41 protein-coding genes and 1 pseudogene are annotated in these 40,575 nt (G+C 69.6%); 28 read left to right on the top strand and 14 right to left on the bottom strand.

All coding sequences use genetic code 11. The annotated features are described in order from the left end of the window. The 3 genes from A9X04_RS10860 to A9X04_RS10850 form a co-directional block, all read left to right on the top strand. A partial coding sequence (locus A9X04_RS10860; protein WP_156764310.1) for a S1 RNA-binding domain-containing protein occupies positions 1 to 234 on the top strand: 234 nt, incomplete at its 5' end. Next, positions 212 to 1,567: a pitrilysin family protein gene (locus tag A9X04_RS10855; protein ID WP_067920143.1), complete on the top strand. Its 1,356-nt coding sequence runs from the start codon at positions 212 to 214 to the stop codon at positions 1,565 to 1,567. The genes A9X04_RS10860 and A9X04_RS10855, both read left to right, overlap by 23 nt. A gap of 4 nt (positions 1,568 to 1,571) precedes the next feature. Next, positions 1,572 to 2,597, top strand: a complete 1,026-nt coding sequence (locus tag A9X04_RS10850) for a nitronate monooxygenase (RefSeq protein ID WP_067920141.1) — start codon at positions 1,572 to 1,574, stop codon at positions 2,595 to 2,597. Here A9X04_RS10850 and ald read toward each other — a convergent pair. Further along, positions 2,594 to 3,709: an alanine dehydrogenase gene (ald, locus tag A9X04_RS10845; RefSeq protein WP_067920139.1), complete on the bottom strand. Its 1,116-nt coding sequence runs from the start codon at positions 3,707 to 3,709 to the stop codon at positions 2,594 to 2,596. The two genes, A9X04_RS10850 and ald, sit on opposite strands and share 4 nt — an antisense overlap. A 100-nt stretch (positions 3,710 to 3,809) precedes the next feature. On the opposite strand from ald, the gene A9X04_RS10840 reads away from it, so the two are divergent. Then, complete coding sequence (locus A9X04_RS10840; RefSeq protein WP_067920137.1) at positions 3,810 to 4,271, top strand: SRPBCC family protein; 462 nt, start codon at positions 3,810 to 3,812, stop codon at positions 4,269 to 4,271. Between the two features lie 16 nt (positions 4,272 to 4,287). Here A9X04_RS10840 and A9X04_RS10835 read toward each other — a convergent pair whose 3' ends face one another. Together A9X04_RS10835 and A9X04_RS10830 are read right to left on the bottom strand one after the other, a co-directional pair. Continuing rightward, the gene (locus tag A9X04_RS10835) at positions 4,288 to 4,812 is read right to left on the bottom strand and encodes a GNAT family N-acetyltransferase (protein WP_067920135.1); all 525 of its coding nucleotides are present in this window, start codon (positions 4,810 to 4,812) and stop codon (positions 4,288 to 4,290) included. Continuing rightward, positions 4,809 to 5,459 (bottom strand): TetR/AcrR family transcriptional regulator, encoded by a 651-nt coding sequence (locus A9X04_RS10830; protein WP_067920133.1) that lies wholly within the window; start codon positions 5,457 to 5,459, stop codon positions 4,809 to 4,811. The genes A9X04_RS10835 and A9X04_RS10830 overlap by 4 nt, the downstream gene beginning before the upstream one ends. Before the next feature lie 106 nt (positions 5,460 to 5,565). Here A9X04_RS10830 and A9X04_RS10825 point away from each other — a divergent pair, with 106 nt between their 5' ends. Both A9X04_RS10825 and A9X04_RS10820 read left to right on the top strand, forming a co-directional pair. Beyond that, complete coding sequence (locus tag A9X04_RS10825) at positions 5,566 to 6,573, top strand: Rieske 2Fe-2S domain-containing protein (RefSeq protein WP_067920131.1); 1,008 nt, start codon at positions 5,566 to 5,568, stop codon at positions 6,571 to 6,573. Then, positions 6,570 to 7,652 carry a dihydrodipicolinate reductase gene (locus A9X04_RS10820; protein ID WP_067920129.1) on the top strand — a complete coding sequence of 361 codons (1,083 nt, stop codon included), beginning with the start codon at positions 6,570 to 6,572 and terminating at the stop codon, positions 7,650 to 7,652. Before A9X04_RS10825 ends, A9X04_RS10820 begins: the two co-directional genes overlap by 4 nt. A gap of 70 nt (positions 7,653 to 7,722) precedes the next feature. Here A9X04_RS10820 and A9X04_RS10815 read toward each other — a convergent pair whose 3' ends face one another. From A9X04_RS10815 to A9X04_RS10800, 4 genes are read right to left on the bottom strand one after another with little or no spacing between them, the layout of a single operon-like run. Next, positions 7,723 to 8,565: an alpha/beta fold hydrolase gene (locus A9X04_RS10815; protein ID WP_067920127.1), complete on the bottom strand. Its 843-nt coding sequence runs from the start codon at positions 8,563 to 8,565 to the stop codon at positions 7,723 to 7,725. Between the two features lie 44 nt (positions 8,566 to 8,609). Then, entirely contained in the window at positions 8,610 to 9,965 is a 1,356-nt protein-coding gene (locus A9X04_RS10810) for a wax ester/triacylglycerol synthase family O-acyltransferase (protein WP_067920162.1), read from the bottom strand. A gap of 30 nt (positions 9,966 to 9,995) precedes the next feature. Next, on the bottom strand, positions 9,996 to 11,492 hold the full coding sequence (locus A9X04_RS10805) for an NAD(P)/FAD-dependent oxidoreductase (RefSeq protein WP_067920160.1): 1,497 nt from the start codon (positions 11,490 to 11,492) through the stop codon (positions 9,996 to 9,998). Positions 11,493 to 11,534: 42 nt separating this feature from the next. Continuing rightward, the gene (locus tag A9X04_RS10800; protein WP_067920125.1) at positions 11,535 to 12,383 is read right to left on the bottom strand and encodes an SDR family NAD(P)-dependent oxidoreductase; all 849 of its coding nucleotides are present in this window, start codon (positions 12,381 to 12,383) and stop codon (positions 11,535 to 11,537) included. A gap of 101 nt (positions 12,384 to 12,484) precedes the next feature. On the opposite strand from A9X04_RS10800, the gene A9X04_RS10795 reads away from it, so the two are divergent. The 3 genes from A9X04_RS10795 (at position 12,485) to A9X04_RS10785 (ending at position 14,767) form a co-directional block, all read left to right on the top strand. Continuing rightward, on the top strand, positions 12,485 to 13,771 hold the full coding sequence (locus A9X04_RS10795; protein ID WP_067920158.1) for a CdaR family transcriptional regulator: 1,287 nt from the start codon (positions 12,485 to 12,487) through the stop codon (positions 13,769 to 13,771). A gap of 121 nt (positions 13,772 to 13,892) precedes the next feature. Then, positions 13,893 to 14,360 (top strand): 2,4'-dihydroxyacetophenone dioxygenase family protein, encoded by a 468-nt coding sequence (locus A9X04_RS10790; RefSeq protein ID WP_067920123.1) that lies wholly within the window; start codon positions 13,893 to 13,895, stop codon positions 14,358 to 14,360. Beyond that, positions 14,357 to 14,767: a DUF1330 domain-containing protein gene (locus tag A9X04_RS10785; RefSeq protein ID WP_231985702.1), complete on the top strand. Its 411-nt coding sequence runs from the start codon at positions 14,357 to 14,359 to the stop codon at positions 14,765 to 14,767. Before A9X04_RS10790 ends, A9X04_RS10785 begins: the two co-directional genes overlap by 4 nt. On the opposite strand, the gene A9X04_RS10780 is transcribed toward A9X04_RS10785, so the two are convergent. Beyond that, on the bottom strand, positions 14,764 to 16,131 hold the full coding sequence (locus tag A9X04_RS10780) for an HNH endonuclease signature motif containing protein (protein ID WP_067920119.1): 1,368 nt from the start codon (positions 16,129 to 16,131) through the stop codon (positions 14,764 to 14,766). The genes A9X04_RS10785 and A9X04_RS10780 overlap by 4 nt on opposite strands. A 103-nt stretch (positions 16,132 to 16,234) precedes the next feature. On the opposite strand from A9X04_RS10780, the gene dapB reads away from it, so the two are divergent. The 3 genes from dapB to A9X04_RS10765 are packed head-to-tail and all read left to right on the top strand — an operon-like array spanning position 16,235 to position 17,882. Next, positions 16,235 to 16,972, top strand: coding sequence for a 4-hydroxy-tetrahydrodipicolinate reductase (dapB, locus tag A9X04_RS10775; RefSeq protein ID WP_067920118.1), 738 nt, complete (start codon positions 16,235 to 16,237; stop codon positions 16,970 to 16,972). A gap of 2 nt (positions 16,973 to 16,974) precedes the next feature. Beyond that, positions 16,975 to 17,430, top strand: a complete 456-nt coding sequence (locus A9X04_RS10770) for a hypothetical protein (protein WP_067920116.1) — start codon at positions 16,975 to 16,977, stop codon at positions 17,428 to 17,430. Then, on the top strand, positions 17,427 to 17,882 hold the full coding sequence (locus A9X04_RS10765; protein WP_067920115.1) for a flavodoxin family protein: 456 nt from the start codon (positions 17,427 to 17,429) through the stop codon (positions 17,880 to 17,882). Before A9X04_RS10770 ends, A9X04_RS10765 begins: the two co-directional genes overlap by 4 nt. A 20-nt stretch (positions 17,883 to 17,902) precedes the next feature. On the opposite strand, the gene A9X04_RS10760 is transcribed toward A9X04_RS10765, so the two are convergent. The 3 genes from A9X04_RS10760 to A9X04_RS10750 are packed head-to-tail and all read right to left on the bottom strand — an operon-like array spanning position 17,903 to position 21,001. Further along, complete coding sequence (locus A9X04_RS10760; RefSeq protein ID WP_067920113.1) at positions 17,903 to 18,733, bottom strand: thioesterase family protein; 831 nt, start codon at positions 18,731 to 18,733, stop codon at positions 17,903 to 17,905. A 42-nt stretch (positions 18,734 to 18,775) separates the two neighbouring features. Further along, positions 18,776 to 20,332: a GAF domain-containing sensor histidine kinase gene (locus tag A9X04_RS10755; RefSeq protein WP_082974926.1), complete on the bottom strand. Its 1,557-nt coding sequence runs from the start codon at positions 20,330 to 20,332 to the stop codon at positions 18,776 to 18,778. Positions 20,333 to 20,335: 3 nt separating this feature from the next. After that, positions 20,336 to 21,001, bottom strand: coding sequence for a response regulator transcription factor (locus A9X04_RS10750; RefSeq protein ID WP_067920111.1), 666 nt, complete (start codon positions 20,999 to 21,001; stop codon positions 20,336 to 20,338). A gap of 144 nt (positions 21,002 to 21,145) precedes the next feature. On the opposite strand from A9X04_RS10750, the gene A9X04_RS10745 reads away from it, so the two are divergent. From A9X04_RS10745 to A9X04_RS10735, 4 genes are all read left to right on the top strand, one after another. After that, positions 21,146 to 21,448 carry a hypothetical protein gene (locus A9X04_RS10745; protein WP_156764309.1) on the top strand — a complete coding sequence of 101 codons (303 nt, stop codon included), beginning with the start codon at positions 21,146 to 21,148 and terminating at the stop codon, positions 21,446 to 21,448. 61 nt (positions 21,449 to 21,509) lie between these two features. Continuing rightward, on the top strand, positions 21,510 to 21,710 hold the full coding sequence (locus tag A9X04_RS30350; protein ID WP_142393452.1) for a hypothetical protein: 201 nt from the start codon (positions 21,510 to 21,512) through the stop codon (positions 21,708 to 21,710). Between the two features lie 87 nt (positions 21,711 to 21,797). Beyond that, on the top strand, positions 21,798 to 23,342 hold the full coding sequence (locus tag A9X04_RS10740) for a class I adenylate-forming enzyme family protein (protein ID WP_067920107.1): 1,545 nt from the start codon (positions 21,798 to 21,800) through the stop codon (positions 23,340 to 23,342). After that, positions 23,339 to 26,575 carry a carboxyl transferase domain-containing protein gene (locus A9X04_RS10735; protein WP_067920105.1) on the top strand — a complete coding sequence of 1,079 codons (3,237 nt, stop codon included), beginning with the start codon at positions 23,339 to 23,341 and terminating at the stop codon, positions 26,573 to 26,575. Before A9X04_RS10740 ends, A9X04_RS10735 begins: the two co-directional genes overlap by 4 nt. Positions 26,576 to 26,588: 13 nt before the next feature. Here the strand turns inward: A9X04_RS10735 and A9X04_RS10730 are convergent, their stop codons facing one another. After that, entirely contained in the window at positions 26,589 to 26,936 is a 348-nt protein-coding gene (locus A9X04_RS10730) for a PE-PGRS family protein (protein ID WP_067920154.1), read from the bottom strand. A 90-nt stretch (positions 26,937 to 27,026) separates the two neighbouring features. Between A9X04_RS10730 and A9X04_RS10725 the strand changes: the two genes are divergently transcribed. From A9X04_RS10725 to A9X04_RS10715, 3 genes are read left to right on the top strand one after another with little or no spacing between them, the layout of a single operon-like run. After that, positions 27,027 to 27,803: an SDR family oxidoreductase gene (locus tag A9X04_RS10725; RefSeq protein ID WP_067920103.1), complete on the top strand. Its 777-nt coding sequence runs from the start codon at positions 27,027 to 27,029 to the stop codon at positions 27,801 to 27,803. Positions 27,804 to 27,805: 2 nt separating this feature from the next. After that, entirely contained in the window at positions 27,806 to 29,008 is a 1,203-nt protein-coding gene (locus tag A9X04_RS10720; RefSeq protein WP_067920101.1) for an acyl-CoA dehydrogenase family protein, read from the top strand. Further along, positions 29,005 to 30,096: an acyl-CoA dehydrogenase family protein gene (locus A9X04_RS10715; protein WP_067920099.1), complete on the top strand. Its 1,092-nt coding sequence runs from the start codon at positions 29,005 to 29,007 to the stop codon at positions 30,094 to 30,096. Before A9X04_RS10720 ends, A9X04_RS10715 begins: the two co-directional genes overlap by 4 nt. A 24-nt stretch (positions 30,097 to 30,120) precedes the next feature. On the opposite strand, the gene A9X04_RS10710 is transcribed toward A9X04_RS10715, so the two are convergent. After that, complete coding sequence (locus A9X04_RS10710) at positions 30,121 to 30,870, bottom strand: dienelactone hydrolase family protein (RefSeq protein WP_067920097.1); 750 nt, start codon at positions 30,868 to 30,870, stop codon at positions 30,121 to 30,123. A gap of 150 nt (positions 30,871 to 31,020) precedes the next feature. Here A9X04_RS10710 and A9X04_RS10705 point away from each other — a divergent pair, with 150 nt between their 5' ends. The 9 genes from A9X04_RS10705 to A9X04_RS10665 all read left to right on the top strand — a co-directional run bounded on the left by A9X04_RS10705 (position 31,021) and on the right by A9X04_RS10665 (position 40,230). After that, a complete protein-coding gene (locus tag A9X04_RS10705) occupies positions 31,021 to 31,821 on the top strand; it encodes a thymidylate synthase (RefSeq protein ID WP_067920095.1) in 801 nt (266 codons plus the stop codon). Continuing rightward, on the top strand, positions 31,818 to 32,315 hold the full coding sequence (locus tag A9X04_RS10700) for a dihydrofolate reductase (RefSeq protein WP_067920093.1): 498 nt from the start codon (positions 31,818 to 31,820) through the stop codon (positions 32,313 to 32,315). The genes A9X04_RS10705 and A9X04_RS10700 overlap by 4 nt, the downstream gene beginning before the upstream one ends. 87 nt (positions 32,316 to 32,402) lie before the next feature. Continuing rightward, positions 32,403 to 33,104, top strand: coding sequence for a DivIVA domain-containing protein (locus A9X04_RS10695; RefSeq protein WP_067920151.1), 702 nt, complete (start codon positions 32,403 to 32,405; stop codon positions 33,102 to 33,104). Positions 33,105 to 33,122: 18 nt separating this feature from the next. After that, a complete protein-coding gene (locus A9X04_RS10690; protein WP_197509125.1) occupies positions 33,123 to 34,370 on the top strand; it encodes a winged helix-turn-helix domain-containing protein in 1,248 nt (415 codons plus the stop codon). Further along, positions 34,370 to 35,743 carry a type I restriction-modification system subunit M gene (locus tag A9X04_RS10685; RefSeq protein ID WP_067920091.1) on the top strand — a complete coding sequence of 458 codons (1,374 nt, stop codon included), beginning with the start codon at positions 34,370 to 34,372 and terminating at the stop codon, positions 35,741 to 35,743. Before A9X04_RS10690 ends, A9X04_RS10685 begins: the two co-directional genes overlap by 1 nt. Next, entirely contained in the window at positions 35,740 to 36,801 is a 1,062-nt protein-coding gene (locus A9X04_RS10680; RefSeq protein WP_067920089.1) for a restriction endonuclease subunit S, read from the top strand. The genes A9X04_RS10685 and A9X04_RS10680 overlap by 4 nt, the downstream gene beginning before the upstream one ends. A 10-nt stretch (positions 36,802 to 36,811) precedes the next feature. Further along, the gene (gene thyX, locus A9X04_RS10675; protein WP_067920147.1) at positions 36,812 to 37,567 is read left to right on the top strand and encodes an FAD-dependent thymidylate synthase; all 756 of its coding nucleotides are present in this window, start codon (positions 36,812 to 36,814) and stop codon (positions 37,565 to 37,567) included. 64 nt (positions 37,568 to 37,631) lie between these two features. Continuing rightward, positions 37,632 to 38,534 carry a 4-hydroxy-tetrahydrodipicolinate synthase gene (gene dapA / locus A9X04_RS10670; RefSeq protein WP_067920087.1) on the top strand — a complete coding sequence of 301 codons (903 nt, stop codon included), beginning with the start codon at positions 37,632 to 37,634 and terminating at the stop codon, positions 38,532 to 38,534. Between the two features lie 19 nt (positions 38,535 to 38,553). Next, entirely contained in the window at positions 38,554 to 40,230 is a 1,677-nt protein-coding gene (locus tag A9X04_RS10665; RefSeq protein ID WP_067920086.1) for a ribonuclease J, read from the top strand. A gap of 21 nt (positions 40,231 to 40,251) precedes the next feature. On the opposite strand, the pseudogene A9X04_RS10660 reads toward A9X04_RS10665, so the two are convergent. After that, positions 40,252 to 40,575, bottom strand: a pseudogene (locus A9X04_RS10660) (SAM-dependent methyltransferase); the annotation flags it as partial.

Here is a 40,575-nt window from a genome sequence, read left to right as displayed (position 1 = left end):
TTGCTGCCGGGACGTGACGGCCTGGTGCACATCTCCAAGCTCGGCAGGGGCAAGCGCATCGCGAAGGTCGAGGACGTCGTCAACGTCGGCGACAAACTGCGGGTCGAGATCGCCGACATCGACAAGCGCGGCAAGATCTCCCTCGTCCTGGTCGAGGAAGACTCCGCGGCCCCGGCCGACGCCGGGGCTCCTCAGGAGGCCGCGCCAGCCGATGCCGCGACAGCCAGCAGCTGATCGCGCCGCGGCCCTGCGCCGCGGCACGCAGACGCTTGAGGTCGAATCGTCGACCACGCTGCGCCGCAGCACGCTTCCGGGTGGTCTTCGGGTCGTCACCGAGTACCTGCCGTCGGTGCGTTCGGCGTCCGTCGGCGTCTGGGTGGGCGTCGGATCGCGCGACGAGGGTGCCACCGTGGCGGGGGCGGCGCACTTCCTCGAGCATCTGCTGTTCAAGTCGACGCCCACCCGAAGCGCCGTGGACATCGCGCAGGCGATGGACGCCGTCGGCGGGGAGCTGAACGCCTTCACGGCCAAGGAGCACACCTGCTACTACGCGCACGTGCTGGACAGCGACCTGGAGCTGGCCGTCGACCTGGTGTCCGACGTGGTGCTCAACGGCCGGTGCGCCGCCGAGGACGTCGAGCTGGAGCGCGACGTGGTGCTCGAAGAGATCGCGATGCGTGACGACGATCCCGAGGACGCGCTGGGGGACATGTTCCTGGGCGCGATGTTCGGCGACCACCCGGTGGGCCGGCCGGTGATCGGCACCGCGCAGTCGGTGTCGTCGATGACCCGGACCCAGCTGCACTCGTTTCACGTGCGCCGCTACACGCCGGAACGCATGGTGGTCGCGGTGGCCGGCAACGTCGACCACGACGAGGTCGTCGCGCTGGTGCGTGCGCACTTCGGGCCGCACCTGGTCCGCGGGCGCCGGCCCATCGCGCCGCGCAAGGGTGCCGGACGGGTGACCGGACGGCCCAGTTTGCTGCTGGGCAACCGGGACGCCGAGCAGACCCACGTGGCGCTGGGCGTGCGGACCCCGGGGCGTAGCTGGCGGCACCGCTGGGCGCTGTCGGTGTTGCACAGCGCACTGGGTGGTGGCCTGAGTTCCCGGCTGTTCCAAGAGGTTCGCGAGTTGCGCGGACTGGCCTATTCGGTCTACTCGACGGTGGACATCTTTGCCGACAGCGGCGCGCTGTCCGTCTACGCCGCCTGCCAGCCCGAGCGGTTCGCCGAGGTGATGCAGGTGACCAACGAGGTCCTCGAGTCGGTGGCCCGCGACGGCATCACCGAGGCGGAGTGCCGCATCGCGAAGGGGTCGTTGCGCGGCGGGCTCGTTCTCGGTTTGGAGGATTCCAGCTCGCGGATGAGCCGTCTGGGCCGCAACGAACTGAACTACGGCGAGCACCGCAGCATCGAGCAGACCCTGCGGAAGATCGACCAGGTGACGGTCGAGGAGGTCAACGCGGTTGCCCGCCGGCTGCTCAACCAGCCCTACGGTGCCGCCGTCCTGGGGCCCTATGCCTCCAAACGGTCACTGCCCCAACAACTTCGGGCGATGGTAAATTAGCTCCGTGGTACTGGGCTTTTGGGACATCATGGTGCCCATCGTGGGTGCACCGATGGCCGGCGGACCGGGCACGCCCGAGCTGGCCGCGGCGGTGTCCAACGCGGGCGGGCTCGGCTTCGTCCCCGGCGGCCACCGCAGCGCGGAACGGTTCGCCGAGGACATCGCCTCCGCGCGCGCGGCCACCACCGGCCCGCTCGGCGTGAACCTGTTCGTCCCCCAGCCCAGCGTCGCCGACTGGATGGCGCTGGACTACTACGCCGAGGAACTCGAGGAGATCGCCGACTACTACCAGGTCGAGGTCGGGCACCCGCAGTACGGCGACGACGACGACTGGGAGAGCAAGCTCGAAGTGGTGGCCGACGTGCGGCCCGAGCTGGTCTCGTTCACCTTCGGGGTGCCGCCGCCCGACGTCATCCGGCGGCTCGGCGCGCTGGGACTGTTGGTGATGGTCACGGTGACGTCGGCCTACGAGGCCGGAGTGGCCGTGGCCGCCGGCGCGGACAGCCTCATCGTCCAGGGCCCGGACGCGGGCGGGCACCGGGGCACGTTCGCGCCCGACATGGAGCCCGGCAACGAATCGCTGCACCAGCTGATCGATCGCATCCGCCATGCGCACGACGTCCCGGTCGTCGCGGCCGGCGGCCTGGGCACCGCCCGCGACGTCACCGCCGTGCTGAACCGGGGCGCGGTCGCCGCGCAGGTCGGCACCGCGCTGTTGCTCAGCGACGAAGCCGGCACCAGTACCGCGCACCGCACCGCCCTGAAGAACCCGGTCTTCGGCACCACCGTTGTCACGCGCGCGTTCTCGGGCCGCTACGCGCGCGGCCTGGAGAACAACTTCACCCGGCTGCTGGACAACGTGGCGCCGCTGGGCTACCCGGAGGTCAACCAGATGACCAGCCCGATCCGGGAGGCGGCGGCCGCCATGGAGGACCCGAACGGGATACCGTTATGGGCCGGAACGTCGTTCAAGGAGGCCCAACCCGGGCCGGCGGCCGACATCATCGCCAGCCTGGTGGAGCGCGACTAGGCGAGCAGGCCCGCCGGATCGGTGAACGGCAGACCCAGGTCGGCGGCCACCCGTTGGGACAGCAGCCCGCCGTCGTGCGTCGAAAGGCCTTTGGCCAGAGTGGGATCCGATCGGCATGCCGCGCGCCAGCCGTGGTCGGCCAGTTCGAGCACGTAGGGCATGGTGGCGTTGGTCAGCGCCACGGTCGACGTCTTGGGCACCGCGCTGGGCATGTTGGCCACGCAGTAGAACTGCTTGTCGTAAACGGCGAACGTCGGGTCATCGTGCGTGGTCGGCCGGGAATCCGCGAAGCAGCCGCCCTGGTCGATGGAGATGTCCACCAGCACTGCGCCCGGCTTCATCTGCGCCACAAGCGAATTCGGGACTAGTTCCGGCGCCTTGCCGCCCGGCAACAGGACCGCCCCGATCAGCAGGTCGGCGCGCGTGACGGTACCCTCCAGCTCGTACGCCGACGAGTAGCGCGTGCGCACCTGTCCGCCGAATTCGGCATCGAGCAGGCGCAGCTTGCCGATGTTGACGTCGAGAACCGTCACGTTCGCGCCCATGCCGCCCGCGACCCGGGCGGCGTTGTAGCCGGCCGTGCCCGCGCCGATCACCACGACATCGGCGGGCTTGACGCCCGGGACCCCGCCCATCAGCACGCCGCGTCCGCCGTGGGTGCGCATCAGGTGGTAGGCGCCGACCTGGGCCGACAGCCGGCCGGCGACCTCGCTCATCGGAGCCAGCAACGGCAAGGTACCGTCGGCGGCCTGCACCGTCTCGTAGGCGATCGACGTTGTGCCGGAAGCCAATAGCGCTTCGGTGCAGGTGGCAGAGGCGGCCAGGTGCAGATAGGTGAAGAGCACCTGATCCTGGCGCAGGAGGCCGTATTCGGACTCGATCGGTTCCTTCACCTTGAGCAGCAGGTCGGCCTCGGCCCACACCTGTTCGGCCGAGTCGGCCAAGCGGGCGCCCGCCGCCTTGAACTCGTCGTCGGGGATGGACGACCCGTCCCCGGCGCCGGCCTGCACGAGCACTTCGTGACCGCGGCGGGTCAGTTCCGCGACGCCGGCGGGTGTGATGGCCACCCGGAACTCGTTGACCTTGGTCTCGGTCGGTACGCCGACTCGCATGCTTGCCCCTTGCTTCGAACGGTTCGCACTCAAGTGTGGAGAAAGTTCCGATCGGCCGCAATCAAGCTGAAATCCCCTGCACGCTGGCTATGATCGGCGGATGACCGACCCGTGTGTGACCGCCACCGTGCAGGTCGATGCCCGCCCCGAGGTGGTGTATCGGCTCCTCACCGACCTGTCCACGCTGGCCTCATTTGCCGAGGAGGCGGTGGCGATGGAGTGGCGCAAAGGCGATGCCGCGCGTCCCGGGGCCGTGTTCACCGGTCACAACGAAAGCAGCAAGCGGAGCTGGAGCACCACGTGCACCATCACCGACGCGGAACCGGGTCGCGTCTTCGCGTTCGACGTGCGGCACACCGTCGTCCCGATCGCGCGCTGGCAATATGACATCGTGGCGGCGGACGGCGGTTGCCGGGTCACCGAAAGCATCTGGGACCGCAGGCCTCGCTGGTTCCGCAAGCTCGCCGGCAGGGCCACCGGCGTTCCGGATCGCCTGGCCGCCAACACCGAACACATCCGGCTCACCTTGCAGCGCCTCAAACAGCGCGCCGAGTCCGAGTAGCCGACGGCCGCCAAAGCTAACGCCGGTGCAGCCGATAGCCGAGATGGGCGACTTTGACGCCGGGCAGCGGCTCCCAGTCCAGGGTGCGCCCATCGGCGTGAAAGTCGTTCTTCTCGTAGAAGGTTCGCGCCTGGGTGTTGTGTTCGGCGCACCACAGGACGACGTCTCCCGGCGGGCTTTCCGTCAAGGCCGTGGCTAGCAGGCGCCTCCCGACACCGTGGCGCTGGCAGTCGGCCGCGACGTAGAGCGAATCGAGTTCCACCTGTGCGGGATTCGCGGGGTCGGGGCCGAAGATCGTCATCCCGATTGTGCGCGAGCCGGATTCGGCGATCCACATGCTCCAGTGGCAGCGCTGCAGGATACCCGGGTACGCCAGAATGGCCCAGCGCCGCGGCGATCCGAGCGGGTCGAGCGTGGCGTCCGGCAGTACGCCGGCCCAGGACTGCCGCCAGACCGGATAGTGCATCTCGGCGACCCGGGCGAGGTCGGTGCGGCCGGCCCGGCGGATCGCGATGTCGAACGGGATGTCACCGGTCGTCACCGGCGCGATCGCTCCAGGTAGGCGGCCAGCGCGTTGGTCAGGCCCCGCCGCGCCATATCCAGGTCGGCGTACGAGCCGAGCTGGCGTTCGGACACCAGCCCGCGCATCGCGCCGGGGATCAGGGCAGCCACCTCGCGCACCCGCTCGGGGTCGACGTCCAGGCCGGCGAAGGCGTTCTGGCAGGTCTCCAGCCAGCTCTTGCCCCAGGAGAACAGCTCGGCGGCGGTGCGCGGGAACAGGCGCTCGAGCTCGGCGGGGTCGCGGGGGAGCGCCGCCCGCAGGTTCTCGATCGCGCGTGAATCCGGCGACGCCAAGCCGTCGTAAAGGGTGTCGATGATGGCGCCGACCCGCTCGCGCAGGGGCGCGTCGGGTGAGACCGGCGTCGACAGCGTCGAGAAGGTCGCGGCGCGCCGCTCGGCCGTGTGGTGCAGCACCGCGGCCCAGAAGCCGTCGGCGTCGCCGAACTGGTATTGCACGGCGCCCCAGGTGGCGCCGATCTCCTTGGCGATGCGGTTGGCCGACACCGAGCCCGGGTCGCCGGATGCCAACGACTTGAGCGCGGCTTCGAGCATGCTCTCCCGGGTGGCGCTGCCACGCCGGTTGGGGCGCCGGCTCGCGGTTCCGGCCGCGTTGACGTGCCGAGTCATCTGCCGAGCCTATCGCGTGCCGAGCCTATCGCGCCCAAAGTTTCATAGAGGGTACTTTGATTTGACTGAGGTCCCGCCTATCATCTCTTCCAAGGAGGGATCCCGCATGGCTAAGCCGCCGTTGTCGATGAAACCAACCGGCTGGTTCCAGGTCGCCTGGTCCGATGAGATCGGTGTGGGCGACGTGCACACCATGAAGTACTTCGACCAGGAGATGGTCGCCTGGCGGGCCGAGTCCGGCCAGCTCACCGTGATGAACGCCTACTGCGAGCACCTCGGTGCGCACCTGGGTTACGGCGGCACGGTCGTCGGCGAGGTGTTGCAGTGCCCGTTCCACGGGTGGCAGTGGAGCCAGGAGGGTCGCAACGTCTGCATTCCCTACCAGGACCGGCCCAATCGGGGCCGTCGCATCCGCACCTACCCCGTCGCGGAACGCAACGCGTCGGTCTACATCTGGCATGACGTCGAGCGCCGCGAGCCGTACTTCGACGCGCCGGACGTCTTCGCCGCATTTCGCGACGGCAGCAGCGCCGACGACTACTACCCGCAGCAGCGGTTGTACCGGCAGGCCCTGGAGCTGCACCCGCAGTACGTGCTCGAAAACGGCGTCGACTTCGCGCATTTCAAGTTCGTGCACAACACGCCGATCGTGCCCGTGTTCACCCGGCACGACTTCGCCGATCCGGTGTCGTTCGTCGACTTCACCATCACCTTCGAAGGTGGCGACGGGCAGAAGATCGAGGACGTCAACAGCGGTGTCGAGGCCATCAACGGCGGCCTGGGCATCGCGGTGACCAAGAGCTGGGGGATGATCGACAACCGCACCATCTCCGCGGTCACCCCGGTCGACGAGTTCACCTCCGACGTCCGGTTCATGGTCTACATCGGCCGGACCGCGGGTAAGGACCCCGACCGCGCCGAGCGCAAGGCGGCCGAGTTCGGGCGCGAGGTGATCCGCCAGTTCGAGCAGGACATCGAGATCTGGCGACACCAGCGCTACTCGGACCCGCCGGCGCTGGCCACCGACGAGTACGAGGGCTTCACCGCAATCCGCAAGTGGGCCAAGCAGTTCTATCCCGAGGCATTCGCATCACAGGAAGGCTCAATGCAATGACCAGCGCACCGATCCGCGTGTTCCAGGTGGCCACCGGAAACGTCGGTTCGGAGATGATCAAGCGGATCGCCACCCAGCCCGACCTCGAACTCGTTGGCGTGCATTGCTATTCGCCGGAGAAGGTCGGCAAGGACGCAGGCGAGCTCGCCGGGATCGCTCCCAACGGCGTCAAGGCCACCGGCACCATCGAGGAGATCATCGCTGCCAAGCCGGACGTGCTCACCTTCCACGGCGTGTTCCCCGACGAGGACCTCTATGTCAAGGTGCTCGAGGCCGGGATCAACATCGTCACCACAGCCGACTGGATCACCGGCTGGCACCGCGACAAGAACCATCCGCACCCGTCGGGCAAGCCGGTGAGCCGGCTACTGGCCGAGGCCTGCGAAAAGGGCGGCGCGACGTTCTACGGGACCGGGATGAACCCGGGCCTGAATCAGATACTGGGCGTGGTGTGTTCGGCCGACGTCGCCGACATCGAGAACGTCACCACGATCGAATCCGTGGACGTGTCGTGTCACCATTCCAAGGACACCTGGATCGAGGTGGGCTACGGCCAGCCGGTCGACGATCCGGAAATCCCGGCCAAGCTGGAGAAGTACACCCGCGTGTTCGCCGACAGCGTGCTGATGATGGCCGACTGCTTCGACCTGACCCTCGACGAGGTGAGGTTCAGCTACGAACTGGGCGCCTGCACCAAGGACGTGGACCTGGGCTGGTACACCCTGCCCAAGGGCTCGCTGGGCGGCAACTACATCAAGTACCAGGGCATGGTAGATGGCGTTCCCCGCGTCGAGACGCACCTGGAGTGGCAGATGACCCCGCACACCGATCCGAGCTGGAACATCAAGGGCTGCTACATCACCCAGATCAAGGGCGACCCGTGCATCTACAACAAGCACATGATCTTCCCCAAGCCCGGCGTTGACCTGTCCAATCCGGACAACTTCGCCTCCATCGGCATGACCGTCACCGGCATGCCCGCGCTGGCCTCGATCAAGTCCGTCGTCGCGGCGCCGCCGGGGCTCGTCACCAGCGCGGACCTGCCGCTGCGCGGGTTCGCCGGCCGGTTCAAGATCTAGCCGGCTGCGGGGGCCGGGAGCCGGCGCCTCGTTAGCGGCGCGAGCACCACCGCGTCGTCACACCGCGTCGTCACACCGCTTGCCCGACCCGTGCGCGCAGAAAGGGAACGACCACGTCGGCGACCCGGTCGGGTTGCTCGAGCCACGCCCAGTGGCCCACACCGGGCAGCCGTTCAACATGTGCGCGGGGAAACACGCGACGCTGGCGTTCGGCCTGTTCGACGGGGATGTAGACGTCCGCGTCGCCGAACACCACCAGTGTGTCGGGATCACGGTCGCGCAGTGGCTCGACGAGCGCGCCCATGTCCTGCGGACGGGTCGAGCGGTAGAGCCGCAGCACGGCCCGCTTGGTCCCGGCGTCGACGAGGTGTCCGGCGATCACGTCGACCCAATGCTCGGGTAGCCCTGGGTTGTCATGGCGGACGACGAATCGCGCGAGGCGAGGGGTGGTGGTCCGCATGAACAGCTCCCCGGCGACGGGCGTGCGCCACACCCGCGCCAGCCGGTGCCACTTGTAGTCCAACAGCACTCCGCTGTTGATCAGCGTGACGCTGGCGACCTGGTGTGGATTGGCGGCGGCCCAGGTCAACGCGAACGGGCCGCCGAAGTCGTGGCCGACCAGGTGCACGCGTTCGATGGCCAGTTGCCCGATCACCCCGCCCAGGTGTGCGCCGTAACTGGCGAGCGTGTAGTCCTGGTCTGACCTCTTGTCCGCTCCACCGAAACCCGGCATGTCGGGCGCGAAAACCGCGGCGAACTCGGCGACCGGTTCCATCAGGGGTTGCCAGTCGCGGGCGGCGTCGGGGTTGCCGTGGACGAAAACCACCGCCTCGCCGGTGATGCCGGTGCCGCCGATCAGCACCGGCGAGCGCACACCGTTCACCGAAAGCGTGCGAGTCTCGAAATCGGTCATCTGGAGAGCATCCTTCGTTGTCGTGTGCGGCGCCGTATTTCGGCTCACAGGCCCGCGGCGCGCTCCAAGTCCTTCAGCGAGGTGTCGAGGTGGCCGAGCACGCGCTGCAGGTGCGGCACGCTGCGGCGGCATCCCACCAGTCCGAAGTCGACCGTGTCGGCGGTGCTCGACAGCGTGATGTTGAGCGCTTGCCCGTTGATCGCGATCGACATCGGGTAGTTGCTTTCGAGGCGGGCGCCGTTGTAGTACAGCGGCTCTCGCGCACCGGGCACGTTGGAGATGCAGATGTTGAACGGCGGCCGGGTGGCGCCGGTCAGGCCCGGCAGGCCGTGCAGCACGGCCGGACCGAGGAGGAGCATGGACAACGCCGTCGCCTGCGAGCGGGGCAGCTGCGACAGCACGTTCTTGTTCTGGCGCATCGACGAGTGGACGGTGCTCAGGCGTTGAGCGGGGTCGTCGAGGTCGGTCGCGAGGTTGCACAACACCCCGCCGACCACGTTGCCGCCCACCGCATCGCCGTCCCTGCGCAAGCTCACCGGAACCATTGCCACCAAAGGCGCGTCGGGAAGCCCGTCGTAGTCGGTGAGGTAGGCGCGCAGCGCCCCGGCGCACATGGTCAAGACGACGTCGTTGACGCTCACGCCGGCCGCGTTCTTGACCGCCTTGATCCGGTCCATCGGCCACGACTGCGCAGCGCATCGCCGCGCGCCGCCGATGGGAACGTTGAGCATGGTCCGTGGGGCCCGATAGGGCAGCGTCAGCTGTTGTTCCATCAGCGCGGCCCGCGCCAGCCGAAGCGAGGAAGGGCCAAGCGTGGCAACCGATCCCAGCACGCCCCTGAGGCTCGGTCCGCGGGCCGCACGTGGGGGCGCCGGCGGTTCCGGCGACCAGGGCGCACGCGTTTGGGCGCCGTTGTGGTCGGGCGCGTTGGTGGTTAGCGGCCGCTGCAGCAGGGTGAGCCCGGATACCCCGTCCACGAGCGCGTGGTGAATCTTGGTGTAGACGGCGAAGCGCCCGTCCTTGAGGCCGTCGATGAGGTGCGTCTCCCACAGCGGACGGTGCCGGTCCAGCGGATTGCCGTGTAGCCGTGAGGTCAGCTCCAGGAGTTCGCGTAACCGTCCCGGTGCCGGCAGGGCTGATCGCCGCACGTGGTAGGGCAGATCGACGTCGTGATCGTACGACCAGCCGACGTTGCTGAGTGCCCCGTGAAACGCCATGGGGCGCTTGCGGAATATCGGCGACACGTCCGTGCTTTGCAGCATCGCCTCGTGTATGTCCTGCACGAAATCGGGCCCGGCGTCCGCGGGAGGGGTGAACAGCTGAAGCGCGCCGACGTGCAGCGGGTGTTCACGCGACTCGGCCGACAAGAACAGCGATTCCAGCGGTGACATCAGTTCCATGGTGAGTTCCATGGTGGTGTTCTCCGTGCGTTACGCGGTCAGCGCCGGCTCGGCGCCGCCGGTCGGTGGGGATGCCGCAAATCGCAGGCTGTCGTCGTCGACCGGGCCTTCGCGCAGCATTTTGTAGTCGGCGCGGTAGTCCATGCAGGTGCGCCACGGCCCTACCACGCCCTGGTGCGGGAACTTCTCGACCGAGCGCTTGACGTAGCCGGCGCCGACCTCCAGCAGGGGACGGGTCGGCATGGTCGCCGGGGCCTGCGGATAGCAGATGCTCTGGCCGCGGGAGTCCATCAACCCCAGCAGCCGGCAGAAGTGCTCACATACCAGCCCGACCTTCAACGTCCATGAGGAGTTGGTGTAGCCGATCAGGTACGCGAAATTCGGGACGTCGCTCAGCAGAAAGCCCTTGAAAGCCACCTTCTTCGACACGTCGACGGACACGCCGTCCACCGAGAGTGCGATCCGGCCGAACGCCAGCAGGTTCAGCCCGGTGGCCGTGACCACGATGTCGGCTTCCAGCTCGCGGCCGGACTGCAGCCGGATTCCCCGCTCGGTGAATGTGTCGATCCGGTCGGTGACCACCGAGGCCCGCCCGTCGCGGATCGCGGCGAACATGTCGGAGTCCGGGACGGCGCAAAGCCGTTGGTCCCACGGGTTGTACGCGGGCCTGAAGTGCTCGTCGACCGGGTAGCCCTTGGGTAGCTGCTTGGCGTTGAGGTGGCGGATCAGTCGGCGGGCGGCGGCCGGATGCTGCCGGCAGAACCGCCAGATCAACCGTTGCTTGGCGATGTTCTTATACCGGGTAAGGGCGTAGGCGCGGTCACGGCCGATCAGCTTGGGCAGCGTGTTGGCGATGCGGTCCTCCGAGGGCACCGGCACGATGTAGGTCGGGGAGCGCTGCAGCATCGTCACGTGTCCCGCGGTCTCGGCCATGGCCGGGACCAGCGTCACCGCCGTCGCACCGCTGCCGATGATCACCACCCGCTTGCCGCGGTAATCCAGGTCCTGCGGCCAATGCTGAGGATGCACCACCTGCCCGCGGAACCGCTCGCGCCCCGGGAATTCCGGGGCGAACCCCTCGTCGTAGCGGTAGTAGCCGCTGGCGCAGAAGAACCATCGACAACTCATGGTGACGCGTTCGCCGGTGGCCCGGTCGATCTCGACCAGCCAGCGCGCGTCGCTGGTGGACCACGCCGCACTGATCACCTTGTGGCCGAACCGAATCGCGCGCCCGATGCCGTTCTCAGCCACCGTCTCGTGCAGGTAGGACATGATCGCGTCGGCGCTGGCGATCGCCTTGTCGTTTTCCCAGGCCTTGAACTCGTAGCTGAACGTGTGCAGGTCGGAATCGGAGCGAATACCCGGATACCGGAACAAGTCCCAAGTTCCGCCGATCTCGTCGCGGGCTTCCAGGATCGCGAAGCTCTTGGTCGGCGCCATGGTCTGCAGGTAGTACGCGGCGCCGATGCCGGAGATGCCGGCGCCGACGATCAACACGTCGACGTGCTCAATATCGTTGATATTCATCGTGATTCCTGTCTTGTCGAGCGGCTTGGGGTTCATTGGGGTTTATTGGGCGGCCTTGGCCATCTGCGCGGAAACCCACCGGGCCAGTGGGGGAGCGACGCGGGACAACCCGTACATGACGTGTGCCTCCGCGGCGATGGGCGCGACGGCGCGATCGTTTCCGATCGCACGCAAGATGTTGCGGGCCGCGCGCTGCGGTGTGTATCCCCTCCTGCGGTAGGTGGCGGCGAGGCGCTGGCGGCGGCCTTCGGTGTCACCCGTCCCGCGGATCGGGCTGGATTTCGTGATGGCGGTGTTGATCACGCCCGGGCAGACGGCGGTGACGCCGATGCGGTAGGGCTTGAGCTCGGTGCGCAGTGCCTCCGAAAGACCCAAGACGGCGAACTTGGTCGCGCTGTAGGCCGACAGTGCGGGATTGGCAAGCAGTCCCGCCGCCGAGGACAGGTTGACGACATGCCCGCCGCGACCGGAGTTGATCATGGCCGGGACGAAGGCGTCGCAACCGTGCACGACACCCATCAGATTGATCGAGACCAGCCATTCCCAGTCCTTGAGGCTGGTGTCCAGGAAGCCGCCGACAAGTCCCACCCCGGCGTTGTTGACCACGATGTCGACCCCGTTGAAGTGAGCGAATGCCGCGTCGGCGAACCCGGTCATCTGCTCGGGGTCGGACACGTCCACCCGGCGAGTGATCACGTCACGCTCAAGCCCGCGCGCGGCTTCGGCGGTTTCGGCGACCGCGGCGTCGTTGATGTCACACAGCGCGAGGTTGGCGCCGCGCTGCGCGCACAGCAGAGCCAACTCGCGGCCGATGCCGCTGCCCGCTCCGGTGATGGCGACGACGCGACCGGACAGGTCTGAGGTGTTGAGGCGGGATCCGAATCTGAACATGGGAGCAAACTAAGGCCGGCCCGCGATGGTGGTCTCGTACGACGACGCCAACGTTGGGCTCGGTCATTGTGACGCCGCGACAGCCGGACTACATTCCGGCCATGGAGCTCGAATGGCCGCCGGTGCATGACCCGGCCGCGCAGCGGGTATGGCAGCAGGTGCTGGTGCCGATCGCGGCCGAGTTGCGTGCCGGCGCCACCGACCTGGCCGAGCGCTCCGTCGCCCGGATGCAAGCCGAGCTCCCGCAGCTGTTTCCCGACGACCAGACGGTCAGGGAGAACGTGGTGAGCAGCGACGCGAGCCTGCGGCAGCTGGCCCAGATCATCGAGCTCGGCGCAGATCCGCGTCGGGTGCAGCTGCCGCCGTCCACGCAAGCGATCGCGCGCGCGGCCGTGCAGCGCCAGGTGGCGTTGGCCGATCTGATGCGGTTTTACCGGCTGGCTCAGGAACTGGTGTGGCAGTGGATGCTCGCCCGGATCGCGGCGACGGCGAAAGACGCCGCCCAGCAGGCGAAGGCGATGGAGCTGGCCACCGGGTGGATGTTCGCCTACGTCGACGGGGCGATGATGCGGGCCGAGCAGACCTACGAGGTCGAGCGGGACGCATGGTTGCGTGGCGCGACCGCCGCCCGCGCGAGCGCGGTCGACGACATTCTCGCCGAGCGTGAGCGGGAACCGCTGCGCGCGTCGAAAAGACTGCGCTACGACATCAATCGCCAGCATGTCGCCGTCATCGCGTGGGTTGACGACCTGCCCGAAGAGGGCGACGCCCAGCCGCTGTTGGGCCGCGTCATCGCCGGCATCGGGCGCGTCACGGGGGCGGAAAGTACCCTGGTCCATCCGTCGGGTTCCCTGGCGGTTGCCGCGTGGGTGAGCCGCCGGGGCCCGCTCACGGTGCGGGAGGCGACGCTGAGCGGTGCCGAGCAACCGGCGAGCGTCCGCCTCGCCTTCGGTGATCCGGCTCGCGGGCTCAAGGGCTTTCGCCGGAGCTACCTCGAGGCCGCCCACGCGCGGCGCGTGGTATCGCTGATGGGGGCCCGCGGTGCTTCGGTCACCCATTACCGCGATGTCGCCGTCGCCGCTCTTGCCAGCGCGGACCGGGAGCATGCCACGACGTTCGTCACCAGGGTGCTGGGGCCGCTGGCCGCCGACAACGAGGACACCTATCGGCTCGCGACGACGCTGGCGGTCTATCTGGGCGAAAACCGCAGCCGCGTGCGCGCCGCCCAGCGGCTCACCGTGCACCCCAACACCGTCACCTATCGCGTGAACCAGGCCGAGGCGATCCTGGGCCGCAGCATCGACACCGACACGCTCGAGCTGTCTGTCGCGCTGGCGCTATTGCCGGCCCTGCCCGGTCTGGAGCATTTTCGGCACGCCGAATTGTGAGCCGAGCACAAACGCGGCCGTCAACGTTGTCTCGCCGCGCCGAGCGGATGCGGCCGACCGCTCCTATGTTTTGCTCCAGCCGCGCTGCGGTAGCAAACAATCCTCTCAAGGAGCAGTTGGAATGCAGACCCTGCCAGAGCTCGACGTCAATTACATCGACGGCGCCGAAAACCCGTGGATTCCCTTCGCCCCGCTGTCCGACCAGGTTCTCCTGAAGTACTGGAAGGTCGACCCGGTGCGGGCCGAGATCATCGTGTCGATGAAATTCCCTGCCGGACTTGAGCTTCCGCCGCACTACCACACCGGCATCGTGGTCGGCCACACCGTCAGCGGCGCATGGCGGTACAAGGAGAACGACTGGATCTCCCGCGCGGGCGACACCGTCTACGAGGTCGCGGGCTCCTCGCACACGCCGCAGAGCCTGGAGGACACCGAGGTGTTCTTCTTCCTGGTCGGTGAGCTGCTCTTCCTCGACGAGAGCAAGACCATCCTGTGGCAGGAGAACCACAAGACTTCGGTGGAGCGCTACAACGCCTACTGCGCCGCGAACGACATCGCCGCTCGCGACCTGACGAGCTGGAACGCATGATGGCCACCGCGATCGAACCGAATGAAGGCCAGCTGGCCACGCTGGTGGCCGCGGCGTCGGACAACGACAGCCCCGTGGTCATGATCAACCTCCTGCAGTTCAAGCAAGACGGAGCGGCGCACTACCAGCGCTACGCCAAGGAGGTTCAGCCGTTCCTCGAATCGGTGGGCGCCACGCTCGTCTACGCGGGAGACGCCAGCCACGTCGTCGCCGGCGACCTCGACCGTCCGTTCTGGGACGCCATCGTCGTCGTCCGCTACCCGTCGCGGGCGGCGTTCGTGTCCATGGCGACGAACCCCGAGTACTACGAGCGCGCTCACGTACATCGGGCGGCCGCGCTGCATAGCACCCATCTGGTCGCCACGGATCCCTGGGCATCGGCTGCCGACGGGGCGCAGCCGCCCTAAGGGACGTCGTCGTCACGCTCTTCCTCGAAGAGGCGTTCCGGGTGGTGGTAGTCGTTGCTGCCCGGGCCGTGGCCCAAGCGCGGCGGCGGAATCCATTCGGTGCGTCCGTTCGGGAGTTTCCTTGTCCGCCAGCCCTTGTCGATCAGCTTGTGGTGCTGCGCGCAGGCGAAGGTGAGCTTGTCGGCGTCGGTCAATCCGCCGCCGGCCCACTCGTCGAGATGGTGGACCTCGCACCAGTAGCCCGGCGCGGCGCAGCCAGGATGCGTGCAGCCGCGGTCCTTCGCGTACAGCACCATGCGCTGATCCGGCGTGGCGATTCGCCGCGTCCGGCCGAGATACAGCGGGCGGCCCGAGTGCTCATCGAACACCGCCAGATAGTGGTAGGCGTGGCGGGCCATCCGGAGCACGTCGCGCATCGGCAGCACCGTCCCTCCGCCGGTGACCGCCCGCCCGGTGCCGGCCGTCAGCTCCTGCAGCGTGGTGGAGACGATAACGGTGACCGGTAATCCGTTGTGGGATCCCAGTTTCGGATCGCCCAGCCGGCCGCGCACCAAGGCATTCAGGGCGTCGTGCTGGCGTTGCGCGTGGCTGCGCAGGTCGCCGCTCGCCGACTCGTCGCTGGGTTCGCCTTCGACACAGTGCGTTTCGTCGTCCGGGTTGCACATGCCGGGCGCGGCGAACCGCGCCAGCCAGGCATCGAGGTTGGCGCGCAGTTCCGGGGACGCGACTAGTCTCCCGCCGCTCGTTCCGTCGAGGCGCTGCCCGGTCCAGGCGAAGCCGCGCTGCCGCGCGCGGTCGGCGTCGGAGAAATTGCCGTCCGGGTTGATCCGCAGCGCGCACCGGTGCGCGACCTTTTCCAGCTGGTCGGGACGCAAGCTCACCGCCTGCTGGGCCAGGAATCGCTCGGCCTTCTGCACAGTGTCGACCGGCGTCTCGCCGGGCAGGTCGCGGACGAACGTCTGGATCACCCGCAGGTGCTGACCGTCGAGCATGCCGTCACGCCACGCCCGGGCGGTGGCCGGCAACTCCGGCGGCAGCGCCTGGCCGGTGAGGGTCAGCCGCGGGGACAGCTGTCTGGCGTCCCGAAGCCGGCGGGCCGCCTCGGCAGGGCTGATCCGCAGCCAGTCGGCGACCACCTTGTGTACGGGGCCGCCGACGTGGGCAGGGTCCTCCTTCGCCAGGCCGGCGATCGCATCGTGGTTGGCCGCGACCTGGCGGCGTAGTGCTGTCTCCCTCCGCTCCAGCGCCCGCAGTCGGACCGCGGGCGGCAGGGCGTCGAGATTTCGTTGGGCGATCGCTGCCACGGCCGCGTCAAGCGCGTCCAATTCGGCGGCCGTGTCCGCCGGCATGTCGATCGAACTCATGTTCGAATAGTATCGGCCAGCGCCGACGCCGACACCCCCGAATGCGCTGGCTGTGGATAAGCATCCAACTGTGGACAAAACCAAGCGGTCTAGGGTGAAGCCCATGCGGGTAGGCGTCTTGGGAGCTAAGGGCAAGGTCGGTTCGGCGATGGTGGCGGGCGTACAGGCCGCCGACGACCTGACCCTGTCCGCGGAGGTGGACGCCGGCGACCCGCTCGGCCTGTTCACCGACTCCGACACCGAGGTGGTCATCGACTTCACCCACCCCGACGTGGTGATGGGCAACCTGGAGTTCCTGATCGGCAACGGAATTCACGCCGTCGTCGGCACCACCGGCTTCACCGCCGAACGCCTGCAGCAGGTCGAGGCGTGGCTGGCGAAAAGCCCCGGCACCTCGGTGCTGATCGCGCCCAACTTCGCGATCGGCGCGGTGCTGTCGATGCACTTCGCCAAGCAGGCGGCGCGCTTCTTCGAGTCCGTGGAGGTGATCGAGCTGCACCACCCGCACAAGGCCGACGCCCCGTCCGGTACCGCCGCGCGCACTGCCAAGCTGATCGCCGAAGCGCGAAAAGGCCTGCCGCCCAACCCGGATGCCACCAGTACCGGCCTGCCGGGTGCGCGCGGCGCCGACGTCGACGGCATCCCGGTGCACTCGGTGCGGCTGGCCGGGCTGGTCGCCCACCAGGAGATCCTGTTCGGCACCGAGGGGGAGACCCTCACCATCCGCCACGACAGCCTGGACCGCACCTCCTTCGTGCCGGGCGTGTTGCTGGCCGTGCGGCGCGTCCAAGAACGGCCCGGCCTCACCGTGGGGCTCGAGCCCCTGCTCGACCTGCAGTGAACATGAACGCCACCCTGCGCACCCAGTTGCTCATCGCGCTCCTGTGCGTCGCGATGCTGGCGTACTTCGTGCTGCTGGGGCGGATGGCCGTCGCGATGATCGCCTCGGGCCGGGCGGCCGCCGTGGGGCTGGGGCTCGCGGTGATGGTCATGCCCCTGATCGGGCTGTGGGCGATGGTGGCGACGCTTCGCAACGGGTTCGCGCACCAGAAGCTCGCCCGCCTGATCGCGGCCGACGGCATGGAGCTCGACACCAGCGGGCTGCCGCGACGGGCGTCGGGCCGCATAGAGCGGGACGCCGCCGACGCGCTGTTCGCCACGGTACGCACCGAAGTCGAAGACCATCCCGACGATTGGCGGCGCTGGTACCGGCTGGCGCGCGCCTACGACTACGCGGGGGACCGCCGCCGGGCGCGGGCGGCCATGAAGACGGCGCTCGAATTGCAGGGCCGCCCATGAGCAAGACGCTGCTGATCGTCCACCACACGCCGTCGCCGCACTGCCACGAGATGTTCGAGGCGGTCGTCAACGGCGCCACCGATCCCGAGATCGAGGATGTCGAGGTCGTCCGCCGGCCGGCGCTGACCGTGTCGCCGGCCGAGATGCTGAGCGCCGACGGCTACCTGCTGGGCAGCCCCGCCAACCTGGGCTACATGAGCGGGGCGCTCAAGCACGCGTTCGACTGCTCCTACTATCAGCTGCTCGACTCGACGCGCGGGCGCCCGTTCGGCCTGTACTTGCACGGCAACGAGGGCACCGAGGGCGCCGAGCGCGGTGTCATGTCGATCACCACAGGCCTGGGCTGGACGAAAGCCGCAGAGACCGTGGTGGTTTCGGGCAAGCCGGACAAGGACGACCTGCGGGCCTGCTGGGAACTTGGCGCGACGGTCGCCGCCCAGCTGATGGACTAGCTGACGGCCTAGCTGATGGTCTAGGTGTGGGGCGGATTGAACGCCTCGGCCGGTTGGGCCAGGGCCAGCGCGGAGCTGGTGCCGATCGGGCCGTGCCGGTCGAACAGGGTGGCGGCGCCGGTGGCCACGCCGGCCGTGCCGTAATGGCTTTGCGCGGCCAGACCCAGGTACTCACCGTCGGGCAGGCGGCTGGCGGTGACCGTGTAGTCGGCGTTGATGTAGCGCAATCCGCTGGTGCCCCAATGGGTCAGCGAACTTGTGATGTCACCGACGAAAGCCAGTCGGGTGAATGGGGTCAGGGGATAGCCCTGCACCATCGGGCGAAAGATCCGCGTCCAGGCGAACTTCCGGGAATGCGACTGTTCCCACTCGCCGGCCGCGATGCCCGGGCTGCCCGCGGTGGTGGCCCCGTATCCCCAGATCAGAAACGGCATGTCGGTGGGAATGGCCTCGGAGTCGGCAGGCAGCGGCGGCATGGCCAGGGGCGCCGACCACACCGTCCCGTCGGGATGATCCCCCCGCCGCAGGAACAGCGCGCTGGCCCGCGCGACGGTGTTGCCGTTCTGCACCAGCGCGCCGTCAACGAGCTTGATCCGCCGGCCCTCCCGCTGCACCGAGGTGCGGATCTGCACGGGTTCGAGCAACGCCGGACGCAGCAGGTCGACCGTGAGACGGGCCGGCTGGAAGTCGGGCTCGACGCCGGATTGCTCTATGCCCCAACCCAACAGGCCACCGACGTTCTGGCCGCCCATCGCGGCGCCCCATGGTCCCCGGGTCAGCGGGCCCGGAACATACGAGTCACCGTCGACGGTGAAGAAGGCCTCGGGCACACCGGCGGGATCAGTCGTCACCGCTATGACGATAGGACACCGTGTGGCCAAAGCCGCGCGGTGTCACGCGCGGGTGGGTATCGCGACCTGCAGCGCGGTGCCGCCACCGGGCGGACTGGCAATGTCGAGGCGGCCCCCGAGCGCCTCGACCCGGTCAAGCAAGCCGAGGAGCCCGGATCCGTTGCGGCTGTCCGCTCCACCGACCCCGTCGTCGCGGATGGCGACCATCAGCTCCGCCTCGTCGGTCCGGGCGTCGACGTCGATCAGTGAGGCGCGCGCGTGTCGGGTCGCGTTGGTAAGTGCTTCCGCCACAACGTAGTACGCCGCGACTTCGACCGACTCGGGAATCTGTTCTTCCAGCGCCAGGCGAACGGTGACCGGAATGGGGCAGCGGCGGGCGAGCGCCTCGAGCGCCGGACCGAGCCCTCCTCTGGACAAGATCGCCGGATGAATGCCCCGGGCGAGCTCCTGGAGATCGGCCGACGCCGCGCTCAGACCCGTGACGGCCGCCGAGATCTCGTTCTTCAGCGAACCCAGTTCGGGCGGGACGCCGGCCTCGATCGAGCGCAGTTGCAGCGCAAGCGATACCAGCCGCTGTTGCGCCCCGTCGTGCAGATCGCGCTCCAGGCGGCGCCGGGCATCGTCGGCGGCCGTGACGATCCGCGCTCGCGACGCCGTGAGCGCCGCGTGCGCTTCCGCATTGGCAATGGCGGCCGCGACCAGCTCGCTGAACTCGCCGATCCGCTGTTCGGTATCGGGCGGCAGCGGCTCCGCGGCGGAGCCGACGACGGCGACACCCCACAGCCTGCCCTCGACCACGATGGGTGCGCCCACGCCGCTGCGCAATCCGAGACGGCGAATCAGCGCCGCCACGTCGCCAATCGCCGTGTCGTGACTGTCCATTCGAGCGGGCTGACCGGAATCGGCCACCATGGCGCCGATGTTCTGCCCGCCCAGGGACCAGCGGCTGCCGACGGGCATCTGCGCCACCTGCACGGGGTCGTCACGGGCCGCGACAAGCGTTGCGGTGCCGTCGTTCTCGTAGCGCCAAAGCGAAGCGTTGGCGACTCCGAGCGATCTCGCCAGCTCGTGGGCGACCGCCGGGAAGACGTCGGATGGGCGGACTCCGCGCGCGACCAGAGTGGCAACCCGGCGAAGCGCGGCTTGTTGCTCGGCCAGCACACCGAGCTCGTCGCGGCTCGCCTCGGCGTCTCGCCGCCGCTGTTCGGCGTCTGCGGCGTGGGCCCGTGCGGTGCGCGCCAGGGCGTTTGCCACCAGTCCGACGACGACGAAGACCAGCAATGCCGTCCAGTCCTGAGGCTGGCTCGGCACCATCGTGCTGTCCGGCCAGCCACGAAAGTAGTCGAAAGCGAGCGCGCTGAGCGCCGCGGTGGCGGCGGCCAGTCCGGGGCCCCAGCCGGTAGCGACGATCAGCACCCCGATCAGGTAGAGGACGCCGAAGGCGTTGTCCTCGGCGAGCGTCTTGAGCAGCAGCATGACGGCGGTCTCCACGCCGATGCAGGCGGTCGCGACCGCGATCCCCAGCGGCGTGGGCAGTGGGTCGCGCGACAGCAACCGCCAGCCCAGGCGAGACAGGGCCTGCGACTTGGCTTTCGGCACCGGTCAGCGGGCCTTCAGGAAGGTGACGACCGCACGAACCCGTCGGTGATCGTCCGGGGTCTCGCGCAGCTCCAGTTTGGTCATGATGCTGCGGACGTGCTTCTCGACGGTGCCCTCGGTGACCCACAGGCGGCGGGCGATGCCGGCGTTCGAGCGCCCTTCCGCCATCAGGGCGAGGACCTCCAACTCCCGTGGGCTCAGCGCGGCCAGCGGGTCGTTGCGCGTGCGCGATTCAACCAACTCCTGGACCAGAGCCGGATCGACCACACATGCGCCGCCGGCGATGCGGCCCAGCGTGTCCAGGAAGTCGTCGACATCGGTGACCCGCGTCTTCAGCAGGTAACCGACGCCGCGGCCGCTGGCCAGGAGCCGCATCGCCGGCTCGACGTCCACGTGCGCGGACAAGATCACCAGCCCGACCGGCGGCAGCTCCTCGCGGATTGTCATCGCGGCGTCGAGTCCTTCGGTGGTGCCCGTCGGCGGCATCCGGATGTCGACGATCGCCAGCTCCGGCTTTTCCCGGCGGACCAGTTCGAGAAGGCTCGCGGCGTCACCGGCCTGACCGACGACGCGGTAACCGGACCGGGTCAGCAGGCTGGCCAATCCCTCCCGCAACAGCACGTCGTCGTCGGCGACGACGACCCGCTTGCCCGGCTTCTCCGGCTCCACCCGACCCGATCCTCTCGTATGATCCGCACCGGCAGTCCCGAGCGTAATTGCAGCCAGCGGGTATCGCCGCGGTCAGGCTGGCGGTCCCGCGAGACGGGTGTCAGCACCGACGACACCGACCCGGTGGCGCGCGAGCCTGGGGTCATGACGACGACCACCGCATCTTCGGCCAGTATCCGTGCCGTCGGCGGCCGGTATCTGGTGAGGTCCGTTGTCCACCTCGCCGAACTCCTCGCCTTCGACGCGGCCGTTTTGCTGGCAGGAGTCCGTCTGACCGGATTGGGCTTGTCGGAGCTGTGTTTGCTGGTGCTGCCGCCGATGATGGCCGGCTCCGGGGCGGTCCTGACGTTTCTCGCCCTCAACGGGATGCTGCTGCGCTCGGAGGCGGCCGAGGCGGCCGAGGCGGCCGACGAGCGCACCCCCGATCTCGTCAGTGGAACCCGTTAGTGCGCATGCTCGTCCGCTTATGTATGGGGCGGGTAGCCGCCGGGTGAGGAGGGGCCGCGACGTGATCGCCGAGATAGTGCTCACCGCCGTCCTGGCGCTGGGCTGCGGTGTCGGGACACCGGTCCATGCCGACCGCGGCGTCTTCGGCACTCTCGGCTGCAGCTGCCCGGACACGCCTTCAGGCGGCCCGGTTCAACAACACGACATAGACCGGGGGATCGCGGACGGTCTGTCCGGTTCGCCGCCGGGATCACCGCGCTGATCCGGCAGCACCGTTTCGAGCTCAGGGACGGGGCGGCCCACTACGCTCACAGCGGACGCAACTGTTCTTTGTGACGGAGGTCGAGACGTGACGCAGCGGGGAGCGGTCCTCGACATTTCCCGGGACAACAACCCGTTCCCCACGACCGGCGTGACTCGCGGTGCCGACGGCATCCCGCGCTACGACGATCTCCCGGCCACCCTGCTCGACATGCTCGTCGACCAGGTCGAGCGGCGCCCGGACAGCGAGGCGGTGGTCGAACTCGGCGCCGGGCGACTGACCTACCGCCAGTTGTGGGACTCCGCGGCGCGGGTGGCCGGCGGGTTGCGCGCGGCCGGACTGCGGCCCGGCGACCGCGTCGCGGTGCGGCACCCCGCGGGCATCGACTGGGTGCTGGCGTTCTGGGGCACGGTGATGGCCGGCGGCGTCGCGGTGGCGGTCAATACGCGCTCGGCGCAACCTGAAGTCGACTTCGTCCTCTCCGACTCGGGGGCGACGCTGGACCTGGCGGCCGACGCACCCCTGCCCGAAGGGCGGCCGTACGTGACCGAGCAAGTCGGTCCCGCCGACGTGGCCGCGCTGTTCTATACCTCGGGGACCACCGGCCACCCCAAGGGGGTGCCGACCACCCACGAGGCCTTCCTGACCAACACCGAGAACGCGATTCGCTGCCTCGACCAGCCTCGCGATCTCGGCGAAGCGATGCGCACGCTGATCTCCGTGCCACTCTTCCACGTGACCGGGTGCAACTCGCAACTGTTGGCGGCCACCCGCCTGGGTGGGGCGTCGGTGATCATGCCCGCCCTCGACCTGGACGGGCTGATCGCCACGCTGAGCGCCGAGCGCATTTCGGTCATGGTCACCGTCCCGGCGATCTACGCATTGATGTTGCGGCACAACAGCTTCGCCGACGTCGACGTCTCCGGGGTCCGCTGGGTCGGGTACGGCGGCGCCCCGATCGCCCCGGCGTTGGTGCGGGCGGTGAAGAACGCCTTCCCCCGGGCCACGGTGTTCAACGGCTACGGCATGACCGAGACGGCATCGCTGATGACCGTGCTGCCGAGCCGCGACGCGGTCGAGCACGCCGACTCGGTCGGGTACGCGGTCCCGTCCGTCGACCTGGGCCTGGTTCCGTTCGGCGGCGACGAGCCGGGAGTCGGCGAGCTGGTGGTGCGCGGCGCCAACGTGACCGCCGGCTACTGGGACCGGCCGGAGGCCACCGCGGCCACCATCGTGGACGGCTGGCTGCACACCGGCGACGTGGTGCGGGTCGACGACGCCGGTCGGATACACATCGTCGACCGGCTCAAGGACATCATCAACCGCGGCGGTGAGAACGTCTCCAGCGTCGAGGTCGAAGCCGTGCTCCTGGCGGCGCCCCACGTCGCCGACGCGTGCGTGCTCGGGGTTCCCGACGACGTCATGGGCGAGAAGGTGGGGGCGGTGCTCTTCGGCGGCGCGGACGAGATCGACGTACCGGCGGTGCTCGACCACTGTCGCTCGCAGCTCGCCGACTTCAAGGTGCCGCAGTACGTCGCCGTGGTCGCTCACGCGCTGCCACGCAACGCCGGCGGCAAGCTGCTCAAAGGCAAACTCCGTGAGCAGGTGCGGTGGGGGGAGCAGCTGCGATGAGTGCGACCGTGTTGGTCGCCAACCGCGGCGAGATTGCGCTCCGAATCGTCCGCACCGCAACCGAATTGGGCATGCGGACGGCCGCGGTCTACGCCGAGGACGATGCCGAGAGCCCGCACGTGCATGCCGCCGACGAGGCGATCGGCCTGCCCGGCGCCGGACCGCGAGCCTACCTGGACCCGCCCGCACTGCTGGCCGCGGCCAAGAGCTCGGGCGCACAGCTGGTCCACCCGGGCTACGGATTCCTCAGTGAAAACGCCGAATTCGCCCGCGCCTGCGTCGGCGCAGGGTACGCGTTTGTGGGGCCGGACGCCGACGCACTCGAGCTGGTCGGCAACAAGGCCGCCGCCCGCGCCGCCGCCGTGGCCGCCGGGGTGCCGGTGTTGCCCGCCACCGACGGGCCGAGCAGCGTGGCGGACGTCGAGGCGTTCTTCGCCGCCCAGGGCGGCGCCATCATGATCAAGGCCCTCGCCGGCGGCGGTGGACGCGGGATGCGCACGGTGTGCAGCGCCGATCAGATCGGCGACGCCTACCGCCAGTGCGCCGCGGAGGCGCGACTCGGCTTCGGCGACCCGGCGCTGTTCGCCGAGGCGCTGCTCGACGGTGCCCGGCACATCGAGGTCCAGGTGATCGCCGCCCCGGCGGGGCACCAGACCCGCGCGCTCGCACTCGGCGACCGCGACTGCAGCATCCAGCGGCGCTACCAGAAACTCGTCGAAATGGCGCCTGCCCAAGGGATTTCGGATCGCCTGCGCCGCGCCCTGCACCAGGCCGCGGCCCTACTGTGCGCGCGTGTCGCGCTGCGTGGGCTGGCCACGGTCGAATTCCTGGTTACCGGTGAGGACTTCGTATTCCTGGAGGTCAACCCGAGAATCCAGGTGGAGCACACGGTCACCGAGGAGACGACGGGGATCGACCTGGTGGCCGTCCAGCTGGACATCGCCGGGGGCGCCTCCTTCTACCAGCTCGGGCTGCCGGCCGGAATCGCCTCCGACGGCACCGAAGTCATCGGCGAGCCCGCAGCGCACCGCGGCTTGGCGATCCAGGCGCGGGTCAACGCGGAGACCTTCGCCGCCGACCTCTCGGTTGTCCCCTCCGCCGGCACGCTCACCGCCTTCTCTCCACCGAGCGGGCCGGGGATCCGGGTCGACACCTACGGCCGGGTGGGACTGGTCGTCAACCCGCATTACGACTCGCTGCTGGCGAAGGTGGTGACCCACGTGCGCGGGGCGTCACCCGGGGCCGCGTTGCGCAAGACCCGGACCGCCCTGGCCGAGTTCGCCATCGAGGGCGTCCGCACCAACATCGACTTCCTGCGCGAGTTGCTGAGTGACCCTGCCGTGGAATCCGGCTGCGTGAGCACTGTTTTCGTCGACCAGAAGCTACCCGAGCTGGCGGCGGCGTCGTGGCACCAGCACGACGTCCGCGCCGCGCCGGTCGAGCTCTACCCCGGCGAGGACGTGCTGCGCGCGCAGCTGGCCGGCACCGTCGTCGAGGTGGCGCGCGAGGACGCCGAATACGGCGCGGGCAGCCAGCTCGTCGTCCTCGAGGCGATGAAGATGCAGCACGTGCTCGTCGCCCCGGATGCGCTGCGGACCATGCGCAACCTGGTGACCCCGGGGCAGGTCGTCGGAACCGGCGACCCGTTACTGGTCTTCACCCGTACCGGCGCCGCTGCGGGCGGCGATTCGTCAATGGCCACAACGGATCTGGACCGGACGCGCGCCGACCTCGACGAGGTGCGCGGGAGGCATCTGCTCACCCGGGACGAGGGGCGCGAGGCGGCGGTGGCCAAGCGGCACAAGCAAGGCCGTCGCACCGCCCGGGAGAACATCGCCGATCTGATCGACCCCGACAGCTTCGTCGAATACGGCGCGCTGGCGATCGCGGCGCAGCGCAGCCGGCGCTCGGAGGAGGACCTGATCGCCAACACGCCGGCCGACGGCCTGGTCGCCGGCCTCGCCACCATCGGCGCGGACCGTTTCGGGCGAGCGGCCGCCGAGGCCGTCGTGGTGTCCTACGACTACACCGTGCTGGCCGGCACGCAGGGCATGCGCAACCACGCGAAGACCGACCGAGCGTTCGACCTGGCCGCCCGAAAAGGGTTGCCGGTGGTGCTGTTTGCCGAGGGCGGCGGCGGGCGGCCGGGCGACACCGACGTCGGCGGCGCCGCGGGGCTGGACGTGCCGACCTTCCGGATGCTCGCGGCGCTGAGCGGCCGGGTCCCGCTGATATCCATCGTGTCGGGCCGGTGCTTCGCCGGCAACGCCGCGCTGGCCGGGGTGTGCGACGTCATCATCGCGACGCCGGACGCCAACATAGGGATGGGCGGCCCGGCCATGATCGAGGGCGGCGGGCTCGGGGTCTACCCGCCCGAGGCGATCGGGCCGATCGGCGTGCAGCGGCGCAACGGCGTGGTCAGCCTGGTCGCCCGCGACGAGGCGCACGCGGTCTCGCTGGCCAAGCAATATCTGTCCTATTTCCAGGGCGCACTGGACGACTGGGCGGCACCGGACCCACGCCTGGCCCGTCATGTGGTGCTGCAGAATCGGTTACGCGCCTACGACGTCCACCGGGCGATCGAGGCGATCGTCGACACCGGCTCCGCGTTGGAGCTGCGGCCCGACTACGGCGTTGGGATCGTCACCGCGCTCGTCCGCGTCGAAGGGGAGCCCTACGGGCTGATCGCCAACAGCACGCACCACCTCGGCGGCGCCATCGATGCCGAGGCGGCCGACAAGGCCGGCGACTTCCTCGCCCTCTGCGAATCGTTCCGGCTGCCGGTCATTTCGCTGTGCGACACCCCGGGCTTCATGGTCGGTCCCGACGCGGAGACCCAGGCCGCGGTCCGGCGGTTCGGGCGAATGTTCGTACTGGGAGCGCGGCTGACCGTGCCGGTCGGCATGATCATCCTGCGCAAGGGATATGGGCTCGGCGCCATGGCCATGGCCGGCGGTTCGTTCCGCGCCCCGCAGTTCACCGTCGCCTGGCCCACGGGGGAGATCGGCGGGATGGGACTCGAGGGCGCCGTGCGCCTCGGCTTCAGCAAGGAGCTGGCGGCCGAGGCGGACCCGGTGCAGCGCCAGGAGCTGTTCGACAAGCTGGTGGCGGCGGCCTACGAGCACGGCAAGGCGCTCCGGGCGGCCACCACTTTCGAACTTGACGACGTCATCGACCCCGCGGACTCCCGGGCCTGGATCGCCAGGCTCCGGGAGCCGCGCGGATCGGATTGATCAGTCGAACGGATCAGGCGTGGCCGGAACCGCAGCCGACGCCGGGCAGGCAGCCCTGACCGCCGGGGATCCCGCCGGGTCCCGCGTTCTGGCCGCCGGAGCCGCAGCCCACGCCCGGGACGCAGCCCTGGCCGCCGGGACCGCCGCCGGGGCCGCTGAACTGGCCGCCGGAACCGCAGTTGCCGTTGGCGTCACAGCCACCACCGCCCGGGTCGTCCTTGAACACCACGTGCGTGGGCGCCGCGGACGGCGCAGGCGCCGAGGCGTGGGAGTCGGTCATGGCGATCGGCGCGACCGCGATTGCCGCGGCCGCAGCCCCGCCCACTACCAGTCTTTTCGCGAGGGTTAATTTCGAGAACATGCGGGTCGCATACCACGGACCCACACGTGTAAAACATCCATGTAGCGAACGGGAAACCGTTCGCTTTCGCGCAACGGAAGGCGCACCACGATGACCTCACTGGATCTGACCGGCCGAACGGCGATCGTCACCGGCGCCTCGCGCGGGATCGGGCTGGCCATCGCCCAGCAGCTCGCGGCCGCGGGGGCGAACGTGGTGCTCACCGCCCGCAAGCAGGAGGCCGCCGACGAGGCCGCCGCGCAGGTGGACGGCAACGCCCTCGGCGTCGGCGCCCACGCGGTCGACGAGGACGCCGCCCGCCGCTGCGTGGACCTCACGCTCGAACGTTTCGGCGGCGTGGACATCCTGGTCAACAACGCGGGCACCAACCCGGCCTACGGTCCGCTCATCGACCAGGACCACGCCCGCTTCACCAAGATCTTCGACGTCAACCTCTGGGCGCCGCTGCTGTGGACCTCGCTGGTCGTCAAGTCGTGGATGGGCGAGCATGGCGGGGCGATCGTCAACACCGCCTCCGTCGGCGGCCTGCACCAATCGCCGGCCATGGGCATGTACAACGCCACCAAGGCCGCCCTGATCCACGTCACCAAGCAGCTGGCGCTGGAACTCTCCCCGCGCATCCGTGTCAACGCCATCGCCCCCGGGGTGGTGCGCACCCGGCTCGCCGAGGCGCTGTGGAAGGACCACGAGGACCCGCTCGCCTCCTCGATCGCGCTCGGGCGCATCGGTGAGCCGGCCGATGTGGCCGGCGCCGTGGCCTTCCTCGTTTCCGACGCCGCGAGCTGGATCACCGGCGAAACCATGGTCATCGACGGCGGCCTCCTGCTCGGTGCCGCGCAGGGCTTCCAGGTCCGGCCGCAGGGCTAGCGATGACCTCCGAAGACCTGGCGGTCGACCTCAAGGCGCGGGTGCAGGCGCTGCTGGACGAACACGACCCGGCCAGCACCGAACCGCGAGAATTCCTCGGCGCGCAGTACGACGCGGGCCTGGCCTGGGTACACCTGCCGCACGGTTTCGGAGGGCTCGACCTGCCGCGCAAGGCCCAGGAAATCGTCGACGCCCAGCTGGCCGCCGCGGGCGCGCCGGTGGGCGGCACACCCAAGAACTTCATCGGCATGGGCATGGCGGCCCCCACCATCGCTGCATTCGGCACCGACGAACAGAAACGAAAGTTCCTGCGCCCCTTGTTCACCGGCGAGCAGGTCTACTGCCAGCTGTTCAGCGAACCCGGCGCGGGCTCGGACCTGGCCGGGCTGGCCACCCGCGCGGCGCGCGACGCGGATAACCCTTCTGACTGGATTGTCAACGGGCAGAAGGTGTGGACCTCGATGGCCCAGCACGCGCAGATGGCCATCCTGGTCGCCCGCACCGACCCCACCGTGCCCAAACACGCGGGCCTGACGTATTTCCTGTGCGACATGACGCAGCCCGGCGTCGAGGTGCGACCCCTGCGCCAGATCACCGGCGAGGCGGAGTTCAACGAGGTGTTCCTCACCGACGCCCGCGTGCCCGACGCCAACCGGCTCGGCCCGGTCGGCGGCGGCTGGCGGGTCGCGACCACGACGCTGAACAACGAGCGCGTCGCCATCGGCACCCGCGCCGGGACGCCACGCGAGGGCGGGATCATCGGGAAGGTCACCAAGGCGTGGCGGGACCAGCCCGGGCTGCGCAACCCCGCGATGCACGACGAGCTGATGCGGCTCTGGGTCGACGCCGAGGTCCTCCGGCTGGCCGGTGAGCGGCTGCGGCAGCAGGCCCAGGCCGGCCAACCGGGACCGGAGGGCGCGGGCATGAAGGTGGCCTTTGCCCGCCTCGCGCAAGCCATTTCGGGCTTCGACATCGAGCTGCACGCCGAGTCCGGCCTGCAGTACGACGACTGGACCATGCGCAGGACCGAGGTCGTCGACCTGATCGGACGCGAGCCCGGGTACCGCTACCTGCGCGCCCGCGGCAACTCGATCGAGGGCGGCACCTCGGAGATCCTGCGCAACACCATCTCCGAGCGCATCCTCGGCCTGCCGGGTGAACATCGCGTCGACAAAGACGTCGCGTGGAAGGACCTGAACCGGTGAGTGACCTGCTGTACTCCGACACCGAGGAGGCGCTGCGGGACAGCGTCCGGCAGCTGTTCGCCGACCGCTGCCCACCCGAATCGGTGACCCACGCCTACGACCCTGAGCCGCAAGACTTTTCGGGTGTTTGGCGGACGCTTGCCGGCGAGCTGGGAGTGGCCGGCCTACTGGTCCCGGAGTCGCTCGGCGGAGCGGGCGCGGGTGCGCGCGAGGCGGCGGTCGTCATGGAGGAGATCGGGCGGGCCGTCGCGCCCGTGCCGTTCTTGTCCAGCGCCGTGCTGGCCACCGTCGCGCTGTTGCGCGCCGGCGACACCGAGACCGTGTCCGCCCTGGCACAAGGCGAACTGACCGCCGCGTTGGTGGTGCCGCTGTCGGCAGCACCAGGCGATCCGGTGACGGCGGTGACCGGCGCCGCCGACGGGCTGAGCGGCTCGGTCACCAGCGTCGCCGGGGCCGCCGAGGCCGACGTGCTGGTGGTGCCGGTCGCGGGCCCGGACGGGCTGGAGCTACATACCGTCCCGCGCGCGGCGGCCGGTGTGCAGGTGTCCCCACTGCTCGCGTTGGACATGACGAGACCCCTTGCCGACGTGAGCTTTTCGGCGGTGGACTCGTCGCGCGTCGGGCCGGCGGACGGACCGGTCGCCGAGGCGCTGCGCACCGGGGCGGCGCTGCTGGCGTCGGAGCAACTCGGGGTGGCCCAGTGGTGTTTCGACACCACCCTGGCTTACGTCAAGCAGCGCAAGCAGTTCGGCCGCGCGATCGGTTCCTACCAGGCGGTCAAGCACCGGCTGGCCGACCTATGGTTCGAGGTCGGCGCCGCGACGGCGGCGGCCCGCTATGCCGCCGACACGTGCGCCCGCCACGACGAAGACGCCGCCGTCGCCACGGCCCTCGCCCAGGCCTATTGCAGCGGCGTCGCCGTGCACGCGGCCGAGGAGTGCGTCCAGTTACACGGCGGCATCGGCATGACGTGGGAGTATCCCGCGCACCTCTACCTCAAGCGCGCCAAGAGCGACCAGCTCATCTTCGGCACCGCCTACCGTCACCGCGCCCGGCTGGCCGAATTGGTGGACCTGCCGCCGAGCTAGGTGAGACCCGTGCTGCTGGGCCGCTTAGCGCGGTAGCGCCGAAGCGAACACCTCGGTCATGGCCTGCCAGTGCCGCTCGGCCGCCGCGGGATCGTACGGCGCGTTGTCCGGAACCGCGAACCCGTGGCCCGCCGGATACCACTCGATGGTGTGCCGCACGCCGGCCGCCGTCAGCGCTTTCTCGAGCTGCTCAGCGTCCTCGCGGGTGAAGGACGCGTCGTCCTTGGCGCCGCCCACGTACACGCTGGCGCGCATCCGGTCGGCCAGCAGGTGCGGGCTGTCTGCGGTGTCGGTCACCAGGCCGCCGCCGTGGAACGACGCCGCCGCGGCGACGCGTTCGGGCACCCGACCCGCGACCACCAGCGACGTGCGCCCACCCATGCAGTAGCCGCACACACCGAAGCGCTCCCCGGACACCTCGGCCCGGGCCGCCAGGTAGTCGAAGAAGGCGCCGGCGTCGCTGGCCATCTTGTCCGGAGTGAGACCGCCGATCATGCCGAACAGCCGCCTGCGTTCCCGCTCGTCGCCGAACACGGTGGCCATGTCGAACGGCGCCCAGTCGCCGCTGCGGTAGTACACGTCGGGCAGCAGCACCGTATAGCCGTATCCGGCGAGCTTGGTGGCCATCTGGTCGAAGGTGTCGCGCACCCCGCCGGCATCGGGGTACATGACCACGCCCGGCCAGGGGACCTGGGCTTCCGGACCGTCGGGGGTGAACAAGCTGACGGTGCAGGTGCCGTCAGGGGTGGTGATGGTGTCGATGATTTTCGGCATGGCATTCGTTGTACTCCGCGTGCCCGAAGCGGGAAATATGCGGCGACCCGCCGCGCCCGGCTTCGCCGCGCTTGCGATCGCCGCGGAAATATGGCGGCGACCCGCCGCGCCCGGCTTCGCCGCGCTTGCGATCGCCGCTAAGCTTTCCGCGTGCCGGTTCCCACGCCCTACGAGGACCTGCTGCGCCTGGTGCTCGAGCGGGGCACGGCCAAATCCGACCGCACCGGCACCGGGACCCGCAGCCTGTTCGGCCAGCAGTTGCGCTACGACCTGTCGGCCGGCTTCCCGCTGCTCACCACCAAGAAGGTGCATCTGAAGTCGGTTGTCTACGAGTTGCTGTGGTTCTTGCGCGGCGACTCCAACGTCGCCTGGCTGCACGAGCACGGTGTCACCATCTGGGACGAATGGGCAAGTGAGACAGGCGATCTCGGTCCGATCTACGGTGTGCAGTGGCGGTCCTGGCCGACGCCGACGGGTGAGCACGTCGACCAGATCAGCGCGGCGTGCGAGCTGCTGCGCACCGACCCGAACTCGCGGCGCATCATCGTCTCGGCGTGGAACGTCGGGGAGATCCCGCAGATGGCGCTGCCGCCGTGCCACGCGTTCTTCCAGTTCTACGTGGCCGACGGCCGGCTGAGCTGCCAGCTGTATCAGCGCAGCGCCGACCTGTTTCTCGGGGTGCCGTTCAACATCGCCAGCTACGCGCTGCTCACCCACATGATGGCCGCCCAGGCCGGTCTGGGGGTCGGCGAGTTCGTCTGGACGGGCGGCGACTGCCACATCTACGACAACCACGTCGAGCAGGTGCGGACCCAGCTCAGCCGCGAACCGCGCCCCTACCCGGAATTGGTACTGGCCCACCGGGATTCGATCTTCGACTACACCTACGACGACGTCGTGGTGAAGAACTACGACCCGCACCCCGCGATCAAAGCGCCCGTCGCCGTATGACCGATCTCGGCCTGGTGTGGGCGCAGTCCACATCGGGCATCATCGGCCGCGGTGGCGACATCCCGTGGCGAGTGCCCGAGGACCTGGCCCGCTTCAGGGAGCTGACGCTCGGGCACACCGTGGTCATGGGCCGCCGCACCTGGGAGTCGCTGCCGGCGAAGGTCCGGCCGCTGCCGGGTCGCCGCAATGTCGTACTCTCGCGCCGGAGCGACTTCGTGGCCGATGGGGCGCAGGTCGTCGATTCGCTCGAGGCGGCCCTCGCCGGTTGCGAGGACGAGCCACAGACCTGGGTGATCGGCGGCGAGCAGGTGTATCTGCTCGCGCTGCCGCGCGCCACCCGGTGCGAGGTCACCGAGGTCGAAGTCGACCTGCGGCGCGACGACGACGACGCGCTGGCACCGGTGCTCGACGACAGCTGGATCGGTCACGCGGGGGAGTGGCAGGTCAGCCGCACGGGGCTGCGGTACCGGCTGCACAGCTACCGTCGGGCATGAGCGTTGGTCCCCGCGCCCGTGACATACTCGGACGCGGGGGTCGGTCTCGCCAGGTCACCAACACGTTGCCAGAAGGGGGAAATGGCAGTGATAACCGAACCCGCAAAGGCGTTCAATCGCATGTTCAGGGGCTACGACCCGTCCGCGGTCGACGCCCACATCGAGATGTTGACCACCAAGCAGCAGTTGCTGCTCGACGACGTCGAGAGCCTGCGGACCCGGCTGAAGGAAGCCGGCGACGAAACGGCCGCGCTGCGCAAGGAGGTCGCCGTCCTCACCGACACCTCACCCGCACCGCACGCGATGCAGCGCCGGATGGCGAAGATGCTCAACCGCGCGGTCGACGAGGTGGCCGAGATGCATGCCGAGGCGCGCAGCGAGGCGGACGCGCTGATCGCGGCGGCCCAGGCGGAGGTCGAGGCGGCGCAGCGAAAGCATGAAGAGGAGTTGGCGGAGATGGCCGCCCAACGAAAAGCCATGGAAAGCGATTACGAGGAAACCAAGAAGCAACTCGAGGCCGAACTGGCCGGCATGCGCGCCGAAACCGAAGCGGCGATCGACAAGTCCTGGCGCGATGCCCAGCGGGAGGCCGATCACTACCGTGAGCAGGCCCGGCGCGCGGCGGACGAGGCGATCAAACAACGGATCGACGTCCTCGAGCAGCTGATGGGCGTGTACCGCGACCTCGAGGCCGTCCCGGCCGCGCTCGAGTCGGCCTACCAAGAGCAGAAGAACGCGCCGGAACCCAGCGTCGTGGTGCCGCTGGACGCAAAGGTCACCACGGCCTAGCCGCGTCGCCGCCCGCCGCTGTCGGACCCGAGCGGTATTCTCGGCGCCGTGTCGATCCGGACCCCCAGGCTGTCGGCCGCGCAGGCCCGGCGGATCGCCGTTGCGGCCCAAGGCTTTAGCGAGCCGCGGCCGTCCGGTCCGGTCACCCGCGCCCACCTGAAGCGGCTGATATCGAGAATTCAAGTGCTGCAACTGGATTCGGTGTCGGTCGCGGTGCGCGCCCACTACGCGCCGGTGTTCAGCCGGCTCGGCCCCTACGACCGCGACGTGCTGGACCGCGCCGCCTGGGGCCCGCGGTCGTCGCGGCTGCTGGCCGAGTACTGGGCGCACGAGGCCGCGCTGATGGCCGTCGACGACTGGCCCCTGCTGCGCTGGCGGATGCGCCAGTACCGGCACGGCCGCTGGGGCACCCACATCGTCAAGGCCAACCCCCACCTCGCCGACAAGATCGTTGCCGCCGTCGCCGAACTCGGGCCCAGCACCGCCGGGCAGATCGAGGCTCATCTCGAGGCCGAACCGCGCGGGCCCAAAGGAAGCTGGTGGGGCAGCCGCAGCGACACCAAGTGGGTCGCCGAGGCGCTGTTCGCGGCCGGCGTGCTCACCACGGCCACCCGGGTGGGCTTCGCCCGCCACTACGACCTGGTGGAGCGGGTGCTGCCGGCGAGCGTGCTGGCCCGCGATGTCGACGACACCGAGGCCGTCCGGGGACTCACGCTGCGGGGGGCCACCGCGCTCGGCGTGGCCACCGAGGCCGACATCCGCGACTACTTCCGTCTGTCGGCCCAGCAGGTCAAACCCGCCGTCGCGGAGCTGGTCGCTGCGGGGGAGATCGAGCGGGTCGAGGTGGCCGGCTGGCCCGCGCCGGCCTACCTGCGCGCCGGTCTTGCGGTGCCGCGTAGAGATCGAGGCACCGCGCTGCTGTGCCCGTTCGACCCGTTGATCTTCTTCCGTCCCCGGGTCGAGCGGCTGTTCGGGTTTCACTACCGCATCGAGATCTACACCCCGGCCCACAAGCGCCAGTACGGCTACTACGTGTGGCCCCTGCTGATGGACGGGCAACTGGTCGCCCGCGTCGACCTCAAGGCGGACCGGGCCGGCGACACGCTGCGCGTCGTGGGCGCGTTCGGTGAACCCGACATCCCGCGGCCGCGCGTGGTCGAGGCGCTGGCCGGCGAGCTGCGGTCCATGGCGTCCTGGCTGGGGCTGGGCGGGTTCAGCGTCGCGACCCGGGGCGACCTGGCCGCCGACCTGCGGGCGGCCGCCTGATGGGGGCGGCGGACAAGGAGCTCAAAGACACGCTCTGGAAGGCCGCCAACACGCTGCGCGGATCCCTGCCGGCGAGCCAGTACAAGGACGTCGTCCTCGGGCTGGTGTATCTCCGCCACGCCTCCGACGCGCAGTGGGAACAGTTGAGGCACAACGCAGAATCGCCCGGGCTTGGCCGGCTCGTCGATGATGCGATGGAGGCGATGGCGCTGCCACGGCTGTGCGAACGGCTCGACCAGCGCCGGCTCGGTGACCTGCTGCGCCTGCTCGACTCCGCGCGACTCGGGGAACCCGGCCGCGCCCGCGACTTCCTGGGCGAGGTGTACGAATACTTCCTGGGCAATTTCGCGCGCGCGGAAGGCCGCCGGGGCGGCGAGTTCTTCACCCCGCCGAGCGTGGTTCGGGTGATCGTCGAGATGCTGGAACCCGCACGAGGGCGGGTCTATGACCCGTGCTGCGGCTCGGGCGGGATGTTCGTGCAGACCGAACGGTTCATCGCCGAGCACGACGGCGATCCCGCGGACGTCACGATCTGTGGGCAGGAAAGCGTCGAGCAGAGCTGGCGGATGGCGCGAATGAACCTCGCCGTGCACGGCATCGACAACACCGGCCTGGGCACCCGCTGGGGCGACACGCTCCTCGAGGACCAGCACGCCGGAGTGCACATGGACTACGTGATGGCCAATCCGCCCTTCAACATCAAGGACTGGGCCCGCGACGAACACGACCCGCGCTGGCGATTCGGTGTCCCACCCGCCGGCAACGCCAACTACGCGTGGATTCAGCACATCCTGTCCAAACTCGCCCCCGGCGGAAGGGCCGGGGTGGTCATGGCCAACGGTTCGATGTCGTCGAATGGGCTGGGGGAGGGCGATATTCGTGCGCGGATCGTCGACGCTGACCTGGTCTCCTGCATGGTCGCCTTGCCCGCGCAGCTGTTCCGCAGCACGTCGATTCCGGTGTGCCTGTGGATCTTCGACACCGACAAGGGTGAGCGGTCCGGACAGGTGCTGTTCATCGACGCCCGTGGGTTCGGCTACCTGGCCAGCCGCGCCGAGCGCGCGCTGACGCACGAGGAGGTCGTCCGGATCGGCGACACCTATCACGCATGGCGCGGATCACCGTCAGCCGCCGCGAAAGGCGTCGCCTATCAAGACGTTCCGGGGTTCTGCGGGTCCGCCTGCCTCGACGACATCGCGGCGGCCGGCTACCCGCTCACACCGGGCCGCTATGTCGGTGTGCCCGCCGCCGCCGATGACGTCGAGCCCATCGGGAACAAGATCACCCGGCTGACCGGCGACCTGCTGGCCGCGCTCGAGGAATCCGCCCGGCTGGAAGACGTGGTGCGCCGGCAACTGGAGCGCTTGCGGTGACGGCCACGCTGGGCGACCACCTGGTCTTCAGCACCGGCGGCGGCGCGCCGCGGAGCGCCCCGCGCGGACGGTTCCGTGTCTATGGCGCCAACGGGGCCATCGGTTATTGCAACGAACCCAATGCGGCCGGTCCGCTGATCGTCCTCGGGCGCGTCGGGGCGCAGTGCGGGAGCCTGCGGTATTGCGACTCCGACGTCTGGGTCACCGAGAACGCCGTGATATGCCGGGCCAAAGATCCACGCGAGACGCGGTATTGGTACTACGCGTTGCACACCTGCCGGCTGGGCGATCACCGCTGCGGATCGGGACAACCGCTGCTCAGCCAGCGGGTGCTGCGTGACGTGGCAGTGCGGAGCGTGGAGGCGCCGCGGCGTCGGGCGATCGCCGAGCTGCTCGGCTCCCTCGACGACAAGATATCCGCCAACGCGCGGGTGATCGACACCGCCGAGGACGTGATGGTGGCCATCGCGCAGTCGGTCGGCGAGCGTGTGCCGTTGTCCGCCCTGGCGAGCCGGTTCACGGGGTTGCTCAACGTGGCCGAGTTCGACGACACGGTCGCGCACTACAGCCTCGCCGCGTTCGATGACGGGGCGAGCCCCCGCGTCGTGCCCGCCGCGTCCATCAGGAGCGGCAAGTTCCTCTTGTCGGGGCCGTGCGTGTTGTTCGCGAGACTGAACCCGCGCATCCCCCGGATCTGGAACGTGGTCGGCCTGCCGCCGGAAATGGCCCTGGCCAGCAGCGAGTTCGTCGTCCTGACACCGAGCGGCGTCGACGCGTCGGCCCTGTGGGCGGCCCTGCGGCAGCCCAACGTTTCCGAACGACTGCAACGCCGGGCTGCCGGGACGTCGGGAAGCCATCAGCGGATCCCGCCGCACGAGCTGCTGGACGTTCCGGTCCCCGACGTGCGGCGCCTGCCGACCGCGGCCCGGGAGACGATCACCGGCCTCGGGGCGCTGTGTCACGCGCGGCGCACCGAAAGCGAGCGGCTGTCCGCGCTTCGCGACGCGCTGCTGCCGGTGTTGATATCGGGTGAGCTCTCCGTGGCCTCACCGCGTTAAGGTGAGCGCCGTGGCCGAGACCGCGCCGCTACGCGTGCAACTGATCGCCAAGACCGAGTTCCTGGCACCGCCGGACGTGCCGTGGACCACCGACGCCGACGGCGGCCCGGCGCTGGTCGAATTCGCCGGCCGAGCCTGCTATCAAAGCTGGTCGAAGCCCAATCCCAGGACCGCGACCAACGCCGGCTACATCAAGCACATCATCGACGTCGGGCATTTCTCGGTGCTCGAGCACGCGAGCGTGTCGTTCTACATCACCGGCATCTCCCGATCGCTCACGCACGAGCTGATCCGGCACCGGCACTTCTCCTACTCGCAGCTGTCACAGCGCTACGTGCCCGAGGGTGATTCGCGAGTCGTCGTGCCACCGGGCATGGAAGACGACCCCCAACTGCGGCAAATCCTGACCGAGGCCGCCGACGCCAGCCGGGCCGCCTACACCGAGCTGCTGGGCAGGCTCGAGGCGAAACTCGCGGCGGGCCAGCCGAACGCGGTCTTGCGCCGCAAACAGGCGCGGCAGGCCGCCCGCGCCGTGCTGCCCAATGCGACCGAGACCCGCATCGTCGTGACGGGCAACTATCGGGCCTGGCGGCACTTCATCGCCATGCGCGCCAGCGAGCACGCCGACGTGGAAATCCGTCGGCTGGCCATCGAGTGCCTGCGCCAGCTCGTCGACGCCGCGCCGGCCGTGTTCGCCGACTTCGAGATCTCGGCGCTGGCCGACGGGACCGAGGTGGCCACCAGCCCGCTGGCGACCGAGGCCTGAGTGGCGCTGCCGCCGCGCCGCGCCGTTGCTAAAGCCCTTGCCGCCGCCAGGTAACCTAAAGACCGTGAGCACGGTCGGATTCGACGCCCCGGCACGGTTGGGAACCGTGCTGACCGCGATGGTGACACCGTTCGCTCCCGACGGCTCGCTCGACACCGCCGCCGCGGCACAGTTGGCGAACCACCTGGTCGACGCCGGCTGTGACGGCCTGGTGGTCTCCGGAACCACCGGCGAGTCCCCGACCACCACCGACGACGAGAAGCGGGAGCTGCTGCGCGTCGTGCTGGAGGCGGTGGGTGATCGCGCCCGCGTCATCGCCGGTGCGGGCACCTACGACACCGCCCACAGCGTCCGGCTGGCCCAGGCCTGCGCCGCCGAGGGCGCCCATGGATTGCTGGTGGTCACGCCGTATTACTCGAAGCCGCCGCAGAGCGGGCTGATCGCCCACTTCACCGCGGTCGCCGACGCCACCGAGCTGCCCGTGCTGCTGTACGACATCCCGCCGCGCTCGGTGATACCGATCGCCACCGAGACCATCCGTGCGCTGGCCACCCACCCGAACATCGTGGGAATCAAGGACGCCAAGGCCGACCTGCACAGCGGCGGCCAGATCATCGCCGAGACCGGACTGGCCTACTATTCGGGCGACGACGCGCTGAACCTGCCCTGGCTGGCCATGGGCGCTACCGGTTTCATCAGCGTGATCTCGCACGTGGCCGCCGGTCAGCTTCGAGAGATGTTGTCGGCCTTCGCTTCCGGTGACATCGCGACCGCGCGCAAGATCAACGTCACCGTCGCGCCGCTCTGCGACGCGATGAGCCGGCTGGGCGGCGTGACGATGTCCAAGGCGGGTCTGCGCCTGCAGGGCATCGACGTCGGCGATCCCCGGTTGCCGCAGATGCCCGCAACGCCCGAGCAGATCGATGCGCTGGCCGCCGATATGCGCGCGGCATCGGTGCTCCGGTGAGCTAGAGGGTGGCCAGTAAGTGGATGTAGAGCTCGCCCCTCCCGGTCCCTTGACCACTGGCGGGCTGCGGGTCACCGCGCTGGGCGGCATCAGCGAAATCGGCCGCAACATGACGGTTTTCGAGCACCTCGGCCGGCTGTTGATCATCGACTGCGGGGTGATGTTCCCCACCCATGACGAGCCGGGGGTGGACCTGATCCTGCCGGACCTGCGCCATATCTCCGACCGGCTCGACGACATCGAGGCGCTGGTGCTGACCCACGCGCACGAGGACCACATCGGCGGCATCCCGTTCCTGCTCAAGCTGCGCCCGGACATCCCGGTCGTCGGGTCGAAGTTCACCCTGGCGCTGGTCGCCGCCAAATGCCGCGAGCACCGGATCAAGCCGTTGTTCGTCGAGGTCACCGAGCGGCAGCGGAGCACCCACGGCGTCTTCGAGTGCGAGTACTTCGCCGTCAACCACTCCATCCCGGACGCGCTGGCGATCGCCGTGCACACCGGCGCGGGCACCGTCCTGCACACCGGGGACATCAAGCTCGACCAGCTGCCGCTGGACGGCCGGCCCACCGATCTGCCCGGCATGTCCCGCCTCGGCGACGCCGGGGTGGACCTGTTCCTGTGCGACTCGACCAACTCCGAGATCCCCGGCGTGGGACCGTCGGAAAGCGAAGTGGGACCGACGCTGCACCGGTTGATCCGCGGCGCCGAGGGCCGCGTCATCGTGGCGTGCTTCGCCTCCAACGTGGACCGCGTCCAGCAGATCATCGACGCGGCGGTGGCGTTGGGCCGGCGGGTGTCGTTCGTCGGGCGGTCGATGGTGCGCAACATGGGCATCGCCCGCGAGTTGGGATTCCTGCGGGTCGACGATGCCGACGTGATCGACATCGGCGCGGCCGAGCTGATGCCGCCCGAGCGGGTGGTGCTGATCACCACCGGCACCCAGGGCGAACCCATGTCGGCGCTGTCGCGGATGTCGCGCGGCGAGCATCGCAGCATCACGCTCACCGCGGGGGACCTGGTGGTGCTGGCGTCCTCGCTCATCCCCGGCAACGAGGAGGCGGTGTACGGCGTGATCGACGCGCTCGCCAAGATCGGCGCCCGCGTCGTCACCAACGCCCAAGCGCGCGTGCATGTCTCGGGCCACGCCTACGCCGGCGAGCTGCTGTTCCTCTACAACGGCGTGCGGCCGCGCAACGTCATGCCCGTGCACGGTACCTGGCGGATGCTGCGCGCCAACGCCAAGCTGGCGGCCAGCACCGGGGTGCCGGAGGAGTCGATCCTGTTGGCCGAGAACGGCGTCAGCGTCGACCTGGTCGCCGGCACGGCGTCGATCGCCGGGGCGGTGCCGGTGGGCAAGATGTTCGTCGACGGGCTGATCAGCGGCGACGTCGGCGATATCACGCTGGGCGAGCGGCTCATCCTGTCATCGGGTTTCATCGCGGTGACCGTGGTCGTCCAGCGCGGCACCGGGCGCCCCGCGGCCGCGCCGCACCTGCATTCGCGCGGGTTCTCCGAAGACCCCAAGGCGCTGGAGCCCGCCGTGCGCCGGGTCGAGGCCGAGCTGGAATTGCTCGCCGCCGACAGCATCACCGACCCGGGCCGCATCGCCCAGGCGGTGCGCCGCACGGTCGGCAAGTGGGTGGGCGAGACGTACCGCCGGCAGCCGATGATCGTGCCGACGGTCATCGAGGTCTGAACCCGTCCACGGCGCAGCGCGCTAAAGCTTCTCCGCGTAGGCCGACCACTCCACCTGGGAGGCAGGGAGTCTGCGGCCGGTGGGCGCGACGTAACGCGCAACGAGCTCGTCGGGGCCGGCCTGCTCGAGCAGCCGCCAGCCGTATTCGCCGACGAACCCGCCGACCTCGTCGGGCAGCAGGCCGAACCGCCACAACTGCCGCCGCTGGCGCACGCTGCGATAGAGCGTGCGGGTGCCGTACCGGTTGGTGCCGTCGATGAAATCCCGCCGGACGTAGGTGAAGACGACACGGCTGCCGGGCGCGGCCGCGCGCAACCCCTCCAAGGTCCGCCGGACGGTCTCCTC

This window comes from Mycobacterium sp. E3247 (assembly GCF_001667785.1).
Taxonomy (GTDB): Bacteria; Actinomycetota; Actinomycetes; order Mycobacteriales; family Mycobacteriaceae; genus Mycobacterium.
This window is presented reverse-complemented; position numbering and strand designations above follow the sequence as displayed.

What these genes read in the sequence shown, in the direction of transcription:
- A9X04_RS10855 (WP_067920143.1), top strand. Translation starts at nt 212, where the DNA reads ATGCCGCGACAGCCAGCAGCTGATCGCGCCGCGGCCCTGCGCCGCGGC.
- ald (WP_067920139.1), bottom strand. Translation starts at nt 3,709, where the DNA reads ATGCGAGTCGGCGTACCGACCGAGACCAAGGTCAACGAGTTCCGGGTG.
- A9X04_RS10840 (WP_067920137.1), top strand. Translation starts at nt 3,810, where the DNA reads ATGACCGACCCGTGTGTGACCGCCACCGTGCAGGTCGATGCCCGCCCC.
- A9X04_RS10830 (WP_067920133.1), bottom strand. Translation starts at nt 5,459, where the DNA reads ATGACTCGGCACGTCAACGCGGCCGGAACCGCGAGCCGGCGCCCCAAC.
- A9X04_RS10825 (WP_067920131.1), top strand. Translation starts at nt 5,566, where the DNA reads ATGGCTAAGCCGCCGTTGTCGATGAAACCAACCGGCTGGTTCCAGGTC.
- A9X04_RS10820 (WP_067920129.1), top strand. Translation starts at nt 6,570, where the DNA reads ATGACCAGCGCACCGATCCGCGTGTTCCAGGTGGCCACCGGAAACGTC.
- A9X04_RS10815 (WP_067920127.1), bottom strand. Translation starts at nt 8,565, where the DNA reads ATGACCGATTTCGAGACTCGCACGCTTTCGGTGAACGGTGTGCGCTCG.
- A9X04_RS10810 (WP_067920162.1), bottom strand. Translation starts at nt 9,965, where the DNA reads ATGGAACTGATGTCACCGCTGGAATCGCTGTTCTTGTCGGCCGAGTCG.
- A9X04_RS10805 (WP_067920160.1), bottom strand. Translation starts at nt 11,492, where the DNA reads ATGAATATCAACGATATTGAGCACGTCGACGTGTTGATCGTCGGCGCC.
- A9X04_RS10800 (WP_067920125.1), bottom strand. Translation starts at nt 12,383, where the DNA reads ATGTTCAGATTCGGATCCCGCCTCAACACCTCAGACCTGTCCGGTCGC.
- A9X04_RS10795 (WP_067920158.1), top strand. Translation starts at nt 12,485, where the DNA reads ATGGAGCTCGAATGGCCGCCGGTGCATGACCCGGCCGCGCAGCGGGTA.
- A9X04_RS10790 (WP_067920123.1), top strand. Translation starts at nt 13,893, where the DNA reads ATGCAGACCCTGCCAGAGCTCGACGTCAATTACATCGACGGCGCCGAA.
- A9X04_RS10785 (WP_231985702.1), top strand. Translation starts at nt 14,357, where the DNA reads ATGATGGCCACCGCGATCGAACCGAATGAAGGCCAGCTGGCCACGCTG.
- A9X04_RS10780 (WP_067920119.1), bottom strand. Translation starts at nt 16,131, where the DNA reads ATGAGTTCGATCGACATGCCGGCGGACACGGCCGCCGAATTGGACGCG.
- dapB (WP_067920118.1), top strand. Translation starts at nt 16,235, where the DNA reads ATGCGGGTAGGCGTCTTGGGAGCTAAGGGCAAGGTCGGTTCGGCGATG.
- A9X04_RS10770 (WP_067920116.1), top strand. Translation starts at nt 16,975, where the DNA reads ATGAACGCCACCCTGCGCACCCAGTTGCTCATCGCGCTCCTGTGCGTC.
- A9X04_RS10765 (WP_067920115.1), top strand. Translation starts at nt 17,427, where the DNA reads ATGAGCAAGACGCTGCTGATCGTCCACCACACGCCGTCGCCGCACTGC.
- A9X04_RS10745 (WP_156764309.1), top strand. Translation starts at nt 21,146, where the DNA reads ATGACGACGACCACCGCATCTTCGGCCAGTATCCGTGCCGTCGGCGGC.
- A9X04_RS10735 (WP_067920105.1), top strand. Translation starts at nt 23,339, where the DNA reads ATGAGTGCGACCGTGTTGGTCGCCAACCGCGGCGAGATTGCGCTCCGA.
- A9X04_RS10730 (WP_067920154.1), bottom strand. Translation starts at nt 26,936, where the DNA reads ATGTTCTCGAAATTAACCCTCGCGAAAAGACTGGTAGTGGGCGGGGCT.
- A9X04_RS10725 (WP_067920103.1), top strand. Translation starts at nt 27,027, where the DNA reads ATGACCTCACTGGATCTGACCGGCCGAACGGCGATCGTCACCGGCGCC.
- A9X04_RS10720 (WP_067920101.1), top strand. Translation starts at nt 27,806, where the DNA reads ATGACCTCCGAAGACCTGGCGGTCGACCTCAAGGCGCGGGTGCAGGCG.
- A9X04_RS10710 (WP_067920097.1), bottom strand. Translation starts at nt 30,870, where the DNA reads ATGCCGAAAATCATCGACACCATCACCACCCCTGACGGCACCTGCACC.
- A9X04_RS10700 (WP_067920093.1), top strand. Translation starts at nt 31,818, where the DNA reads ATGACCGATCTCGGCCTGGTGTGGGCGCAGTCCACATCGGGCATCATC.
- A9X04_RS10685 (WP_067920091.1), top strand. Translation starts at nt 34,370, where the DNA reads ATGGGGGCGGCGGACAAGGAGCTCAAAGACACGCTCTGGAAGGCCGCC.